This window comes from uncultured Friedmanniella sp. (assembly GCF_964244285.1).
Lineage (GTDB): Bacteria > Actinomycetota > Actinomycetes > Propionibacteriales > Propionibacteriaceae > Microlunatus.
On record NZ_CAXTHT010000006.1, the window covers coordinates 113,105 to 169,456 of the forward strand.

General features: G+C 71.1%; 55 protein-coding genes (2 of these 55 only partly in view). 28 read left to right on the forward strand and 27 right to left on the reverse strand.

Going from position 1 to position 56,352, the window contains the following annotated elements; translation table 11 throughout:
* On the reverse strand, window positions 1-305 hold the 5' end (the start) of the coding sequence (locus tag ACFE7W_RS15220; protein ID WP_375425657.1) for an FMN-dependent NADH-azoreductase. It extends 346 nt beyond the left edge of the window; 305 of the gene's 651 nt are visible here — the first part of the coding sequence; it begins with the start codon at window positions 303-305; its stop codon lies off the left edge, out of view.
* 83 nt (window positions 306-388) lie between these two features.
* On the opposite strand from ACFE7W_RS15220, the gene ACFE7W_RS15225 reads away from it, so the two are divergent.
* The gene (locus tag ACFE7W_RS15225) at window positions 389-751 is read left to right on the forward strand and encodes a winged helix-turn-helix transcriptional regulator (RefSeq protein ID WP_375425658.1); all 363 of its coding nucleotides are present in this window, start codon (window positions 389-391) and stop codon (window positions 749-751) included.
* A 114-nt stretch (window positions 752-865) separates the two neighbouring features.
* Here ACFE7W_RS15225 and ACFE7W_RS15230 read toward each other — a convergent pair whose 3' ends face one another.
* The 7 genes from ACFE7W_RS15230 to ACFE7W_RS15260 all read right to left on the reverse strand — a co-directional run bounded on the left by ACFE7W_RS15230 (window position 866) and on the right by ACFE7W_RS15260 (window position 8,516).
* Window positions 866-2,137, reverse strand: a complete 1,272-nt coding sequence (locus tag ACFE7W_RS15230) for a Gfo/Idh/MocA family protein (protein ID WP_375425659.1) — start codon at window positions 2,135-2,137, stop codon at window positions 866-868.
* The gene (locus tag ACFE7W_RS15235) at window positions 2,134-3,084 is read right to left on the reverse strand and encodes a nucleoside hydrolase (RefSeq protein WP_375425660.1); all 951 of its coding nucleotides are present in this window, start codon (window positions 3,082-3,084) and stop codon (window positions 2,134-2,136) included. The genes ACFE7W_RS15230 and ACFE7W_RS15235 overlap by 4 nt, the downstream gene beginning before the upstream one ends.
* Window positions 3,081-4,298 carry a hypothetical protein gene (locus tag ACFE7W_RS15240; protein WP_375425661.1) on the reverse strand — a complete coding sequence of 406 codons (1,218 nt, stop codon included), beginning with the start codon at window positions 4,296-4,298 and terminating at the stop codon, window positions 3,081-3,083. The genes ACFE7W_RS15235 and ACFE7W_RS15240 overlap by 4 nt, the downstream gene beginning before the upstream one ends.
* Entirely contained in the window at window positions 4,295-5,329 is a 1,035-nt protein-coding gene (locus tag ACFE7W_RS15245; protein ID WP_375425662.1) for a carbohydrate ABC transporter permease, read from the reverse strand. The genes ACFE7W_RS15240 and ACFE7W_RS15245 overlap by 4 nt, the downstream gene beginning before the upstream one ends.
* Window positions 5,326-6,285, reverse strand: coding sequence for a carbohydrate ABC transporter permease (locus ACFE7W_RS15250; RefSeq protein WP_375425663.1), 960 nt, complete (start codon window positions 6,283-6,285; stop codon window positions 5,326-5,328). The genes ACFE7W_RS15245 and ACFE7W_RS15250 overlap by 4 nt, the downstream gene beginning before the upstream one ends.
* Window positions 6,282-7,598: an ABC transporter substrate-binding protein gene (locus ACFE7W_RS15255; protein WP_375425664.1), complete on the reverse strand. Its 1,317-nt coding sequence runs from the start codon at window positions 7,596-7,598 to the stop codon at window positions 6,282-6,284. The genes ACFE7W_RS15250 and ACFE7W_RS15255 overlap by 4 nt, the downstream gene beginning before the upstream one ends.
* Window positions 7,599-7,790: 192 nt before the next feature.
* On the reverse strand, window positions 7,791-8,516 hold the full coding sequence (locus ACFE7W_RS15260; protein WP_375425665.1) for a PIG-L deacetylase family protein: 726 nt from the start codon (window positions 8,514-8,516) through the stop codon (window positions 7,791-7,793).
* 122 nt (window positions 8,517-8,638) lie between these two features.
* Between ACFE7W_RS15260 and ACFE7W_RS15265 the strand changes: the two genes are divergently transcribed.
* From ACFE7W_RS15265 to ACFE7W_RS15320, 12 genes are all read left to right on the forward strand, one after another.
* On the forward strand, window positions 8,639-9,664 hold the full coding sequence (locus ACFE7W_RS15265) for a LacI family DNA-binding transcriptional regulator (protein WP_375425666.1): 1,026 nt from the start codon (window positions 8,639-8,641) through the stop codon (window positions 9,662-9,664).
* A gap of 64 nt (window positions 9,665-9,728) precedes the next feature.
* Window positions 9,729-11,009 carry an endo-1,4-beta-xylanase gene (locus ACFE7W_RS15270; RefSeq protein ID WP_375425667.1) on the forward strand — a complete coding sequence of 427 codons (1,281 nt, stop codon included), beginning with the start codon at window positions 9,729-9,731 and terminating at the stop codon, window positions 11,007-11,009.
* Window position 11,010: 1 nt separating this feature from the next.
* Window positions 11,011-12,087: a Gfo/Idh/MocA family protein gene (locus tag ACFE7W_RS15275; RefSeq protein ID WP_375425668.1), complete on the forward strand. Its 1,077-nt coding sequence runs from the start codon at window positions 11,011-11,013 to the stop codon at window positions 12,085-12,087.
* A 29-nt stretch (window positions 12,088-12,116) separates the two neighbouring features.
* The gene (locus ACFE7W_RS15280) at window positions 12,117-12,869 is read left to right on the forward strand and encodes a phytanoyl-CoA dioxygenase family protein (protein ID WP_375425669.1); all 753 of its coding nucleotides are present in this window, start codon (window positions 12,117-12,119) and stop codon (window positions 12,867-12,869) included.
* A 10-nt stretch (window positions 12,870-12,879) separates the two neighbouring features.
* Window positions 12,880-14,988, forward strand: coding sequence for a hypothetical protein (locus ACFE7W_RS15285; RefSeq protein WP_375425670.1), 2,109 nt, complete (start codon window positions 12,880-12,882; stop codon window positions 14,986-14,988).
* The gene (locus ACFE7W_RS15290) at window positions 14,985-15,968 is read left to right on the forward strand and encodes a zinc-binding dehydrogenase (RefSeq protein ID WP_375425671.1); all 984 of its coding nucleotides are present in this window, start codon (window positions 14,985-14,987) and stop codon (window positions 15,966-15,968) included. The genes ACFE7W_RS15285 and ACFE7W_RS15290 overlap by 4 nt, the downstream gene beginning before the upstream one ends.
* Window positions 15,961-17,139, forward strand: coding sequence for a Gfo/Idh/MocA family protein (locus ACFE7W_RS15295; protein ID WP_375425672.1), 1,179 nt, complete (start codon window positions 15,961-15,963; stop codon window positions 17,137-17,139). Before ACFE7W_RS15290 ends, ACFE7W_RS15295 begins: the two co-directional genes overlap by 8 nt.
* Window positions 17,139-17,849: a ThuA domain-containing protein gene (locus tag ACFE7W_RS15300; RefSeq protein WP_375425673.1), complete on the forward strand. Its 711-nt coding sequence runs from the start codon at window positions 17,139-17,141 to the stop codon at window positions 17,847-17,849. The genes ACFE7W_RS15295 and ACFE7W_RS15300 overlap by 1 nt, the downstream gene beginning before the upstream one ends.
* Window positions 17,846-18,580, forward strand: coding sequence for an SDR family oxidoreductase (locus ACFE7W_RS15305; protein ID WP_375425674.1), 735 nt, complete (start codon window positions 17,846-17,848; stop codon window positions 18,578-18,580). Before ACFE7W_RS15300 ends, ACFE7W_RS15305 begins: the two co-directional genes overlap by 4 nt.
* Before the next feature lie 5 nt (window positions 18,581-18,585).
* Window positions 18,586-19,629 carry an amidohydrolase family protein gene (locus tag ACFE7W_RS15310; protein WP_375425675.1) on the forward strand — a complete coding sequence of 348 codons (1,044 nt, stop codon included), beginning with the start codon at window positions 18,586-18,588 and terminating at the stop codon, window positions 19,627-19,629.
* Window positions 19,630-19,639: 10 nt separating this feature from the next.
* Window positions 19,640-19,999 (forward strand): Rieske (2Fe-2S) protein, encoded by a 360-nt coding sequence (locus ACFE7W_RS15315; protein WP_375425676.1) that lies wholly within the window; start codon window positions 19,640-19,642, stop codon window positions 19,997-19,999.
* Window positions 20,000-20,106: 107 nt separating this feature from the next.
* Window positions 20,107-20,280, forward strand: coding sequence for a hypothetical protein (locus ACFE7W_RS15320; RefSeq protein ID WP_375425677.1), 174 nt, complete (start codon window positions 20,107-20,109; stop codon window positions 20,278-20,280).
* On the opposite strand, the gene ACFE7W_RS15325 is transcribed toward ACFE7W_RS15320, so the two are convergent.
* From ACFE7W_RS15325 to ACFE7W_RS15340, 4 genes are all read right to left on the reverse strand, one after another.
* Window positions 20,277-22,214: a glycoside hydrolase family 127 protein gene (locus tag ACFE7W_RS15325; RefSeq protein ID WP_375425678.1), complete on the reverse strand. Its 1,938-nt coding sequence runs from the start codon at window positions 22,212-22,214 to the stop codon at window positions 20,277-20,279. The genes ACFE7W_RS15320 and ACFE7W_RS15325 overlap by 4 nt on opposite strands.
* A 37-nt stretch (window positions 22,215-22,251) precedes the next feature.
* Window positions 22,252-23,109 carry a carbohydrate ABC transporter permease gene (locus ACFE7W_RS15330; protein ID WP_375425679.1) on the reverse strand — a complete coding sequence of 286 codons (858 nt, stop codon included), beginning with the start codon at window positions 23,107-23,109 and terminating at the stop codon, window positions 22,252-22,254.
* Window positions 23,110-23,161: 52 nt separating this feature from the next.
* On the reverse strand, window positions 23,162-24,115 hold the full coding sequence (locus ACFE7W_RS15335; protein ID WP_375425680.1) for a carbohydrate ABC transporter permease: 954 nt from the start codon (window positions 24,113-24,115) through the stop codon (window positions 23,162-23,164).
* Window positions 24,116-24,252: 137 nt separating this feature from the next.
* On the reverse strand, window positions 24,253-25,542 hold the full coding sequence (locus tag ACFE7W_RS15340; protein ID WP_375425681.1) for an ABC transporter substrate-binding protein: 1,290 nt from the start codon (window positions 25,540-25,542) through the stop codon (window positions 24,253-24,255).
* A 134-nt stretch (window positions 25,543-25,676) separates the two neighbouring features.
* Here ACFE7W_RS15340 and ACFE7W_RS15345 point away from each other — a divergent pair, with 134 nt between their 5' ends.
* A complete protein-coding gene (locus tag ACFE7W_RS15345; protein ID WP_375425682.1) occupies window positions 25,677-26,687 on the forward strand; it encodes a LacI family DNA-binding transcriptional regulator in 1,011 nt (336 codons plus the stop codon).
* A 22-nt stretch (window positions 26,688-26,709) separates the two neighbouring features.
* Here ACFE7W_RS15345 and ACFE7W_RS15350 read toward each other — a convergent pair whose 3' ends face one another.
* A complete protein-coding gene (locus ACFE7W_RS15350; RefSeq protein WP_375425683.1) occupies window positions 26,710-28,719 on the reverse strand; it encodes a metallophosphoesterase in 2,010 nt (669 codons plus the stop codon).
* Window positions 28,720-28,785: 66 nt separating this feature from the next.
* Here ACFE7W_RS15350 and ACFE7W_RS15355 point away from each other — a divergent pair, with 66 nt between their 5' ends.
* Window positions 28,786-29,472 (forward strand): rhomboid-like protein, encoded by a 687-nt coding sequence (locus tag ACFE7W_RS15355; protein WP_375425684.1) that lies wholly within the window; start codon window positions 28,786-28,788, stop codon window positions 29,470-29,472.
* Window positions 29,473-29,534: 62 nt separating this feature from the next.
* Window positions 29,535-30,086, forward strand: a complete 552-nt coding sequence (locus tag ACFE7W_RS15360) for an isochorismatase family protein (RefSeq protein WP_375425685.1) — start codon at window positions 29,535-29,537, stop codon at window positions 30,084-30,086.
* Between the two features lie 106 nt (window positions 30,087-30,192).
* Here the strand turns inward: ACFE7W_RS15360 and ACFE7W_RS15365 are convergent, their stop codons facing one another.
* Entirely contained in the window at window positions 30,193-31,548 is a 1,356-nt protein-coding gene (locus tag ACFE7W_RS15365) for a 6-phospho-beta-glucosidase (protein WP_375425686.1), read from the reverse strand.
* Window positions 31,545-32,324: a DeoR/GlpR family DNA-binding transcription regulator gene (locus ACFE7W_RS15370; RefSeq protein WP_375425687.1), complete on the reverse strand. Its 780-nt coding sequence runs from the start codon at window positions 32,322-32,324 to the stop codon at window positions 31,545-31,547. The genes ACFE7W_RS15365 and ACFE7W_RS15370 overlap by 4 nt, the downstream gene beginning before the upstream one ends.
* A gap of 122 nt (window positions 32,325-32,446) precedes the next feature.
* Between ACFE7W_RS15370 and ACFE7W_RS15375 the strand changes: the two genes are divergently transcribed.
* Genes ACFE7W_RS15375 through ACFE7W_RS15390 form a run of 4 tightly spaced genes read left to right on the forward strand, consistent with a single transcriptional unit; the run spans window position 32,447 to window position 36,554 of the window.
* On the forward strand, window positions 32,447-33,418 hold the full coding sequence (locus tag ACFE7W_RS15375; protein ID WP_375425688.1) for a carbohydrate kinase family protein: 972 nt from the start codon (window positions 32,447-32,449) through the stop codon (window positions 33,416-33,418).
* A gap of 37 nt (window positions 33,419-33,455) precedes the next feature.
* Window positions 33,456-34,820, forward strand: a complete 1,365-nt coding sequence (locus tag ACFE7W_RS15380; RefSeq protein ID WP_375425689.1) for an extracellular solute-binding protein — start codon at window positions 33,456-33,458, stop codon at window positions 34,818-34,820.
* A gap of 7 nt (window positions 34,821-34,827) precedes the next feature.
* Entirely contained in the window at window positions 34,828-35,721 is an 894-nt protein-coding gene (locus tag ACFE7W_RS15385) for a carbohydrate ABC transporter permease (RefSeq protein ID WP_375425690.1), read from the forward strand.
* Entirely contained in the window at window positions 35,718-36,554 is an 837-nt protein-coding gene (locus tag ACFE7W_RS15390) for a carbohydrate ABC transporter permease (RefSeq protein WP_375425691.1), read from the forward strand. The genes ACFE7W_RS15385 and ACFE7W_RS15390 overlap by 4 nt, the downstream gene beginning before the upstream one ends.
* A gap of 116 nt (window positions 36,555-36,670) precedes the next feature.
* Here the strand turns inward: ACFE7W_RS15390 and ACFE7W_RS15395 are convergent, their stop codons facing one another.
* The 7 genes from ACFE7W_RS15395 to ACFE7W_RS15425 all read right to left on the reverse strand — a co-directional run bounded on the left by ACFE7W_RS15395 (window position 36,671) and on the right by ACFE7W_RS15425 (window position 43,270).
* Window positions 36,671-37,420: a DUF4118 domain-containing protein gene (locus ACFE7W_RS15395; protein ID WP_375425692.1), complete on the reverse strand. Its 750-nt coding sequence runs from the start codon at window positions 37,418-37,420 to the stop codon at window positions 36,671-36,673.
* Window positions 37,421-37,491: 71 nt separating this feature from the next.
* Window positions 37,492-38,256: a hypothetical protein gene (locus tag ACFE7W_RS15400; RefSeq protein WP_375425693.1), complete on the reverse strand. Its 765-nt coding sequence runs from the start codon at window positions 38,254-38,256 to the stop codon at window positions 37,492-37,494.
* Window positions 38,257-38,325: 69 nt separating this feature from the next.
* A complete protein-coding gene (locus tag ACFE7W_RS15405) occupies window positions 38,326-38,790 on the reverse strand; it encodes a DUF6992 family protein (RefSeq protein WP_375425694.1) in 465 nt (154 codons plus the stop codon).
* 44 nt (window positions 38,791-38,834) lie between these two features.
* A complete protein-coding gene (locus ACFE7W_RS15410) occupies window positions 38,835-39,677 on the reverse strand; it encodes a carbohydrate ABC transporter permease (protein WP_375425695.1) in 843 nt (280 codons plus the stop codon).
* A 38-nt stretch (window positions 39,678-39,715) separates the two neighbouring features.
* Window positions 39,716-40,657, reverse strand: a complete 942-nt coding sequence (locus ACFE7W_RS15415) for a carbohydrate ABC transporter permease (RefSeq protein ID WP_375425696.1) — start codon at window positions 40,655-40,657, stop codon at window positions 39,716-39,718.
* Between the two features lie 13 nt (window positions 40,658-40,670).
* The gene (locus tag ACFE7W_RS15420) at window positions 40,671-41,969 is read right to left on the reverse strand and encodes an ABC transporter substrate-binding protein (RefSeq protein WP_375425697.1); all 1,299 of its coding nucleotides are present in this window, start codon (window positions 41,967-41,969) and stop codon (window positions 40,671-40,673) included.
* A gap of 41 nt (window positions 41,970-42,010) precedes the next feature.
* Window positions 42,011-43,270 carry an MFS transporter gene (locus ACFE7W_RS15425; protein WP_375425698.1) on the reverse strand — a complete coding sequence of 420 codons (1,260 nt, stop codon included), beginning with the start codon at window positions 43,268-43,270 and terminating at the stop codon, window positions 42,011-42,013.
* Between the two features lie 116 nt (window positions 43,271-43,386).
* On the opposite strand from ACFE7W_RS15425, the gene ACFE7W_RS15430 reads away from it, so the two are divergent.
* The 4 genes from ACFE7W_RS15430 (at window position 43,387) to ACFE7W_RS15445 (ending at window position 47,627) form a co-directional block, all read left to right on the forward strand.
* A complete protein-coding gene (locus ACFE7W_RS15430; protein WP_375425699.1) occupies window positions 43,387-44,355 on the forward strand; it encodes an aldo/keto reductase in 969 nt (322 codons plus the stop codon).
* A gap of 253 nt (window positions 44,356-44,608) precedes the next feature.
* Entirely contained in the window at window positions 44,609-45,607 is a 999-nt protein-coding gene (locus ACFE7W_RS15435; RefSeq protein ID WP_375425700.1) for a sensor histidine kinase, read from the forward strand.
* A 48-nt stretch (window positions 45,608-45,655) separates the two neighbouring features.
* Window positions 45,656-46,807: an endonuclease/exonuclease/phosphatase family protein gene (locus ACFE7W_RS15440; protein WP_375425701.1), complete on the forward strand. Its 1,152-nt coding sequence runs from the start codon at window positions 45,656-45,658 to the stop codon at window positions 46,805-46,807.
* 31 nt (window positions 46,808-46,838) lie between these two features.
* Window positions 46,839-47,627, forward strand: a complete 789-nt coding sequence (locus tag ACFE7W_RS15445) for a lipase family alpha/beta hydrolase (RefSeq protein ID WP_375425702.1) — start codon at window positions 46,839-46,841, stop codon at window positions 47,625-47,627.
* 112 nt (window positions 47,628-47,739) lie between these two features.
* Here ACFE7W_RS15445 and ACFE7W_RS15450 read toward each other — a convergent pair whose 3' ends face one another.
* The 4 genes from ACFE7W_RS15450 to ACFE7W_RS15465 form a co-directional block, all read right to left on the reverse strand.
* Complete coding sequence (locus ACFE7W_RS15450; RefSeq protein WP_375425703.1) at window positions 47,740-48,552, reverse strand: ABC transporter permease; 813 nt, start codon at window positions 48,550-48,552, stop codon at window positions 47,740-47,742.
* Window positions 48,549-49,460, reverse strand: coding sequence for an ABC transporter ATP-binding protein (locus ACFE7W_RS15455; RefSeq protein ID WP_375425704.1), 912 nt, complete (start codon window positions 49,458-49,460; stop codon window positions 48,549-48,551). Before ACFE7W_RS15455 ends, ACFE7W_RS15450 begins: the two co-directional genes overlap by 4 nt.
* Window positions 49,457-50,548 (reverse strand): hypothetical protein, encoded by a 1,092-nt coding sequence (locus tag ACFE7W_RS15460; RefSeq protein ID WP_375425705.1) that lies wholly within the window; start codon window positions 50,546-50,548, stop codon window positions 49,457-49,459. Before ACFE7W_RS15460 ends, ACFE7W_RS15455 begins: the two co-directional genes overlap by 4 nt.
* 80 nt (window positions 50,549-50,628) lie before the next feature.
* On the reverse strand, window positions 50,629-52,422 hold the full coding sequence (locus ACFE7W_RS15465; protein ID WP_375425706.1) for an ABC transporter substrate-binding protein: 1,794 nt from the start codon (window positions 52,420-52,422) through the stop codon (window positions 50,629-50,631).
* A 191-nt stretch (window positions 52,423-52,613) separates the two neighbouring features.
* Here ACFE7W_RS15465 and ACFE7W_RS15470 point away from each other — a divergent pair, with 191 nt between their 5' ends.
* The gene (locus ACFE7W_RS15470; RefSeq protein WP_375425707.1) at window positions 52,614-53,366 is read left to right on the forward strand and encodes an MOSC domain-containing protein; all 753 of its coding nucleotides are present in this window, start codon (window positions 52,614-52,616) and stop codon (window positions 53,364-53,366) included.
* Between the two features lie 21 nt (window positions 53,367-53,387).
* On the opposite strand, the gene ACFE7W_RS15475 is transcribed toward ACFE7W_RS15470, so the two are convergent.
* Window positions 53,388-54,065, reverse strand: coding sequence for a DNA-binding response regulator (locus tag ACFE7W_RS15475; protein ID WP_375425708.1), 678 nt, complete (start codon window positions 54,063-54,065; stop codon window positions 53,388-53,390).
* A gap of 135 nt (window positions 54,066-54,200) precedes the next feature.
* On the opposite strand from ACFE7W_RS15475, the gene ACFE7W_RS15480 reads away from it, so the two are divergent.
* The 3 genes from ACFE7W_RS15480 to ACFE7W_RS15490 form a co-directional block, all read left to right on the forward strand.
* A complete protein-coding gene (locus ACFE7W_RS15480) occupies window positions 54,201-54,479 on the forward strand; it encodes a GlsB/YeaQ/YmgE family stress response membrane protein (RefSeq protein ID WP_375425709.1) in 279 nt (92 codons plus the stop codon).
* 157 nt (window positions 54,480-54,636) lie between these two features.
* A complete protein-coding gene (locus ACFE7W_RS15485; RefSeq protein WP_375425710.1) occupies window positions 54,637-56,109 on the forward strand; it encodes an MFS transporter in 1,473 nt (490 codons plus the stop codon).
* 9 nt (window positions 56,110-56,118) lie between these two features.
* Window positions 56,119-56,352, forward strand: partial view of a universal stress protein gene (locus tag ACFE7W_RS15490; protein WP_375425711.1) — the start only. The gene runs 315 nt beyond the window's last position; only the first 234 of its 549 coding nucleotides appear in the window; its start codon is at window positions 56,119-56,121; its stop codon lies beyond the right edge, outside the window.

Here is a 56,352-nt window from a genome sequence, read left to right on the forward strand (position 1 = left end):
GAGACGCCGAAGTTGTAGAGCGGCACGGCGAACAGCAGGGCGTCGGCCTCGACCAGCTGGTCGACGGCCTCGGCCGCGAGGGCGGCGGCGGCGCGCTGGTCGGCGGAACGCTGGTCCTCGGGTACGTAGGCGGCGCCGACGGCCGTGGCCCACGCGGTGGCGGGGACGGGGTCGGTGCCGAGGTGGCGGCGGACGACCTCGGCCTGCGGGTGGCCGGCCTGCCACTCCTGCTCGACGATGTCGGCGATCTCGCGGCTGTGGGATCCGTCGACGCGGATGCTGGCGTCCAGGCGGAACAAGGACATGGTGAACTCCGATGCGGGTAGGAAGCGGACTGCTAGGGAAAGACTAGCAGCACGCCGGAAGCGAGTGCGAGTACGATCGACCCATGACGGAGCTGGTCGAGGCGGTGCACCCGTGCGCGGCTGCCCAGACGGCCGCCTGCGGCGAGGGCATCCGGCGGGCGTTCGACTTCCTGGGCAAGCGCTGGAACGGCGTCATCCTCGGCACGCTCAGCACCGGCCCGCTGGGCTTCGCGGACCTCCGCCGCGGTGTGGGCAGCATCACCGACTCCGTGCTCTCCGACCGGTTGAACGAGCTGGTCCAGGCCGGTCTGGTCGAGCGGACCGTCACCGACACCCGCCCCCCGGGCGTCAGCTACCGGCTCTCCCCCGGTGGCCGCGAGCTGCTCCCCGTGCTCGAGGAGCTCGGCGCCTGGGCCGCCCGTCACCTGCCGGCCGCGGGCTGCTGAGGTCAGAGAAGCGCAACCCCTTCCGGGCCTTCGACGAGCTCGGGCCGCTACCTGGTCGGCCGCGCGTCCCGAGCCTGTCGAGGGCCTCGAAGAGGTCGCGCGTCCCCGTGGGGCTCAGGCAAGCGCGACTGTCTCGACCGTGCCCAGGCGGCGGGCTCGCTCGGCCGCCCAGACGATGGCGTGGGTGTGCAGGCTCTCAGCGGCTGAGGTGAGGATCTGGCTCGGGTCGCGGTCGCGGACGGCGGCCAGAAAGCTCCGGATGAGGGCACCGTCGGCGCCGAGGTGACCGAGCTCAGCCCCGGCCTCGGTCGGGTCGACGACCTGCACGGTGGTGGTGCGGCTGGTCAGGAAGTCGAAGACGGAGACCTGGTAGCCGTCACCCTCGATCATGCCGCGGGTGCCGAAGATGCGGGTCTTGCGGAACGCCATCGGTGTGAACGCGGTCATCGTGAGCGAGGCGGTCACCCCGCCCTCGTACTCCAGGGTGACCACCTGGTGGTCGACCACGTCGTTGTCGCAGTCGTAGACACAGCGGCCGTACGGGCCCTCCCGGAGCGCGGCGGTGACGCCGGCCTCGGTGACGTCCCCGGTCAGGACGGACAGCGGCCAGTCCCGGGCCGCGGGGTCGTCGAGGTGCGTCAGGTAGATGCGGCGGGCCGAGTAGGGGCAGTCAGGTTCGACGGCGCAGTCCAGGCATCGGGCCGCAGCGCCTTCGGGCTTGTTCGCCGACGTGAAGTGGCTGAGGCTGCCGAACGAGGACACCCGGACCGCGGGCCGACCGACCAGGTGGGAGAGCCAGTCGACGTCGTGGCAGCACTTGGCCATGAGCATCGGGTTGGACTCGTCCTCCCGACGCCAGTTGCCACGCACGAAGGAGTGCGCCTGGTGCCACCAGCCGACGGGCTCGAGGTGCTCGATGCTGACCACGTCCCCGATCGCGCCGGTGTCGAGCAGGTCTTTGATGAGGGCGGTGTAAGGCAGGTAACGCAGGACGTGGGCCACGCAGACGATGGCACCGGACCGCTCGGCCGCGGCGACGATCTGCTCCGCCTCCTCCAGGCTGGGCGACATCGGCTTCTCCAGCAGCAGCGGCAGACCCCGCGCCAGCACCGCAAGGGCCGGCTCCGTGTGCTGCCGGTCGGGAGTCGCGACCACCACCGCGTCGACGTCGAGGTCGGGGCGGGCGAGCAGATCGTGCCAGTCGGCGGTGCACCGATCGGCCGGGACGCCGAGCTCGGCCGCCGCCGCCTCGCGCCGACGGCGCCGCGGCTCAGCGATCGCGGTGACGATCGCCCCATGACTGCGCGCGCCGAGCCGGGCGTAGGTCATGCCTCGGGAACCGGCGCCGATCACGGCCAGCCGCAACGGTTCGGCTGCCGTCGTCACAGCCGGCCCAGGCAGTCGAGGAAGTGCTGGGAGAACCGGGCGGCGTCCACCCCCACGGCGATCCGGGCGTTGGGCTCGCGGCCGCTGGGGGTCCGGCTCTCACCCGGGAGCGCACGCTCGGCGACCATCACGCCGCGGGCCACCCCGTCGAGCTGAACCTCGAGGTGCGCCTCAGCCAGCGTCAGCAGTTCCGGCCGACTGACCGCCGCCACCGCGAGCGGGTCGTGCAGGGCGCAGGAGTCCACGCCGGCCTCCTCACCGGCCGCGAGATGATCGATCCAGGCTCGGGACCAGGCGCCCGCGAAGGCGACGAAGGGCCGGGGGTCCGCGGCCATCTCCACCGCCTGCGCCCGCGTCAGCCGGACCTGGCGGGTGACGTCCAGTCCCACCCAGGTGGCCCGCACCCCGCTCTGCAGCACGACGCGGGCCGCCTCGGGATCGCTCCAGACGTTGAACTCTCCGGGCAGGTCGGCCGAGCCGGTGGTACCAGCGAAGACGCCGCCCATGATCACCAGCTGCCCCAGCGACGCCGCGAAGTCCGGCTCCAGGAGCATCGCCAGAGCCACGTTGGTCAGCGGTCCGACAGCAACCAGAATGAGCTCGCCCGGCCTGGCCGTGACGGCCTCGACCAGCGCGGCGACCGCGTGCCCTGGCCGCGGCGGCCGGACCGCGATGTCGTCCGGCACCTGCCCACGCCGGCTCGGCGGGTGCAGGAGCGCCCGGTGGGCACCGCGGTGCAGCGGCGTGTCGGGCGAGCCGACCCGCTGCAACAGCTCGGCGGTCAGCGTGGTCGCGGTCGCGACGTCGGTGTTGCCGTTGACCGTGATCACCAGCCGCAGGTCGAGCCCGGGGTCAGCGACCGCCAGGGCCAGCGCGAAGCCGTCGTCGATGTCACTGCCCGGAGCGCCCATGGCCAGGTCCGTGTCCAGGATCACCGGTGCGCTCACCGGAGGCCATCCTCGATGGGAAGCGCCGGGTGCAGGTCCGGCCCGGACAGCAGGTAGACCACGAACGGGCCCGCGCCCTGGTTGACCACCTCAGCACCGGCGAGGGCCTTCGCGTGGCTGACCAGCAGCTCATCGCGGCCGGGCGTCCGGCCGACGAGCTCGTGCCCCGCCCAGGTACCCGTGCCCGACCAGGCGAAGAGGCTGTAGACCCCCGGCTCGGCGACCCGTAGCCGCGCCCCCGGTCGAACGGTGAACCGCTGGCCGCTGAACTTGGAGGTGCCGTAGAAGACCCACTCGCGTAGGCCCCACTCCCCGCTCGACCCGGCCACCGGCCGAGGCGCCAGGTGCGAGACGGCGTAGAGGTCCGGGTCGCCGTTGTGCTCCCAGTCGACGAAGCCGAGCGGAGCGCGCTCACCCGCACGCTCGCGGTCGGCCGGCCGGACGTCCTTGTAGAGCAGCTCCTTGCTGATGATCCGGCCCGCGTTCAGGGCCTGGAACATGCTCAGCACGTCGGAGTCCTCCTGCAGCTCCAGCGTGAGCGCGGTACCGGGGCCGTGCAGGGTGCCCGAGGGCACGTGGAACCCCTCCCCCGGAACCTGCAGGTAGGCGCGGGAGGTCGTGAGGATCAGGTCGGAGTCCCAGTCCTGGAGGTACGGCAGCAAGGCCTCCGCTCGCGGCCCGACGGCGAGATGCGGGTGCACGCCGAGGAAGGTCTCCGGGTGCGGACCGAGGTCCACGTCGGGCAGGAAGTGGTAGGCCTCGTCCTTCTGCTGCCGGCCGACCAACGAGGCGTACGCCTGGGGCGGGTGGATGTGGAAGGGCAGTCGAGCACCGTAGTCGAAGAGCTTGGGCAGCCGGCCCAGTCCGCCGGGATGTGCGCCGGCGTAGTCGTGGCCGAGGACCAGCTCCGGCGCGGCCGAGACCGCGTCGGCGAGCAACAGCGGCTGCCCGTCCTCGGTGTCGACGCCTGACAGCCCCTCCCCCGGCACCGCCAGCCGGTTGTCCGCCGGGGTGGTGGAGGCCAGCCAGCGCTCGCAGACCGCACCCCGCTCACCGACGTCGTAGGCCTCCTCCGGCAGCCCGAGCCGGCGGCCGGGCGGCAGGAAGTCCCGTGCCACCCAGGCGGGCCGGAGCCGGAGGACCCCACCACCGTCGCCGAGCAGCGACTCGACCCGGTCGGCCACCGCAGCCCGGGTCTGCCGAAGGACCGTCACCCCTTGAGGCCGCTGACCGAGATGCCCTGGATGAAGCGGCGCTGGAAGATGATGAAGACGATGATCATGGGCAGGGTCGCGATCACCGAGCCCGCGAACAGCACGTCCCACTGGGTGCGTTTCTCCACCACGAAGAGGGCCAGACCCAGGGGGGCTGTGTAGTGGTCGGGGCTGCTGACGATGATCAACGGCCAGAAGAAGTCTTCCCAGGCGCTCTGGAAGGTGAAGATGCCGGTCGCGGCGAGCGCAGGTCCGCAGAGAGGCAGCACGACGCGGAAGTAGATCGAGAACTCGTTCGCGCCGTCGATGCGGGCTGCGTCGAGCAGCTCGTCGGGGATCGAGACCATGTACTGCCGGAGCAGGAAGATGCCGAAAGCGCTGACGACGCCGGGCATGATCAAGCCCCAGTACGAATCGAGCCAGCCCGAGCCGCCCTGGCCGAGGAAGTTGTTCCCGCCGAACAGCGGGATGTGCTTGATCACCAGGTAGTTCGGAATCAGCGTGATCTGACCCGGGATCATCATCGTGGCGAGGAAGAGCAGGAAGATCGCGTTCTTGCCGGGGAACTCGCGCTTGGCGAACACGTAGGCGGCGAGAGAGTTGAAGAACAGCTGCAGCACCGTCACCGACACGGCGACGAAGGTGCTGTTCAGGAACCAGCGCCACGCCTGTGGGCTCTCGTCGCCCTTCAGCGGGCCGATGCCGAGGAACTTCTGGTAACCCGTCGTGCTCGGGTTGTTCGGGATCCACTGCGGCGGCCAGGAGAACATGTCGCCGATGCTCTGGAACGAGGCGCTGATCAGCCAGGCGAAGGGTGCCACGAACAAGATCGCGAACGGCACCAGGATCACGTAGGCGAGCCAGTACCATCCGGACCGGCGCCGCCGAAGCGGTGGTGTCGTCACGTCGGCTGAGACGAAGACGGCCTCCGTGGCCTCCGGCGGCGTCGCGTCGGACACGCTGGCCGCGCCCGCAGGGGCGGTGACGGCCCGTCCGGACCGGCCCCGACGGCGTTCGGCGAACCCGCTCACTCCTCGCCCTTCCGGTAGATCCGCAGCTGAATGACGGTGAAGACCAGCAGGATGGCCAGCAGCCCGAACCAGAGTGTGCTGGCGTAGCCGAACTCGTAGAACTTGAATGCGGCGAGGTAGATGAAGTAGACGACCGTCGTCGTCTTCTCAGCCGGTCCGCCGCTGGTCATCACGAAGATCTGGGTGAAGACCTGGAAGGCCCCGATGATCCCGATCACCGCGAGAAAGAGGGTGGTCGGGCGCAGCATCGGGACGGTGATGTAGAGCAGCCGCGAGAACCCCGACGCCCCGTCCACTCGCGCGGCCTCGTAGAGGTCTTCGGGAATGGCCTGCAGCGCAGCCAGGTAGATGACCATCGAGAAGCCGACCCCGGACCAGATGCTCATCAGGATCACCGAGGGCATGGCCAGGTTCTGGTCGGACAGGAAGAGCAGCGGCGAGTCGATCAGGTGCGTCTTGAGCAGGTAGAAGTTGAACAACCCGAAGTCGCCGTTGTAGAGCCACTTCCACAGGATCGCGACGACCACGAATGGAGTCACCACCGGCAGGAAGTAGAGCGTCCGCAGGAAGCCGCGGCCGCGGAGCGGCAGGTTGAGCAGCAGGGCGATCAGCAGCCCGACCGCCATTGTCACCGGGACGGACACGGCGGTGAAGTAGAACGTGTTGACGATCGCGCCGCGGAAAGCCTCGTCGGCGATCATGTCGGAGTAGTTGCGGAGCCCGACGTACGGCGTCTCGGGCTCGAGCGCGTTCCACTCGTGGAACGTCAGATAGAAGGCGAAGAGCAGTGCGAAGACCGTGAGCACCATGAACAACAGCAGCGGGACCGACAAGAACGCATACGCGCTCCAGTTCCGCCGCATCCGCCAGAACACGCTCTTGCGGCGGCGGGGCGGGAGCGGAGCTACCCGCTCCCCCGCGCGCAGCGGTCGCGCGGAGGAGGGGTAGGTCGTCAACGTGACCCAAGTTTGTCGAACTCTGCGGCCGTGTTGTCCAACGCCTCCGTCGGGGTGACCTTGCTGAACATCGCGTTGCCGAGCTCGGTGTTCAGCTCCTCGGTGACGCGCGGCCAGGACTTGTTGGCGATGTTGTAGTTGACGCCGCACTTCATCAGATCGGCAAACCCCTTCAGGACCGGCTTTTCCTTGACGAGGTCCGGTGAGTCCAGCAGCTCGGTGCGCGGCGGCAGCAGGGTGCCCGTGGACTTGTAGGTCCAGGTGGCCATGTTCTCCGGCTTGTTCAAGAACTCGATCCACTTCCAGGCGGCGTCCTGCTTCTTGCCCTTGGCGAAGAGCACGAGCGCGTCACCGGCGATCGTGGTCTTGCAGCCGGCCGTGCCACTCGGCAGCGGTGCGGTGGCCCACTTGCCCTCGATCTTCGGGAACTCGTCGCTGAGCGTGCCGGCGAACCAGGAACCGGCCATGTACATCCCGATCTGGCCCTGAGCGAAGCCGATCCGCGCGTCGTAGGAGTTCGAGTTGAGGTAGTCCGGCGAGGAGTACTTGCTCAGCCCGACGTAGTAGTCCGCGGCCTGCTTGCCGGCGTCGTTGTTGAGCAGGAAGGTCTTCTCGTCCTGGCTCAGCAGCTCGCCGCCGTTCTGCCAGAGCCAGGGGTAGAAGTAGTACTCCGCCTCCGGCGCGAACACCTGGAAGCCGTACTGCTTCTTGGCCGGATCGGTGAGCTTCTGGGCTGCGGCGGTGAACTCGTCCCAGGTCTTGGGGGGTTCGGTGATGCCAGCGGCCTGGAAGAGGTCCTTGCGGTAGTACAGGCCGGTCGACTCACCGTCGAACGGCAGGCCGTACATCTTGCCGTCGACGGTGGCCTGCGCGCGGAACGCGTCGACGAAGTCGTCGGGCTTCGCGACGTCACTGCGGGCCATGTAGCTCTCGAGGTCGACCAGCGCCTTGCGCGGGGCGAAGGTGGCCACGTTGCTCGCGTCGACGTACGCGGCGTCGGGCGGGTTGCCACCGGCGACCTGGGTCGTGAGCTTCTTCTCCGACTCCTCGGCCGGGACGTCCTGGAACTCCACGGTGATGTTGGGATGCTCGGTCTTGAACTTGGCGTAGAGCGCCTTCATGCCCTTGTCGTTGCCGACCCAGGAGGAGAACGTGATCGTCACCGGGGACGTGGGCTCGGCGACCGGTCCCGCCTGCGACGCCTGGGGCGCTGTCGAAGCGCCGCCCCCGCCCCCGCCGCCACAGGCAGCAAGCACCGACAGGGCCACCGAGGCCGCCAGCACGGGTAGGGTCCGCGATCTGAGGTTCTTCATCGAACCGCCTTCCGAGAGTGGCGAGCCAAGACGTCCGGAGTGCACCCAAATCGATTGCCCCGAATCTGGGCGAGACACTGCTACACGGCGGGGCGGCTGTCAAGACCTCAGCGACGTGGCCCCCCGACGGCAGGAGGCGCGACGTCTCCGGAGCTTTCGACAGTCTCGGGGCGGTACTCACGAGGCAGTCCCTCAGGGGCGGATCGGGATCCGGCGGAAGCGTTCGGCGTAGCGGCAGCCGATGCGCAGCCCGGCCTCGCGGAGGGGCGGAGCGATGTGGTGCTCGAACATCCAACCGCGGTCGCCGTTCGCCTCACCGTTCTGGCTCCCGTGGCACCAGACCGCGTCCATCTTGGTCTCGGCCACCGCAGTGACGTCCACGTAGAGGTCCGCGTCGGCCAGCGCGGGCACCCAGGCCTCGCGCACCGCGTGCGGTTCCAGACCCTCGGCCAGCAGCTCGGGGTAGATCCGCGGCATCAGCGCCTCCGGGTAGACCGCCTGGAGCGCGGCCTCCCCGGCCGCCATGTGGTCGCTGTGCGACCAGTCGATCGGAACGTCCAACGGCCGTGACGGCGTCATCGTGAGCAGCAGGTCGGGCCGGAAACGTCGGATCTGGCGGACGAGGTCCCGCTTCAGCTCCGGCGTCACCCGCAGCTGGCTGTCGGCGTGGCCCAGGAACACCACCTCGGTCACGCCCAGCACCGCGGCGGCACCACGCTGCTCCCCCGCCCGGGTCGCGGCGAGCTCGGCATCGGTGACCGACATGTCGATGCCGCCGCTGGAACCGTCGGTGCAGACCACGTAGTCCACCCGGGCACCCTGGGAGACCAGCCGGGCGACGGTGCCGCCGAACATCCACTCCGCGTCGTCGCAGTGGGCGAAGACGACCAGGGCACTGCGCACGTCCTCGATCAGCACCGGGTCATCATCACCGGCCGTGGCGCGCCGGTCAATCGTTTTGGACGCCCGGTCGGGGATGCTAGATTCCCGGGTCAGCCCTGCCCGCCACGGGACCCGCCGCGGGCGATGAGGAGGTGCCCGTGACCGACACGTCACCGGTAGTCACCCCGACCACCCCCGGGCGGGCCACCATCGCCGACGTCGCCCGGGTCTCCGGGGTCAGCACCACCACGGTGTCCCACGTCCTCACCGGCAAGCGACCGGTGGCCGCCGCCACCCGAGACCGGGTGCAGGCCGCGGTCTCCCAGCTGCACTACCGGCCCAACCACGTCGCCCGGAACCTGCGCGTCGGCAGCTCGCAGATGATCGCCGTGGTGGTGCCGGACATCACCAACCCGTTCTACGCCCAGCTCACCCGCGGTCTCGCGGACGCTCTCGGCAGCGACTACGGCACCTGGGTCTGCAACACCGACGGCTCGGCCGGGCGGGAGCGGCAGCTCGTCGGCGACGTCCTGGCCCGCGGGGCCGACGGGCTGGTGATGGCCTCGGTCGAGCACGACTCCGCAGGAGCGACCGTGCCCACCCGCTACGACACCCCGGTGGTCTGCCTCGGGGAGAGCATCGACCACCCCTTGGTCGACCGGGTGATCGCCGCGGACGGAGAGGCCTCCCGGTCGGCGGTGGAGCACCTGGTCTCCCGTGGCGCCCGCCGGGTGGCCATGATCTCGGGCCCGGCGAGTCAGGGCGGGTCCCGGGTGGCCGGCTACCAGGAGGCACTGCTCGAGGCGGGCCTCCGCGTCCCGAAGTTCCTGACCGTGCACGGCGACTGGACCCGCGCCGGGGGCCGGGCCGCCCTGCACCGGCTCATGCGGAGCGCACACCCGCCCGACGCGGTGTTCTGCGCCAACGACCTGATGGCGATCGGTGCCCTGGACGCGGCGCGCGAGCTCGACCTCACCCTGCCGGCCGACCTGCGGCTGATCGGCTTCGACGACATCGAGGCGGCCTCGCTGGTGAGTCCCGCGCTGACGACGATCGCCAACCCCGCCTACGAGACCGGCTGGTCGGCCGGCAAGCTGGTCCTCGACCGGCTCCAGGGCCGGCACAGCGGCTCCCGGCGCACCGTCGTGCTGCCCTGCCGGCTGATCGTGCGCGAGACCTCCTGAACCTCCGGACCCGGCAGGATCTGGGGCTTCCCAACCGTGGTCGGCACCGTTAGTGTCGAGCGCCATGACCACCAAATCGATTGGCATCAACGCTGATGCCGACGTGGCCGGCTCCGACCGGTCCAGTTCGTCGCCCGCGGTCTCGCGCCGTCTGCTGCTCGGCGGTGCGGCCGCCGCCACCCTCTCCGGACTGGGCGCGGTAGCGGCCCCCGCGGCCGCGACCGCAACCTCGCCGGCCGGTTCCCACCACCGCCCCCGCCCGCGGCGTACCCCGCTGTGGCGCGTGGCGGCCGGTAGGGGCCTCACGTTCGGCTCCGCCGCCAACGTGCGCACCTACGCCGACGCCGAGTACCGCGCGCTGATCGACCGCGAGGACGCGATCCTGTTCACCGAGGAAGACCTCCTCTGGTACGAGCTGAAGCCGACGCCGGACGCGGCGCTCAACTTCAGCTACGCCGACCAGCTCTACGCCCGCGCGCACCGCCAGGGTCAACTGGTCTTCGGCGCTCACCTCGCCTGGGACGAGGGCTTCGGCGACGGCTGGCCCGAGGACTACCTGTGGGAGCTGGACAAATCGGAGGCGGAGACGCTGCTCTTCGGCACCGCCCGGGCGATGGTCCGCCGCTACCGCGGCCGGACGGCAGGCTGGATCGTGGCCAACGAGGTGACCGGCCCCCTCGGTGACGACGCCGACGACCTCGGCTTCCGGACCAACGTGCCGTGGTACGCCACGATCGGGCAGGAGTACGTCGGCCGGATGTTCCGGCTGGCCCGGCGCCACGACCCACACGCCACCCTCGTGCTCAACGAGTTCGGGTTCGAGACCACCAACGAGTACGGCGACCAGCCGGCGGACCGACAGGAGGGCTTCCTCTCGGTGATCGACACGCTGCAGCGCCAGCACGTCCCGCTGGACGCGGTCGGCATCCAGGCTCACCTGGGGGCTGCGTACTGGGACAGCTTCGACGCTCGCCAGTACCGGCGCTTCCTCCGTCAGCTGGCCCGCCGCGGCCTGAGGATCCTCATCACCGAGCTCGACGTGCTGGACGACGGCCTGCCCGCCGCGGTCCGGGCCCGGGACGTGGCCGTGGGTGACATCTACGCCGACTACCTCGGGGTTGCGCTCGCCGAGCCGGCGGTCAAGTCGGTGATGGCGTTCGGCTTGTCGGACCGCTACACCTGGCTGCAGGAGGACTACCCGCGCGAGGACGGGGCCGCCCGGCGGCCGCTGCCCTACGACGAGAACCTGCACGAGAAGCCGGCCTACCGCGCCCTGCGGCACGCCCTCGCGCACGCACCCCACCGGCACCCGCTGTGGTACGCGCCGCGGCAGCGGCGCAGCTGAGGTGCTCAACGTCGGCGTGATCGGCCTGGGCGAGGTCGCCCAGGTCATCCACCTCCCCGTCCTGCACTCGTTGCCGCAGCTCTTCACCGTCCAGGCGGGCTGCGACCTCTCCCCCACCCTGGTCAAGACCGTCGGGGACCGCTTCGGCATCCCGAACCGCTACCTCGACCCGCTCGAGATGATCGAGGCGGGCGGTCTGGACGCCGTCCTGGTGCTCAACAGCGACGAGTACCACGCCGAGTGCGCGGTGGTCGCCCTCGAGCACGGCCTGCACGTCCTGGTCGAGAAGCCGATGTGCCTCTCGCCCCGGGAGGCGGAGCGGGTCATCGCCGCCCGCGACCGCACCGGGCTGACCGTGATGGTCGGCTACATGCGCCGGTTCGCACCGGCGTTCCTCGAGGCAGCGGCGCGGATGCCGGCCCTGGGGCCGGTCCACTTCGCCCGGGTGCACGACATGATCGGGCGGAACTCCCTCATCATCGACCAGACCGCCTACGTGGTGCGGCCCGACGATCTGACCACCGACCAGATGCAGCAACGCTGGGATCGCGGGGGTGCGTTGGTCCGCGACGCCATCGGCGACGTCGGGCCCGAGCTGTCGGGCGCGTACCGGCTGCTCTGCGGCCTCGGCAGCCACGACTTCTCGGCGATGCGGGAGCTGCTCGGCCCGCCGTCGGGGGTGGCGGCCGCACGGACGTGGCGGGGCGGCGGCTACATCGCGGCCCTGCTGGACTACCCCGACTTCGTGGTGTCGTACGAGACCGGGGTGGACGAGCAGCTGCGCTTCGACGCCCACCTGGAGGTGTACGGCGACCTCGCCTCGATGCGGATCCAGTACGACACCCCGTACGTCCGGCACCTGCCCACCACGTTGACGGTGACCGGGACCAGCGGCACGGCCTTCACCCAGACGACGATCCGGCCCCACTACAAGGACCCCTACACCGCCGAGCTGGAGTACTTCCACGACGCGGCGACGAACGGCCGCGCCCCGAAGACCTCGCCCGAGGACTTCGTCGCCGACCTCGACCTCTTCGCCGAGCTCGTCCGTGTGCTCGGTCGCACGACCACCGCCTGACCCGAGCCCACGACCAGGAGTGCAGACCCGTGACCACGCTGCTGACCGACGACGACGTCGAGACGTTCCGCAAGCAGGGCTACCTGCTACCGGGCGCCCAGCTCTACCGGCCGGAGAAGCTCGACGCGCTCGAGACCGTCTTCGACGAGCACCTCGCCGACAAGGGCTCCAAGCTCTCCGACGAGCTGGACACCCCGCACTTCCGCGACCCGCGGCTGCTGGACTACCTGCTGGGAGAAGAGGTGCTGGACCTGGTCGAACCGCTCCTCGGGCCGGACATCGCCCTGTGGACCAGCCACTTCATCTCCAAGGACCCGTTCACCGGTCGGGCCACGCCCTGGCACGAGGACTCGGCCTTCTGGAACGGCCGGTTCGACCGTTACGACTCGATCGTCACGGTCTGGCTGGCCCTCGGGCCGAGCAACCGTAGCAACGGCTGCATGCGCGTGGTCCCGGGCAGCCACCTGCTGGGTGGCTTCCACGACAACTACGTGCCAACCGACATGAGCGTGCAGACCTTCCACGCCGAGATCCCGGACGTCGACGAGAACGAGGCGGTCGACTTCGAGCTGGAGCGCGGCCAGTTCTCACTGCACGACGGGCGGATCGTGCACGGCGCGCGAGCGAACACCTCACCCGTGCGCCGCACCGGCTACACGATGCGCTACTTCCCGGCCTCGGTGAGGATGATGCCCGTGGAGCAGAACGAGGGCTGGAAGATCTGGCTCGCCCGAGGTACGGACCGGGCCGGGAACACCTACGCGAACGTCCCCGGTTCCTGAGGGTCGACTGATGCTCAGAGGCGTCTACTTCGACGCGTGGTTTCCCCGGCAGCACTGCTACCACCCCAGCCTGCCGCCGCGCCGGCTGCGGATGGTGGACGACCTCGTCGACTACCGCGCGAACCTGCTGGTCTGGGCGTCGATGGGCGGCGGCTCGGTGGCCCTGCCCTACCTCGAGCAGGAGGCCTTCGGCGCGGTGGAGCCGCGGTCGCGCTTCTACGGCTTCGTCAACGACAGCGAGTTCGTCGCCGCCTGCCAGGCCCGTGGGATCAAGGTGCTGGGCATCGTCTTCGAGGCCCAGGGCTGGGAGTTCCCGGTCGAGCTGGACGAGGACGAGAGCACCGTCCTCGCGCTCAACGAGCTGCGCGGCGTGGGCAGGAGTGGCTGGCTGGGCCTGCGGGAGTTCTCCTCCGACCGCTACCCGAACCTCTGGCCGGCCTTCGAGACCTACTTCCCGGGCGGGCTGCGCAACTCCGCCGGGGAGCCGGTGCGTGACTTGATCGAGGAGTGCGTGGCCCGCGACATCCACGGTGAACCCTGCCACGCGCGCTGGGTGGAGTGCCCTGACCGGGAGCACCAGTGCTTCTACATGGACCGCAACAACCCGGTCTGGCGGACCTACCTCAAGGCCATCATCCGGATCCAGGTCGACGCCGGCGTGGACGGCATCCAGCTGGACGAGGCCGAGCTGCCGCTGGGCGCGATGCAGTACGGCGCCTGCTTCTGCCGCGACTGCAGCACCGGCTTCCGGAGCTACCTGCAACAGCTCGCCGTCGAGCGTCGGCCCGCCGAGCTGGCCGGGGTGGACCTGGCCGACTTCGCCTACGGGCCCTGGCTGCTCGCCCAGGGGTACGACTTCCAGACCGACCAGCAGGCCTCCCCGCTCTTCGGGCACTACTACGCCTACCAGTGCGCGGCGATCGAGCGGCACTTCGCCGAGCTGGCCGACTACGCGCGGAGCTACGCCCGCAGCCGCGGGCGCGAGGTGCTGGTCACGGGCAACTTCTTCAACCTCGACCCGCACTACCTGCCGCTGGCCGAGCACACCGACTTCCTGATCACCGAGATGCGCAACACGACCGACCGGCAGCCGGAGTGGTTCCGCTACGCCGACGCGTTCGCCCGGCACGCGGGCGGGCGCGAGGTCGTCGTGGTCGAGAACCCCTACGGCGGCGTCGTCCCCGAGGTGGCGGCCGCGCTCAGCGTCGGGCGCGGCTACGACCGGATGCGGCTCAGCCTCTACGAAGCGGCTGCGTTCGGGGCGAACATGACCGTGCCCTACGGGTCGTGGATGGGCGCGATCGAGCAGGACTCCTTCTGGGCCCCGCACGGCCTGCTGGTGGAGTGCCAGGCCTTCCTCGCCGACACCGAGGACCTCCGCTCGCCGGTGAGCGCGAACGAGCTGGCCGTCGTGCACAGCGTCCCCTCCAGCCGGGACCTGATCGCCCGGGCGGACGCCAGCGACAACCTGACCAACGCCCGGGACGCGTCCGTGCTGGTGCCGTACCGGGTGGTCACCGAGACGCTGAGCCGGGCCGGTGTCCCGTTCGACGTGGTGCTCGCGACCGACGGCGAGCTTCAGCCGGACCGTTTCGACGCGGCCGAGCTGGCTCGGTATGCGACCGTGGTGCTGCCCGGCTGCTGGTGGTTGACGCACGGCCAGGTCACCTCGCTCGAGACCTACCTGGACGGCGGCGGCCGGGTGGTCGTCACCGCCGAGCCGGGGCAGAACCTGAGCGACGAGCAGACGGTGCGGCTCCGTGCGCACCCCGGCCTGACCCGGGCGGACGACGCCGACGCCGTCGGCCTGCAGCCGCTCGGGCCCCAGGTCGCGCACACCGGCGACCCGGCCGCCGGGCTCGCCAGCCAGCTGCAGCGGCTACCCGGGTCGGACGCCGTCGCCTGCCACCTGGTCAACTACGGCTATGACGAGGAGGCCGACGCGGTGACCGCGCTGGTCGACGTCGAGCTCGCGATCCGGCTGGACGCCACCTCCGTGAGCGAGGCCCGGGTGGTCAGGCCCGGCCGGCCCGAGGAGCTCGTCCCCGTCCGCCTGGTCGACGGCAGGCACACCCTCACCCTGTCCGAGGTCGGCGTCTACACCGTGGTGGTCCTGTGAGGCTCGCCGAGCTGCGCGGACCGCGCGACTTCGTCGTGGTCGACGCCGACCTGCCGGTGCCGGGCCGCGACGAGCTGCTCGTCCGCGTCGGGGCGTGCGGGGTCTGCGCGTCCGAGCTCAGCAGCTGGACCGGTAGCAGGCCCGTGGAGTACCCGGTGCGGATCGGCCACGAGGTGACCGGCACCGTCGTCGAGGTGGGTGCCGAGGTCACCGACTTCGTGGTCGGCGAGCGGGTCGCGGTCTGGGCCACCGGGGCCGGCTACGCCGAGTACGTGAGCGCTCGCGCCGAGCACTGCCGCCCGGTGCCGGCCGCGATGGCCACGGAGCTGGCCCTGCTGGAGCCGATCGCCTGCGCCAGCAACGCCGTCGAAGCCGCCGATGTCCGGCTCGGCGACCGCGTGATCGTGGTGGGTGCGGGCTTCATGGGCCTGCTGGTCACCCGGCTGCTCGCGCTCCGTGGGGTCACCCAACTAATCGTCGCGGACAGCCGGCCGGACACGCTGAAGCTGGCCCGCACCCTGGGTGCGACCGAGACCGTCGACGTGAGCCGGGAGCCTCTCGAGGACGCCGTCGAGCGGTTGACCGGCGGCCGCGGCATGGACATGACCTTCGAGGTCACGGGGGCGCAGAGCGCGCTGGACGTGATCGGCGACCTCACCCGGATGAGCGGCACGCTGGTGCTGGTCGGGTTCCACCTGGGCGAGCCGCGCCGGATCCCGCTGGCCCAGTGGAACTGGCTGGCGTTCCGCCTGGTCAACGCCCACTTTCGGGACCCGGCCGTGATCATGCGCGGGATGAGCGTCGGGATGGCGCTGCTGGCGACCGGCCAGCTCGACCTCTCCCGGTTGGTCACCCACCGGTTCGCGTTGGAGGACGTCAACGAGGCTTTCGCCGCGGCCGTGAGCAAGCCCGAGGGCTTCGTCAAGGCCGTGGTCGAGATCGAGCCCGCCGCGGTGGGAGCAGAGGAGGAGCATGGCTGACGCAGGGGAGCTGCGGGTCGGGATCATCGGCACCGCGTTCATGGGGGCGGCGCACTCGCACGCCTGGGCGACCGCGCCGAAATTCTTCGACCTGCCGCGGCAACCGGTGCTGCAGGTGATGGCAGGCCGCGACGCCGAGCGGGCCCGGGCCACGGCGGCGCGCTTCGGCTGGCACGAGACGACCACCGACTGGCGCGAGCTGGTCGAACGGGAGGACGTCGACCTGGTCGACATCTGCAGCCCGGGTGACACCCACGTGGAGATCGCGCTGGCCGCGCTGGCCGCCGGCAAGCACGTGCTGTGCGAGAAGCCGCTGGCCAACTCCGTCGCTGAGGCCGAGCAGATGACCGAGGCCGCCGCGGCCGCTGCCGAGCGTGGGGTGCTGGCCATGTGCGGCTTCACCTACCGCCGGGTGCCGGCGCTGGCGCTGGCCCGCCAGCTGGTCGCCGAGGGTCGGCTGGGCGAGATCCGGCACGTCCGCGCGCAGTACCTGCAGGACTGGCTCTCCGACCCCGACGCGCCGCTGACCTGGCGGATGGACAGGAGCGTCTCTGGCTCCGGCGCCCTGGGCGACATCGGCGCGCACGTCATCGACGCCACCCAGTGGGTCACCGGCCAGTCGGTCACCGGCGTCTCCGCACTGCTGCAGACCTTCGTCCACGACCGGCCCTACTCCTCCGGTCAAGCCAGCGGGCTGTCGAGGAGCGAGGACGGCCGCACTGGGCGTGGGCCCGTCACCGTGGACGACGCAGCCCTGTTCACGGCCCGTTTCGAGGGCGGGGCGGTCGGCTCGTTCGAGGCCACCCGCTTCGCGCTCGGCCGCAAGAACGCGATCCGGATCGAGGTGAACGGGTCGCTCGGATCACTCTCCTTCGACTTCGAGGACATGAACGTGCTGCACTTCTTCGACGGCTCGACACCGAGCCGCACCCAGGGCTTCACCCGGATCGTGGTCACCGAGGCCGACCACCCCTACACCGCCAGCTGGTGGCCGCCGGGCCACGGGCTGGGCTACGAGCACAGCTTCACCCACCAGGTGGTGGACCTGGTCTCGGCGCTGGCGGCCGGCGAGCAACCGCGCCCCTCCTTCGCCGACGCCCTCGCCGTCCAGCGCGTGATGGACGCCGTCGAGCGCAGCGCGGCCGACGACTCCCGCTGGACGGTGCTGTGATGGCCGCGACAGCATCCCGTTCCGCGCTCGTCGTCCGCGGCGGCTGGGAGGGCCACAGCCCGGTGGAAGCGACCGACCGCTTCATCCCCCACCTGCAGGCCAACGGCTTCGACGTCCGGATCGAGGACTCACCCGAGGTCTACACCGACGCCGACGCGATGGCCGCGACCGACCTGATCCTGCAGTGCTACACGATGGGGACGGCCTCCGACGCCGCGGTCACCGGACTGCGCACCGCGATCGCGGCCGGGACCGGCTTCGGCGGTTGGCACGGCGGCATCGCGGACTCGTTCCGCAACAGCGCCGACTACCTGCACCTGATGGGCGGTCAGTTCGCCTGCCACCCGCCGAAGGAGCCCGACCAGCTCGACCCGGACGGCGGCCCCGAGAACAACTACCTGCCCTACGTCGTCAACATCCTCACCCGAACCAGGGACCACCCGATCGTCGTCGGGATCGAGGACTTCGACCTGGTCACCGAGCAGTACTGGGTGCTGAACGACGACTACCTGGACGTGCTCGCCACCACCACGCTGGCGGCCCGGGCCTGCGACGCCTGGCACCGACCGGTGACCTCGCCCGCCATCTGGACCAGGCAGTGGGGCCAGGGGCGGATCTTCGTCGCCACCCCCGGACACAGCCCGGACGTGCTGGACCACCCGTCGGTCCGCACCGTCATCGAGCGCGGCCTGCTCTGGGCGGCCCGGTGAGCACCGGGACCCGGGACCTCACCGACACCGTCGTCGCGGTCACGGGCGCGACCGCCGGCATCGGCCGGGCCGCCGCCCGGCTGCTCGTGGCCGCCGGTGCGCGGGTGGCCCTGCTCGGCCGGCGCGAGGAGCGGCTGGCCGAGCTGGTCACCGAGCTCGGCGCGGAGAACGTGCTCACGGTGGCCGGCGACGTGGCCGATCCGGAGGTGAACCGCCGGCTGGTCGCGGCCGCAGTGGCGCGGTGGGGGCGGCTCGACAGCATGGTCGCGAACGCCGGCATCGGCTCCTACGGCGGGATCATGGACATGACCGACGACGAGATCCTCATCATGAGCGGCACCAACTTCCTGGGCACGGTGTGGAGCATCCGGGCCGCGGTCCCGGTGATGCGCGAGGCGGGCGGCGGCGACCTGGTGATCATGAGCTCGGTGGCCGGGCTGCGCGGCGGCGCGATCGAGGCCGTCTACGCCGCGACGAAGTTCGCCCAGGTGGGCCTGGCCGGCTCGGTCGACCGCGAGCTGCGCGCGGAGGGCATCCGCGTGACCACGCTCTGCCCGGCGGCGGTCTCGACCGAGTTCGCGATCGGCGCCGGCCGCAACGAGGGCGACGCCTGGCTCGAGGACGTCCTGACCGCCGAGGACGTGGCCGCCGCGGTGGTGGCCACCCTGCAGCAGCCGCGCCGCCTGCGGACCCAGCTCTGGGCCCTGCGGAGCATGGCCGAGGAGAGCTGAGCCTGGTGCCTGCCCTCGTGGTGGACACCGACGTCCACCAGTCCATCCCGGACCTGACGCCCTTCCTGCCCCCGGTGTGGCGGGAGCGCTGGGTCACGAGCGGCCTGGGCCCCACCACCGGTTACACCAACCCGCGCGGCGTGCTGCGTCGCGACACCGTGCCGCCCGGAGGCGGTCCACCGGCCAGCGATCCGCGCCACCTGGTCAGCGATCACCTCGACCGCTACGGCGTCGACTACGCCGTCCTCACCGGCCCGTTCGTGCTGGCGCTGGGTACCGACCCCGACTACCAGAACGCCATCGCCACCGCGGTCAACGACGCCACCATCGAGGGCTGGCTGACCGTCAGCCACCGGTTCCGGGGGTCGGTACTGGTCAACGCCGACGACCCGTCCGCGGCCGTCCGGGAGATCCGCCGCGTGGGCCGCCGTCCGGACATGGTGCAGGTGCTGATGGCCTCGACCACCCGAGCGCCGTGCGGCCAACGGCAATACCACCCCATCTACGAGGCGGCCGCCGAGCTGCGGCTACCGGTGGCGCTGCACCCGGGCGCCGAGGGTGCCGGTTCGGCCGGGCCGCCGACCCCGGTGGGATACCCGTCGCGCTACCTCGAGTGGCACAACATGTTGCCGCTGACCGCCATGGCCCAGGTGAACAGCCTGGTCTGCGAGGGCGTGTTCGTGCGGTTCCCGACGCTCCGCGTGGTGATTGTCGAGGGTGGGCTGTCCTGGCTGCCGGCGCTGATGTGGCGGATGGACAAGAACTACCGGGCGCTGCGCGACACCGTGCCCTGGCTGCGCCGGCTCCCCTCGGAGTACGTCCTCGAGCACGTCCGGCTGACCACCCAACCGCTGGAGGAACCCGAACGGCCCGAGCACCTCGCCCAGGTGCTGGCCCTGATGGACCCGAGCCGGACCGTGATGTTCTCCTCCGACTACCCGCACTGGGACGGTGACCATCCCGGCCTGGCGCTACGGCAGCTCGACCCGCTGCTGCGGGCCCGGATCATGGGCGGGACGGCGGCCGAGCTGTACGGGCTGGCGGGGTGAGGCTCCGCTCATGACGCTGCACCGGGTAGCCGAAGAGGCGGACGTGCCGGCACACGGCGCCCTGCTGGTCCACCTCGGCGGGCTCGAGATCGGCCTCTTTCGCGTGCGGGGTGAGGTCCGGGCCTGGCGCAACCACTGCCCGCACCTGGCGGCGCCGGTCTGCCGCGGCCGCGTCACGGGCACGTTGCTGCCGTCCGCGGTCTACGCCTACGAGCCCGGTCGGGACGGGGAGGTGCTGCAGTGCCCGTGGCACGGCTGGGAGTTCGACCTGGTCACCGGGCGGCACCTGGTGACCGGCTCGCGCAGCCGGCTCCGCGGTTACCCCGTCGAGGTCCGCGACGGCGGTGTGTACGTGCAGACGAGGGTCTGAGCCGGGATCGTGTAGTGATCTGCCGCGACTACCCGGCACATCACTACTCCTTGTCCGACATCGGAGGCGCCGTGGCCCGGCCAGCCCGTTCAGGGTAAGAAGAGGACATGACTGACAGCAGCGTGTACCCCGAGGGCGACGACACCGACTCCGAACCGACCATGACCGCCCCGCCGGAGGGGCGTCCGGACGGAGACGTGGCCGAGGGCCTGGCCGAGCAGGGCGTGCACGCCCCCGACGCCGACGATCAGTCGGGCTCCGAAGCCGCCCCGGAGGTCTAGGCCGTCGGCACCCAGACCCGCATTCCACCCGAGCCGCGGTTGCCCCAGGTGAAGTAGGGCACGGCGCTGAGGGTGACCGGCCCCCCGGTCAGGGCCCCCCCGGTGGCTGGCGCGTAGGGCCACCACGACCCGTGGGTGCGCGGTCGGGTCGCGCCCGCAACCTCGACCCGGACGATCCGGCCGAGCTCGCCGTCCTCGACGCTCTCCGACAACGGCCCGTCGGCGTCGAGCAGGAGGTCGTCAAGGCGGTGGCCGTCGTGGTCGACGCCCTCGAGGCAGTAGACCAGCGGACCTCGTTCGAGGGCCAGGGAGCCGCGTGCCGCGTCCACCCGCGGGTCGGCGGCGGTCAGCCGCGGCTCGAGCGGCAGCCGGAGCTGCGCCACATCACCCGCCTCCCACGCCCGGGTGACTCGCCACCAGCCGTCGACCGAGGGGTCGAGCACCGGTTCGCCGTTGACGCTCAGCTCCGCTCCCGACCCCCACGCCGGCACCCGCAGCGCCAACGTCCAGACCTCGTCGGGGGTCGCAGCGACGCCGACCTGGACGGCCCCGTCCCAGGGGTAGTCGGTGAGCACCTCGAGCACCACTTCGCCCTCACCCAACTCGGCGGCGTAGTCACCGCTCATGTACTGGTGCAGCGTCACGGTGTCATCACTGCTCAGCAGCACGTAGTGCTCGAGGGAGGCCAGCAGCCGCATCACGTTGGGCGGGCAGCAGGCGCAACGGAACCAGGGCACGCGGAGATAGTCACCGTCGTCGCCGCTGGCCACGTGGTCGTCGCGCACCTGCAACGGGTTGGCGTAGATGTAGCGCTGCCCGTCCAGGGAGAGCCCGGCGAGGAACCCGTTGTAGAGCGTCCGTTCCAGCAGGTCGGCGTACTTCGCCTCGCCGGTGATCATGAGCATCCGCCAGCTGAGGTGGATGGACGCGATGGCGGCGCAGGTCTCGCAGTAGCTGCGCTCGTTGGGCAGCTCGTACGGGTCGCCGAACGCCTCGTCGCGGTGGTGCGCCCCGACGCCGCCGGTGAGATAGGTCTGGGTCGCCACCATCTCGTCCCAGAGCCGGGCGCAGGCGTCGAGCAGGGTCTGGTCGCCGGTCTCGACGTAGACGTCGGCCACCCCGGCCAGCAGGTAGAGCTGCCGGACGGCATGGCCCACGACCGCGGTAGCTTCCCGGACGGGTTCGTGGTCCTGCCAGTAGTGACGGCCGAACCGGTCGCTGCCCAGCAGCCCGTGCCCGCGCCGGTCCACGAAGTAGCGGGCCCGGTCCAGGTAGGCCTGCTCGCCGGTCTCCCGGTAGAGCTCGACCAGCGCCGTCTCGATCTCGGGGTGGCCGCAGACGCCGTCCACCCGGCCGGGCTCGGTCCCGAATGCCACGACGACCAGGTCGGCCACCCGGCGGGCGATGCCCAGCAACGCCTCGTCCCCGGTGCTGCGGTGCAGGGCGACAGCGGCCTGGATGAGGTGGCCGGCGCAGTAGAGCTCGTGGCCCCACGGCAGCTGCACGAACCGCTCGCCGGGGAAGCGCACCTGAAAGTGGGAGTCGAGGTAGCCGTCGGGCTGCTGCACGACGGCCAGCAGCTCGGTCGACTCCGCCAACCGTCGCAGCAGCTTCTCTGCCGAGGACGCCTCGAGGTCCGGGTCGTCCAAGGTCCAGGCCACGGCCTCCAACCACTTGTAGACGTCGGAGTCGAGGAAGGGCAGTTCACCGGTGTAAGCACCCTCGCCGCGCCCGGCGGCCAGCTCCAGGTTGGCGTAGTTGCCGGCTTCGTGCAGCCGGTCCCAGCCCTGGGGCACGCAGACGTCGCGGTTGATCTCGCGGCGTGAGGCCCAGAGGCCGCCGGTGACCCGGGCCCGGGTCGCGGGGCGGAGCGCGACCGCGCTGGAGCCGGTCAGCCGGATCGGGCCTGCACTGCGGCGGCCGGTCTCGATCATGGACGTCCTTCCTCGATGGTGTGGGGGTGGTGGGCGATCACTTGAGCGCCCCGCTGAGCATGCCGCTCACGTAGTAGCGCTGGAGCAGCACGTAGACGACGATGCACGGCACGATCGTCAGGGCCACCCCCGCTTGCAGCGACCCCCAGTTGATCGTGCCGAACTGGCCGCTGGAGACCAGGGTCAAGGTGACGGGCAGGGTGAACTTGTCCTGCTCGGTGATCAGGATCAGCGCCGCGAAGAACTCGTTCCAGGTGGCGAAGAAGGTCAGCAGGGCGGTGGTGATCACTCCCGGCATCACGACCGGCAGCAGCACCGTCCGGATGGCCGAGAGGATGCCGCAGCCGTCGACCAGCGCCGCCTCCTCCAGGCTGGCCGGCAGGGCGGCGAAGGAGTTGCGCATGATGAACAGCCCGAACGGCAGGTTGAACGTGATGTAGACGATCGCCAACCCGACCAGCGAGTTGTTGAGGTGCAGCACCTGCATCACCTTGAAAAGCGGCGTGATCACCGCCTGGAACGGGATCATGAAGGTGGCCAGCGCGAGGAAGAAGAACAGGCCGCTCCCCAGGAAGCGCGCCCGGGCCAGGGCGTAGCCCGCCAGCGTGCTGAGGATGACGGTCCCCAGTGTCGCCCCGAGAGTCACGGCCACGCTGTTCAGCACGTTGCCGAAGACGTTGAGGCCCTGGATGCTCGTCAGCCGCGAGAAGTTGGCCAGGCTCAGGTGGTGCGGGAACAGGGTGGGCGGGATCGAGCCGGCCTCGACCGGGCCCTTGAACGCCATCGCCAGCATCACGTAGATGGGGTAGAGGAAGAGGACGGTCAGCGCCAGGCAGATGACCCACCAGACGATTCGCGGCACGCTCGACCGGACGTCGCTCACCAGAGTGCTCATCGTGGTCCGCCTAGGTCTCTCGTCATGATCATCATGGCCGTCGTCATGATCATCAGTTGTGGTCGGTGTTGCGCAGCAGCAGCATCTGCACGGCGCTGACGGCGGCGAGGATGATCATCAGCAGCACCGACAGAGCCGCTCCGTAGCCGAGACGGAAACTGGTGAAGCTGATCCGGTAGATCTGGTACACCGCGGTGATGGAGGAGTTCGAGGGGCCACCGCCGGTCATGATGTAGAACTGGTCGAACGCGAGCAGCGAGCCGGCCACCGAGAAGACCAGCACCAGTGCGAGCGTCGGACGTAGCAATGGCACCGTGATGTGCCGGAACGACTGCCACCGGCTCGCGCCGTCGATCCTGGCCGCCTCGATCACGTCGGCGGGAATGGACTGCATGCCCGAGAGCAGCAGCAGCATCTGCAGCCCGACGACCTTCCAGGTGACCATGCCGATCACCAGGGCCATCGCGGTCCAGACGTCGGCGAACAGGTTGCCCGAGTCCGCCACCAGCCCCGCCCGACGCAGCAGGTCGAAGAGCGGCCCGATCTGGGACTGGCCCAGGTACAGCCACAGGAAGGAGCCCGACGCGAGGCCGATGCAGACGGGGAGGAAGTAGACGGACTGGAAGAAGCGGCCGCCGGGCCGTGGGGTGCGGACGAGCAGCGCCAGGCCCAGGCCGATCAGCAGCAGGATCGGGGTGATGACCACCGTGTAGACCAGCGTGAACTTCAGCGCGTGACGGAAGTTCTGGTCCCCGAGCGCGCGGGTGTAGTTGTCGAGTCCGACGAAGCGGTGCCGGCCCATCAGCGGCCAGTTGTGCAGGGACATCCAGCCGGTGAGCACCACCGGGACGAGGAAGAAGACCACGATCAGCACGATCGCCGGGCTCGCCATCGCCAGTCCGGTCAGGGCCCGGCGACGCGAGGACCGGGACCGGCGCCGGGGCAGCGAAGCGGCCGGGGTGGCGTCGGCGCCCGCGAGGGTGGGGCCGGGGGCCAGAGAGGTCATCGAGTCCTCCATGCATCGGATGGTGTGATCACCCGCGTCCCAAGCCTGTCGAAGGGCCTTCGAGAGGCTCAGGCAACGGGGGGTGCGGCTCAGGCAACGGGGGGCGGTCCGGGCCAGCGGGGCGGTCCGGACCAGGCCTAGCCGGCGTCGTCGATCAGGCTCTGGGCGGCCTTCTGGGCGGTGGCCTGCGCGCCGGCGATGTCGCCACCGAAGACCGAGTCGTTGATCATCTTGATCCAGGGGCCGTTGTTGTCGTTGAAGATCGGGTTCTCGACCACGCTGTAGGGCGTGTGGCCGATGCCCATCAGCTGGCCGAACACCTGGTACGCCGGGCCCTGGGGCGCGTAGATCTTGTCCACCAGGTCCGTCCGGACCGGCACGCTGCCGTGGCTGGCCAGGAAGGTCTGCGCCTCCTCGTCGGTCGCCCACTTCACGAAGTCCTCCGCCCCGGCCTCGTTCTTGGTGCCGTTGATCACCGAGATCACGTCGCCGCCGGCGAAGGAGCTGCTCTGTCCGTCCTTGCCCGGGATGGGCGTGACCCCGAAGTTGACCTTCGCCTTCTCCATCGTGGGGATCGCGAAGGCGCCGAGCGGGGTCATCCCGACCTTGCCGCTGGTGAACAGCGGGATCTGCTGGGTACCCGTGTCGTTCTTGGCCGCGCTCGGGATGGAACCGTCGGTGTTCATGTCGCGGTAGAGCTGCAACGCGTCGGCGACCTGGGGACTGTCCAGCGTGGCGGTCTTGCCGTCCTCGGACAGCACGTCACCGCCGGTGGCCCAGACGTGCGGGGTGAACTCGAAGACGTTGCAGCCGCCGCACGCGCCGGCGAAGGTGAAGCCGTAGTAGTCGCTGCCCAAGGCGCGGATCTTCTTGGCCGCCGTCCGCATCTCCTCATAGGTCGTCGGCGGCTTGTCGGGGTCGAGGCCGGCCTTCTTGAACAGGTCCTTGTTGTAGTAGAGCGCTGACGCCTCGGCGGTGAAGGGCAGCGCGTAGGTCTTGCCCTCGAACGTCGACAGCTTGCGGTGCGACGGGCTGAGGGCGTCCTTGTAGGCCAGCGAGTCCGACAGCTTCGTGATGTCCTCGAGCGCCCCGGCCGAGGCGAAGTAGGGGGCGTAGACCAGGTCGATGGAGGACACGTCGGGACCCGACCCCGACGAGGCCGCCGTGCCGAGCTTCTGGACGAAGTTGGCGGCCGGGATGATCGTCACCTTGGCCTGTACCTGGTGGTTCTTGTTGTACAGGTCGACCAGCTGGCTCATGAACCCCTGCTGGGAGTCTCGAGCCCAGATGGTGATCGTGCCGCTCGCCGCGGCGCCACCGCTGCCCGCGTCGCCGCTCCCCCCGTCGTCGCTGCCGCTGCTGCAGGCTGCGGCCAGCAGCACCAGGCTGCCCAGTGCCGCCGTGAGCCTGACCCTCGTCGTCGCCATGTCGTAGGCCTCTCTGCCTCAGTCGGAGCTCGCACCGCTCGTGCGAAACATTTGGAAATCGTTTTCCGGCAGGATGCTAGTGTTCCGTCCGTCCCGAGGTCAAGACCCGATCCCGACACTTCTGGAGGTGCCTGGTGCGCTCGTCCACCTCCCCGCCGACCGTGCGCGACGTCGCCGCCCGGGCCGGCGTGTCGCCAGGCACGGTCTCCAAGGCGCTGAACGGCACCGGGCAGCTGAGCGAGGCCACGCGGAGCCGGGTCACCGCGGCCGCCGAGGAGCTGGGTTTCCGACCCAACCACCTGGCCAAGAGCCTGCTCGCCGGCCGCACCTACACGGTGGGGATCCTGACCACAGACAGTTTCGGCCGGTTCACCACGCCGGTGATGGTGGGGATCGAGGACGCACTCGGCGCCGGGCGGATGTCCACCCTGCTGTGCGATGGCCGCGGCGACCCGCTGCGGGAACGGCACTACGTGCAGGAGCTGCTCAACCGCCGGGTCGACGGCCTGGTCGTGACGGGCCGCCGCCCCGACCCCCGGCCCTCACTGGGGCCGCTGCCCATCCCCGTCGTCTACGTGCTGGTGCAGTCCGACGACCCCGCGGACCTGTCGATCACCTACGACGACGTGCAGGGCGCGCGTCTCGGCGCTCAGCACCTCCTCGCGGGCGGCAGGAAACGCTTTGCCTACGTCAGCGGCCCGCCTCGGCACTGGTCGACGCAACGGCGCGGCGAGGGCCTGCGGCAGGAGCTCGCGTCGGCCGGCCTCGACCTGCACCCCGACCTGGTGCTGCTGGGGCAGTGGAGCGAGGCCTGGGGCCGGACGGCCGCAGACCAGTTGCTGCGACGCCACGAACGGGTGGACGCGGTGGTGTGCGGCAGCGACCAGGTCGCCCGCGGCGTCGTCGACGGGCTGCGCGAAGGGGGTGCGACCGTGCCCGACCAGGTGGCGGTGGTGGGCTTCGACAACTGGGACGTCATGGTCGAGGCCGCGCGGCCGCGGCTGACCACCGTCGACCCGAACCTCACGACGCTGGGCCGGGTCGCCGCCAGCCGGCTGATGAGCGCGATCGACGGCGCCGAGCTCGGTCACGGCGTCCTGCTCCAGCCCTGCGACCTCGTGCTTCGCCAGTCCTCGTTCCGCTGAGCCGGGTCCTACCCGTCCCCGCTCAGGAGTGGCCCGGGTCCAGCCGGATCCTGGCCCGGCCGGCTCTGCGGGCGAGAGTGATCCGGTCGATCTCGGTGTACGGCTCGTTGGTGCCGGGCAGGGCGTCGGCCAGCGTCCGGATGGTGAAGGTGGTCTTCTTCCCCAGCGCGGCGGGGACAACGTCCACGGCGAGGAAGGCGTAGTCGTCGTAGCGGACCTGGGACCAGCTCACCTCCTCGGGCACCTTCGTGCCCTGGGGGTAGCCGCTGCCGTTGATGGCGGTGCCCTCGGCGGACCAGACGTAGCTGTTGATCACGTTCTCGGTGTTGTTCTCACTCGTGTTCGCCCCGCCGGGCGGGGTGTAGCCGCGGTACCGCTGGCCCTCGGCGAGCGCCTGCGGCCCCTCGGTCGGGACGGGCACCCCGGGCGGGGGCGGCGCCGTGGTGGCGTCGGGCTTCGGCCGGAACGGGTAGCGCGGCCGGCCGCCGCTGCCGGCGCAGATGTAGGTCACACCGTCGGTGACCGGGTCGATCGTCGAGCCGTCCGGGGCCTGCCGGGTCGGCTTGCCGTTGCGGATCGGGTCGGTCCGCTCGAGCAGGTGGTTGTGGCCCTGCACGACCAGGTCGACCTGGTACCGGGTGAACAGCGGGTCGAGTGCGTCACGGACGCCGCCGTCGGAGGCGTGGTTGTTCGTGGTGCTGAACGCGCAGTGGTGGAAGAAGGCGACCACGAAATCGATGGTCGGGGCGACCTCGGGGTCGGTTCGCCAGTGCTTGAGCGTGCTGGTCAGCCACCGCAGCTGAGCCCCGTCGGAGTAGCCCTTGTTCGTCTGGATCTCGTTGCTCAGCTCGTTGGCGTCCACCGAGATCACCGCCACGTTGCCGTAGACGAAGCGGTAGACCGACGGGCAGGTGCGCGGCCCGTTCTTCGGCAGGTCCAGCCGGTACTCGTGGCCGCCGTAGCCGTGGTTCGGGCTGTCGCCGAGGAAGCTGGTGTTGCCGTACAGCGGCTCCATGTCGTGGTTGCCGGTGGCGAACATCCACGGCGTGTACGCCGCCTGGCCCTCGATCTGGTTGAGGAAGACATCCCAGACGTACGGGTTGTAGAGGTTCGTGCCCGGCTTGGCCGTCGACCCCGGCAGAGCGCCGGTGTCGTCGGCGGGCAGCCCGCTCCCGCCCGGGTCGGCGTAGCAGATGTCGCCCGCCAGCAGCGTGAACACCGGCCGCTGGGTGGCCATCAGGTTGCTGAGCGTCGCGGCGGGGTGCGGGTCCGTGCCGGTCGTGGGCGAGGCCACCGGGTCGGCGTCGGCGTAGTAGTTGTTGTCGAAGACGCCCTTGGGCCAGGTGCCGCCCGCCGCCTTGACCGAGTCCGGGTCGGCGGACCAGGCGTAGCGGGGGTCGGTCGGAGCGTTGTTCGTGCCGACATCGGCGAACGCGGTGAACGTGAAGGGCGCCGGCACCTCGTGGTAGCGGCCGAGCCGCTGCGCGGGGGCGGTGGTGAAGTAGGCCTCGCCGCTCGTGGTGCCGTCGGAGAGCCGCAACCGGTAGTGGTAGACGGTGTCCGCGCGCAGGCCGGTCAGGGCCGCCTTGGCGTAGAACTGGCTGCCGATCGGCCCGCCCGGGATGGCGTACTGGCCGACGAGGTGGACGATGTCGGCCTCGAACCGGTGCCCGAACCTGCCCGGGTCGGTCCCGACCTCCACGAAGGCGCGCAACCGCTTTGGCAGCATCCCGTCGCGGTTGACCAGCTGCGCCGTCACCGCCATGGCGTTGCTGGGGTGACCGTGCCGGTCGGCGACGAAGGACAGGTGCCGGCCCGAGATCACCGTGCCGCTGGTCCCGGCCGTCCCGCCGCCGGCGGCGAACGCGGCGTCCGCCAGCTTGAACTGGGCGGTGGCGTACCCGCCGGCGCCGGCCATCACCGCGGCCAGCAGGGTCCGCCGGCTGACGCTCTGCGAGGCGAGCTGACGCGCGTTCCACTCCGTGTACTCGTCGATGGTGCTCGGCTGACCCGCCGTCCCCGTGATCTGCATAGCCTGAGTCTGCACGCAGCCGCGGACCGCGCGGGAGAACCGCAGCCCAACCCGAGGTGAACGTTGATGATCGATCCGGATGGCCGGGCTGCTGGGGTCAGGATCTCGCACTGGCTGCGACGGGCCCGGCCGGTCGCGTCGACGTCGGTCACCGCCGGGGTCTACGTCGGGCTGTTCGCGGCGACGAACGCCCTGCTCCGGCGGCAGCCGGCCGGCACTCAACAGGCGTGGTTCAGCTGGGCGAGCACCGACCTGGTCAACCTGGCACACCACCCGGTCGGCTCGATGGTCCTCTCGGCGCTGGTCGACGACAGCAACGTCCTCGACTGGATCGCCTTGGGTCTGATCGGACTCGTAGCCGCTGGTCAGAGCGTGGGTAACCTGCGCTGCGCGCTCCTGGTGGCCGTGGCCCACGTGGTCGGGACGCTGATCAGCGAGGGCATCCTGATGCTGGCGATCGCGACCGGCCGGGCGCCCTCCGAGGAACGGATCAGCCTGGACATCGGGCCGTCGTACGTCATCGTGGCGGCGCTCACGGTCGGCATCCTCTACGGACGCTGGCCGGCGCGGATCGCGAGTGCGATCGCGTTCGCGCTCCTGGCGCCGTACCTGTTCAGCGGCCTGCAGCACCTCGAGGTCGGGCCGGTCGGTCACTGCTGTGCGATCCTCATCGGCGTCGCCCTGGGCTTCCCCTGGCGACGGGCCTGGCGCCGCCACGATGTGTCAGCGGTCGGTGGGACCGTGGAGGGGTAGCCACCGCTGCCCCTCCTGGTCGCCGGACCTGGGCGGCGCCGGCCAGCGCGGAGGAGATTCAGATGACCACTCTCGAGGGGCGCGGCTCCCGCGCACTGCTCGTCGTCGACCTGCAAGTCGGCGTCGTCGACGGGGCCCACCAGCGCGAGGAGGTCATCGCGACCGTGGTCGATCTCGTCGCCCGGGCCCGCGCGAGCTCGGTCCCGGTGGTGTGGGTCCAGCACCACGACGACGAGCTCGTGCAGGGCAGCGACGCGTGGCAGTGGGTCGGTGGGCTGGGGCCAGCCGATGGCGAACCGTTGGTCGAGAAGTCCTACGGCGACGCCTTCGCCGACACCGACCTCGAGCGGGTGCTCGCCGAGCGCGGCGTCTCCGAGATCGTCCTGGTCGGCGCCGCGAGCGAGCAGTGCGTCCGCTGCACCATGCACAGCGCCGTCGTGGGCGGCTACGACGTGTCGTTGGTGGCCGACGCCCACACGACGACGGACCTCACCGCCTACGGGCTCCCCACGCCGGCCGTCGTCGTCGGCTTTCTCAACGCCATCGCCCAGTTCGGGATGCAGTGGCCAGGACGAAGCGCGCGGTCGGTCCCGGCTGCTGACGTGGGCTTCTGAGGGGTGACCCGCCCGAGACGTCCGCCGGAAGGATCCTGGACGACCGAAGGTGCCACAGAGTCGCTCGCCCGCATCCGACGAGTGGCCCGACGGCATCGGCCGGGCGTCAGCCCTGCAGCACCGCCGCGACCTCGGGGATGCGCTCGAGGTAGCCGTCCAGCAGCTGGCGGGCCACGGTGACGGAGTCGACGAGGGGGTGCAACGCGAAGGCCAGCAGGGCCTCGTCGCGTGAGCCGGTGAGGGCGGCGGTGATCGTGTGCCGCTCGACGGCCTTGACCTGCTGCATCAGGCCGAGCTGGTGCAGCTGGGGCGGCGAGGTGGTCAGTGGGTGCACGCCGTTGGCGTCGACCATCGTGGGCACCTCGACGACCGCGTCGGCGGGCAGGCCGGCGATGGTGGAGCCGTTGCGGACGTTCAGGATCATCGTGGCCCGCTCGTTGCGGGTGATGGCGGCCATCACGCCCAGCGCGACCCCGGCGTACCCCTGGTGGGCCGGGTCGGCTTCGCGCTCGCGCAGGTGCGCAGGCGCCCCCTGCTCGCCGCCCTTGGCCTCGGCCATGTAGCTGGCGCTGCGGGCGTCGATGGTCCGCCGCCAGAGGCCGGCCGGGTCCTCCGCCGCCAGCGCGGTGCCGAAGAAGTCGGTCTGGGTCCGCGCCAGGTAGTCGCCCCGGGTCGCGCCGGACTCCTGGATCCTCGCGACCGCGTCGCGGTGGAAGTAGTAGTAGTAGAGGTACTCGTTCGGCACCACGCCGAGCGTGCGGATCCAGTCGAGGCCGAAGACCAGCGCCTCCTCCATCCCGCCGAGCAGGGTGTCGTCGGCCATCAGCCGCGGCAGCACGTCCTCGCCGTCGTACATCACCCGGCGCATCCAGCCCAGGTGGTTGAGGCCGACGTAGTCCATCTGCACCCGCGTGTGGTCGAGCCCGAGTGCGCCGGCCACCCGGCGCCCGAGACCGGACGGGGTGTCGCAGATGCCCAGCACCCGGTCCCCCAGCACCGACTGCATGGCCTCGGTGATGATGCCGGCCGGGTTGGTGAAGTTCATCAGGTACGCGTTCGGCGCCAGCTCGCGCACGCGTCGGGCGACGTCCACCATCACCGGCACCGTGCGCAGCGCGTAGGCGAGCCCGCCGGGTCCGGTCGTCTCCTGGCCGATGACGTCCAGGTCGAGGGCGACGTGCTCGTCGCCGCGACGCCCCTCCAACCCGCCGACCCGGACGGCGGCGAAGACGAAGTCGCTGCCCGCCACCGCCTCGTCCAGCGAGGTGGTCGACACCAGGCGCGGCGCGTCCGGGAAGCCCTCGGCGAACTGGGTGAGGATCCGCGTCATCGCCGCCAGCCGGTCGGCGTCGACGTCGTAGAGGGCCACTTCGGTGACCCGCGGGCTGCCGGTGTCGCGCAGCAGCGCGGCGTACACGTACGGGGTGCGGAATCCTCCGCCCCCCAGGATGCAGAGCTTCACGCCAGGATCACCTCTCCGCCGGCCTCCCGGCACTTGTCGAGCGTCTCGGTCCGGGCACCAGGTGTGGTCACCAGGTAGTCCACGTCGGCGAGCGAGCAGAGCCGCAGCGACCCGGTGCCCGGGAACTTGGTCTCACTCGCCACCACCGCGACCCGGTCGGCGGCGGCGATCATCGCCTGCTTGATCGGGGCTTCTACGGCCATGTTGTCCACCACATGGCCCGAGGGCCGGACGCCGGTACAGCTGAGCACGACCAGGTCGGCGCTGACCTGGGCGAGGGCGGCGGCGGTCAGCGACCCGACCAGCGAGCGGTAGTTGCGGCGGAACACCCCGCCCAGCACCACCAACCGGACGCTCCGGTCGTCGCGCAGCTCGTCGACCACGGCCAGGTTGGAGGTGATCACCGTGACGGGACGGCCCCGTAGCCGGCGGGCGACCAGCGGTGTCGTCGTGCCGATGTCCAGCAGCACCACGGCGTCGTCGGCCACCAGCTCGGCCGCCCGGGCGGCGACCCGGGACTTCAGCTCCAGGTCGGCCTCGGCGGCGAACGGCCCTTCCCAGCGGTGCGGGTCGCCGCGCTCGGTCACCGTCTCCCCCGGCCGCAGGACGGCGCCGCCGTAGGTGCGGACCAGCTCGCCGTTGCGGTCCAGCCGGTCGAGGTCGCGGCGGATCGTGGACTCGCTCACCTCGAGCGAGCGGGCCAGGTCGCGGACCGAGGCCGCGCCGCCGGAGCGGAGGACGCCGACGATGCGGTCCTGTCGCTCGCGGAGGATCACGGCCTCATCGTAGGCACGGGTCTGCGCGGATGTGCACGACCCTGCTCGACCTCTCGCGCAGAGTCACGCAGATGTCGTACTTTCGACTCGTGATCGCAACCCGGCCTGCCCAGACTGACAGGGTGAGGAGCGCCGCGACCACGCCGGAGGTGGACCTGCTCTTCGCGGGTTCGGTCTTCTGCGACCTGGTCTTCGCCGGCGTGCCCGTCCCCGACCCCGGCGGCGAGGTGTTCGCGCGGGCCTTCCGGCTCACCCCGGGCGGGGTCGCCAACCGGGCGGTCGCCGCCTCCCGCCTCGGCGCCCGGACGGCCCTGCTGTCAGCCCTCGGGGACGACCCGCTGGGTCGCGAGCTGGCCGTCCTGCTGGCCGCCGAGCCGCAGCTCGACCTGACCTGGCTGGCCACCCGGCCGGGCTGGCAGACCCCCGTCACCGTGTCACTGACCGGCGAGCAGGAGCGGGAGTTCATCACCTACCAGGAGCCGGACGCCCCCCTGGCCTGGGGGGCCGAGCGGCCGCGGGTCGGCGCCACCCACGTCGGCGTCGCACACGAGCTGCCCGGGTGGGTGCGCCGGCTGCGCAGCCAGGGCACCGTCGTCTACGGCGGGGTGGGCTGGGACTCCACCGGCCAGTGGTCGACCGAGGTGCTGAGCCGGCTCGACCAGGTCGACGTCTTCGTGCCCAACGACCTGGAGGCGATGCGGTACACCCGCACCGAGAGCCCCACTGAAGCCGCGCGCGCCCTCGGCCGGCACGTCAGCCTGTCGTTGGTGACCTGCGGCTCCCGTGGGGTGGTGGCCTTCGACGCCGGAGCCGACCGGTTGGTCGAGGTGCCCGCCGTCCGGGTGACGGCGCTGGACCCGACCGGTGCCGGCGACGTCTTCGTGGCGAGCTTCATGGCCAGCCACGCGTTCGGCTGGCCGCTGGAGCATCGCCTCGCCCTGGCCACGCTCTGCGCCTCGCTCTCGGTCCGGACGCTCGGTGGCGCGGCCAGCGCCCCGACCCGCCGCGAGCTGGTCGCCTTCCTCGACGCCGATCGCCCTCCCGGGGACTGGTCGGCCATCCGGGACTGGGCCAGCACATCCGGCCCGGCATGATCACCACCAATCGCACCACCACGCTCGAGGAGAAACGATGAGACGGTCCAAGCAGCTGGCGGGGTCGCTCGCCGCGGTCTGCGCCCTGGCCCTGGCCACGGCGGCCTGCGCGCCGGGCGGCTCGACCACCGGCGGGGCGGCGTCCAGCAGCGCCAGCTCCCCGGTGTCCAAGGACGTCGCCGGCGCGGGCGACGTCACCCTGACCGTCTGGGACCAGAACACCGACGGCGGCATCGACGACGCGCAGGGCAAGCTCAATGCCGCGTTCGAGGCCAAGTACCCGAACGTCACGATCACCCGGGTCAGCCGCTCGTTCTCCGACCTCAAGACGACGCTGAAGCTGGCTCTGACCTCCAAGACCCCGCCGGACGTGGTGCAGGCCAACCAGGGCTACCCCGACATGGGCTCCTTCGTCTCCGGCGGCCTGCTGCGGCCCGAGGACGACTACGCCACGCTCTACGGCTGGGACACCTACTACCCCCAGCAGCTCCTGAACCTCAACAAGTTCAGCGCCGACGGCAAGGACTGGCAGTCCGGCAACCTCTACGGCGTCTCCCAGACCGGGGAGATCGTCGGGGTGTACTACAACAAGCAGGTGCTGTCCGACCTCGGTCTGCAGGTGCCCAAGACGATCGGTGAGTTCGAGGCCACGCTGCCCAAGATCAAGTCCTCCGGCATGCTGCCGATCGCCTACGGCGACGTGGAGAAGAGCCCCGGCATCCACCTCTACGGCATCACCCAGGCCGCCGTCGCCGGCAGCCAGGCGGTGAACGACCTGGTCACGGCCAAGAGCGGCGCCTGGACCGACGCCTCCTCGGTGGCCGCGGCGCAGAAGGTGCAGGACTGGGCCAAGGCCGGCTACCTGACCGAGGGTGCCAACGGCATCTCCCGCGACGACGCGCTGGCCGACTTCGACGCCGGCAAGGCCGCGTACCACATCGACGGCACGTGGCAGCTGGCCACCGTGAGCAAGGCGCTCAAGTCCAAGGCGGGCTTCGTGGCGCTCGGTCCGGACGGCTCGACCACCCCGGTGACCACGGGCGGTGAGGGCCTCGCCTGGGCCATCACCACGGGCAGCAAGCACCCCGACGTCGCGGCGGCCTACATCGACTTCATCACCAACGCCGACGCGGCGCAGGTGCTGATCGACACCGGCAACCTGCCGACCGTCCCGCCCGCGGACTGGAAGCCGACCGCCGGCAGCCTGGAGGCCGACGTGGCCGATGAGTGGAAGGCGGTCAACGCCGGCTCGGGCCTGGTGCCGTACCTGGACTACTCGACGCCGACCTTCTACGACACCCTCAGTGCCGCCGTCCAGCAGCTGACCGCCGAGAAGCTGACCCCACAGAAGTTCGGCGAACAGCTGCAGTCGGACTACGGCTCGTTCGTCAAGACCAAGTAGCGGCCCCGTGGCTGACCAGGTCCGCCGAGGGCGACGCCGCGTCCAGTGGCGGGCCTACCTCTACCTCGCGCCCGCGTTCGTGCTGTTCGCGGTGTTCCTCGGCGTGCCGGCGCTGCAGACGGCGCAGTACTCGCTCTACCGGTGGAACGGCCTGGGCCCCTCCACCTGGGTCGGGTTCGACAACTACGTCAACCTGGTCACCGACCCGGTGCTGCTGAGCTCGTTCGGCCACGCGGCGGTGCTGGTCCTGTTCTACTCGGCGCTGCCCATCGCGCTGGCGCTGGTGCTGACCGCCATCGTCTCCCGCGGCGCCGGTCTGCGCGGCATGAGCGTCTTCCGCACCCTCCTCTTCCTGCCCCAGGTAGTCGCCTCGGTCGTCGTCGCGACCACCTGGGTGGCCATCTACTCCCCCGACGGCCTCAGCAACCAGCTGCTGCGGCTGGCCGGTCTCGGCTCGCTCACCCGGGCCTGGCTCGGTGACTTCGACACCGCCCTGCCCGCGGTGGGGCTGATCGGGACCTGGCTGGGGACCGGTCTCTGCCTGGTGCTGTTCCTCAGCGGGGTGGCCAACATCGCCCCCGAACTACTCGAGGCGGCTCGGATGGACGGGGCGGGCGCCGTCCGCGAGTTCACCTCGATCGTGCTGCCGTCGCTGCGCGGCCAGATCGCCGTCGCGCTCACGCTGACCGTGGTCGCGGCGCTGAAGACGTTCGACCTCGTCTACATCACCACCCGAGGCGGCCCGGGAACCAGCACGACGCTGCCCGCCTTCGAGGCCTACAACCGGGCCTTCAACACCGGTCAGGTGGGGTCGGCGGCTTCCGTCGCCGTGGTGCTGACGGTGGTCATCCTGGTCGTGACGACCTTGATCCAGCGGATCCAGCCCGACGAGGTCGCATGAGCCGGGGCCCGAGGCGCCGGCCGGCCGAGCTGGGCCTGACCTACGGTGTGCTCGGGGTGTTCAGCCTGGTGGCGGTGGTCCCACTGGTCGGGGTGCTGCTCAGCGCCGTCACCCCGGCCTCGGACCCCCAGGGCGGGTTCCGCCTCCCGTCCCGGGTCGAGCTCGGCAACTTCGCCGAGGCGTGGAGCCGCGGCCACTTCTCCAGCTACATGATCTCCAGCGTCCTGGTCACGGTCTGCGTCGTCGTGCTGACCGTGGTCCTGTCGACCCTGGCCGGCTACGCGTTCGCGCGGATGGAGTTCCCGGGCCGCAACATCTTGTTCCTGCTGCTGCTCTCGGGGTTGCTGCTGCCGGCCGAGGCGTTCGTGATCCCGCTCTACTACAACCTGCGTACGGTCGGCCTGACCGACACCTACGGGGCGCTGATCCTGCCCCAGACCGCCCAGTCGCTGGCCTTCGGCATCTTCTGGATGCGTAACCAGTTCCGCACCTTCCCCGGCGAGATCCTGGAAGCCGGGCGACTGGACGGGGCCGACGACTGGCGGCTGCTGTGGCGGGTCGTCGTGCCGCCGTCGGTGCCCGCGATGACGACGATGTGCCTGCTGGTGAGCATGTGGACGTGGAACGAGTTCCTGATCCCGCTGATCATGGTCTCGGGTGAGAGCCTGCGCACCGCCCCGCTGGGCCTGGCCTTCTTCCAGGGCCAGCACGTCACCGACTACTCCCTGCTCGCCGCCGCGGGGACCATCGTCGCGCTGCCGATCGTGCTGCTCTACCTCGCCCTGCAGCGCCGGTTCATCTCTGGGATGCTGAACGGGATCGCCAGCCGCTGACCCCTGCCCGCGCCGCGCCCGGGCCTGCTGCCTCCCGAAAGTGCTGCTGCCTCCTCTCGAGAGGACGCAACGCCAATCTCAGGAGGCAGGACTGCGACATCGCGGGCCGGGCTCCGCTAGCGCGCCACCCCCAGCCGGCTGGCCGAGAGTGTCGCCAGCAAGGCGGCGACGTGGCGTTGCTCGGCGGAGGGCCGGGCCACGTGGCCGGACGCCGTGACGGCGAAGTGGGCAGGCTCGCCCTGCTCGGTCCGAACGGGCAGGGTGAGGGTGTCGTCGGTCGGCAGACCCTCGCGGTCCACGGGTAGGGGGACACCGTCGCGGGTCACCGTCCCGTCCAGCTCCAGCCGGGTCGAGCCGTCGCCGGTGCCGAGGACGAAGGTGCAGCGATCCGCGTCCAGCAGGCCCGTCAGCGCGGTGCAGACGGCCTCGAGATGGGCATCCCCCTCCCCCGTCCGGGTGGCGGAGGCGAGCCGGAGACTGCTCAGGTAGCCCTGCCGGCGGGCGGCCTCGGCGTGCTGGCGGCGGCCCCACCAGCTCAGCAGCTCGATGGCGACGCCCACCACGACCAGCAGCAGCACCGTCGCGACGTCCGCGGCGTTGCCGATGGCCAGGCTGCCGTACGGCTGGGTCCAGAAGTAGTCAAAGGCCAGACCGGTCGTGACGGCGGCGACGACCCCGGCCCCGCGCAGCCCGGTGGCCGAGACCGCCGCGACCAGCAGGACCAGCACCAGGACGACGTGGCTGCCGTCGAAGTGCGGGCGGAACGGGGTCAGCAGGCCGGCGACCAGCGGGCCGGCGACCGCGGCTGCGGTCCAGACCGGTGCCGCGTGCCGCGCGGCCCACGGCGACGACTCAGAGGTGCTCACCCCTCCAGCCTCCTACCACGGAGGCGGGTGGAGGAGGGTCTTGACGAAGCCTTGACGCCCAGTCCCGGTCGCTACATCGTCCAGGGCTCGTCGAGGACGTCGACGGGCAGCGTGTCGTCGCGCCGGCTCTGGGTGAGCAGCTCGTCGAGGTGCTCGGGCCGGCTCGTCGCGCCCACGGTGGCCACGACCTGGGGTGTACTGCGCACGAAGCGGAAGCAGAACTCGATCCAGTCGTCGACGCCGGACCGCTCGAAGACGGGCGCGACCTCGACGGCACGCTGCTGCAGGTAGGGCAGCCAGGCCGCTCCCGGTACGTCGCGCAGCCGCTGCACCGGGGCACCGCAGACCGTGCGCATCGAGATGATGCTGGCGTCGCGGGCGAGCAGCTCGTCCCACAGCTCGTTGGCCGCGAACCGCTGCAGCGGGTTGTCGTAGGTGATGAAGCCGTCGACGAGCCCATCGAGGTGCCCGGCCCGCAGCGCGGCCAGCGGGGCAGCCGATGTCCAGGGAAAGGTCTCCAGCACGAACCGCCCGACCAGGCCCTCGTCCCGGATCCGGCGCAGCGCGTCCAGCGGCGCACCACCGCGGAGCAGGTCGTCCGCCAGCTCACCGACCGGGCTGAGCTGGCCGAGGGCGATCGAGGAGGTGCCCAGCGGTCCGAGGTTCTCGGCGATGGTCGCGCGAATGTCGGCTGCCGTCCCGCCGCCCAGCTTGACGATCAGCGGCGGCACCCGCGACGGGTCCTCGGCGAACGCCCCGCCCAGCACCTCCAGCGCGTGGTGGTACTGCCGCGAGGTGTGCATCCACAGTCCGGCGTCCAGCACGGTCCGAGCCATCGCGGCCTGCTGCTCGCGGGTGACGTCGTCGTCCCCGAGCCGGGTGGAGCCGTAGACGTAGGGGGCAGGTCAGCGAGAGGTCGGATCACGCCGCGACCGTACCCGCGGCCCGCCCAGCGCTAACCAGTGGAAGCCGTCGTGCCCGGCGAGGAACACACCCTGCAGCACGATCGCCGCGCCCGCCCCGGCGGTTCTCGGCCGGTCCTGCCCGCTGGCCCAGAGGGCGGCTCCGAGGGCGACGTAGCCCAGGTCGGCGGCGACGTTGACGCCCAGGATCGTCCGCAGCCGACGTTCCTCGGCCGCGAGCACGGCCGGCGACCACGGGTGCGGCAGACGACGCATCCGTCGTCGCTGGACCGCCTCTAGCACCGCCACGAGCGCCAGGTCCACCGCACCCCAGCCCACGTGCTGCTGACCGAACGCCCGCCACCACGGGTCGGAGCAGAAGGCGGGCACCGACCCGAGCGCGACGCTGGCCGCGCCCCAGACCACCGTCGTCCGGGCCAGGGCGTGCTGACGCCGCCAGGGGTTCACGAGCTGATCACACCACGAGCAGAGCAGGGCAGGGCACGACCGGCTCAGCGGATACCGCTGCGGGCGAAGCCCTGGACGAAGTAGCGCTGGAACACCAGGAACAGCAGGACCATCGGTGCGACGTCGAGTAGCGCGAAAGCCATGGTGCCGCCATAGTCGGAGCCGAACTGGCCCTGCAGGTAGAGAAGGCCGATGGGCAGGGTGAAGAGCCGGTTGTCCTCCAGCGCGATCAGCGGCCAGGCGAAGTCGTTCCAGGTCTGCAGCAGGCTCATGAAGAACAGCACCGCGATCAGCGGCCTCGACAGGGGCAGGATGATCCGGGTGAACACCCGTACGTGGCCAGCCCCGTCGATCCGGGCCGCTTCGATCAGGTCTCGCGGGATAGCGAGAATGAACTGGCGGGCGAGGAACACCCCGAACGCCGACGCCGCCGTGGGCAGGATCACGGCCCAGTAGCTGCCGTACAGGCCGAGGGTCGTGACCAGCGTGAACAGCGCCACCATGATCACCTGCACCGGCAGCATCAGCGTGGACAAGGCCACCAGGAACAGCACGTTCGCACCGCGGAATTTCAGCTGCGCGAACGCGTAGCCGGCCGCCAGGTTGACCGCGACCGTGAGCAGCGCGACGGTCACGGCGATGGCCAGCGAGTTACCGAACCAGGTGAGGACGGGAAAGGCCGACAGCACCCGGCGGAAGTTGTCCAGGGTCAGCGCACGCGGCCACAGCCGCAGCTCACCGCCCAGCAGGTCGGCCCGGCTGGAGAGGGCCACCACGACCATCCAGTAGAGCGGGAACAGGATGACGGCGCAGACCACCACCGCCAGCAGCAACCGGAGCAGCAGACCCCGGCGCGCACTGGCTCTTGCCCGGCGCCGGGCTCGCATCCGGGTTGTCGTCGGTGCCGCCGACCCGGCCGCGCCGGTCATTCGACGAGGTCCCGCGTCCGGCTGATGCGCCACTGCACCACGGTGAAGACCAGCGTGAGCAGCAGCAGCACGACGCCGATGGCCGCGGCGTAGCCCTGGTCGCGGACCACGAAGCCGTTGTCGTAGGCGTAGGTGACCAGCACGGAGGTGGCGTTCTGCGGGCCACCTCCGGTCAGCACGAAGACGATGTCGAAGACCTGGAAGGAGTAGATCACGTTCATGATCAACAGGAAGAACGAGGACGGACCGACCAGCGGCACCGTGACGAAGCGGAACATCCGCCAGCGGCCTGCCCCGTCCAGGCGGGCGGCCTCGTAGAGCTCCGGGCTGATCCCCTGCAGGGCGGCGAGGTAGATCAACATGTTGAAACCCAGCCGCCACCACAGCGTGACCAGGACCACCGAGGCGAAGGCGGCGACCCCACCGGACTGCCAGGCCAACGCGGGCAGTCCCAACGAGCGCAGGATCTTGTCGATCACGCCGCTGTTCTCGTCGAAGATCAACAGACCGACCAACGCCGTGGCCACGCCGGAAATCGACATCGGCAGGATCAGGATCGAGCGGAACAGCGCCCGCGCCGGCAGCAGCGAGTTGAGCAGCACCGCGGCCCCCAGGCCCAGAGCCATCGCCCCGGGCGTGACGATCAGGGTGAACAGGCCGGTGTTGAGCGCCGAACGCCAGAAGAGCGGGTCCGCGACCAGCCGGCCGTAGTTGGCCAGCCCGACGAACCGCCCCTCGCCGAAGCCGTTGGTGTGCTGCAGGCTGATCGCCAGCGCCCAGCCCAGCGGCAGCAGCACGAAGAGCCCGAGCAGCACCATCGTCGGGGCGATGAACGCATAGCCCGCCCAGGACTCGCCGCGGATCCAACGACGGGACCTGACGGCGGGCGGACGCCGCGGGGCTTCGGTACCGGCCGGGACGACGACCGAGGTCACCATGGCTGCACCGTCCTCACGGCTTGGTCGCCGCCGCGATCCCGCTCGAGATCGCCGCCACCGTCTTCTCGGTGTTCTGACCGCCCACGAACGCCTGCTCGAGCTGGTCCTTGAGCACGGCGATGATCTTGGCCATCGCGGGCGAGGCCACCTGGGCGGCGTCGGTGGGCCGGACGGTCGTCGCCTGGCCGATGAACACCTTGGAGAGCTCCGGCCGGACGGCGAAGTCGATCCCGCCGGTCACCAGGTCGCGGCGCGTCGGCAGCAGCGAGGCGCCCGAGCAGAAGTCGCGCATGGCCTGCTGACCCGTCATGAAGTCCAGGAACGAGGCGGCCAGGTCGGCCTTCTTCGTCGCCGCCGTCGCCACCAGCGCGTTGCCGCCGAAGTCCCCGCCGCCACGCTGCTTGCGGGGGGAGAAGGTGGCGCCCCACTCGAAGTCGAGGGTGGAGTCGGCGTCGGGGATCATGAACGCCCCGCCGAACACCATGGCCGTGGTCTGGGAGTACCAGAGGTCGGCGGCGTACGTGGTCGACTTGACGGAGTCGTTCGGCGGCACGAGGTGGTCGGTGAAGAAGCTGCGGCTGAAGTCCACCGCGGCTCGTCCGGCGGCGGAGTCGATGGCCGGCGCGGTCAGGTCCTCGGCCAGGAACCGGCCGCCGGCCTGGAACAGCAGGCTGAGCCAGCGGGTGACGCCGTTGCCCTGCCAGTTGTAGGCGAAGGGGTACTTGGCTGCGGGCAACGCGCGACGCAGCCGGGCCGCGACGTCGGTGAACTCCTGCCACGTCCACGCCTGGTCCACCGTGGTCGGCACCGAGGAGATGCCGGCCGAGTCCAGCACTGCCTTGTTGTACAGGATCGCCGAGGTGTCGGTGTGGTGCGGCACCCCGACCGGGTGACCCTGGCCCTGGACCGCGGCCCACGCCGTCGGGGTGAACCGGTCGGAGAAGCCGGCGGCCAGGTGCGGGCTGAGGTCGAGCAGCTGGCCGCGACCGGCGTACGCACCGAGGGTGTAGTAGGGCACCCGGAAGACGTCGGGCGGGTTGCCGGCCTGCAGCTGGGCGTCGATGTTGGTGAACATCTGCTCGTACGGCACGGCGTTCAGGGTGACCGTCGCACCGGCGTTCGCCGCCTGGAAGTCGGCAATCCCCTTACGGAACCCGGCCAGCTCGCTGTCGGTGCCCCAGGTCGTGAAGGTGAGGGCGTCGGTGGCCGCCTTCGAGCCGGAGCCGACGGCGAAGCCGCAGCCCGCGAGCGCGGCCGGGGCGGCCAGCGCACCGGCCGCTCCAAGGAAGTGGCGCCTGCTGAGACCGGTCATGGTGTGCTCCCCGAGGTGGCGGGTCCGGGGCCGGTCCTGCGTCAGCCCTCAGGCCGCGCCAGGGTCGGCGACGGCATCAGGCTTTCCTCCGGCACCCGGCCGACGGATGCGACGGCGGGGAGCAGCTTCCAGGCCGCCAGGACAGCGACGGCGCTGATCAGGACGTGCACGCCGATGAACGTGTCGGCCAGGCCGGCGCCGAGGGCGACCCCCGCGACCAGCGGTCCGAGCGCGGAGACGCCGGTCTGGAGGCCCGAGAACAGCCCGAGCGTGGTGCCGACGTACCCGGCCGGGGCCAGCTGGGCGACCATCGGGTTCAGGACCGGACCGTACATCGTCTCCCCGATGCCGAAGATGCCGAAGGTGACGACCAGGATGCTGGCGGCGAGCTCCGGTGTCCGGGCTGCAAGGGCCAGGATCACCCAGCAGAGCAGCCAGATGCCGCCGACAGCCATCAGCAGCCGGGGGGCCGAGCGGTGCGCCGTCCAGCGGACGACGCCCATCTGCAGCACGATCAGCACGGCGCAGTTCACGGCGGCGGCGGTCCCGACGGTGTGCTCGGAGACGTTCAGCACGGTCAGCCCGTACGCGGGCAGCCCGCTGTCGAACTGGGCGTAGAAGGCCAGCGCCAGTGCAGCGGTGAGCACCGCCGTCCAGCGCAGGGCCGGGCTGGCCGCGACCAGCCGCAGGGCCCGGGCCGTCTCACCCGGTACCGAGGGCACCGACGCGGGCGGGGAGGTGATGTCGTTGACCCCCCGGGCGGCGAGTGCGACCAGCAGCGCCGAGACCGCGAAGCCGAGGGCTGCGGCTCCGAACGCGACGTCCATGCCGTCGCGGTCGTGCAGGTCCACGAGGTAGCCGGCGGCGAACGCGCCGACGCCCATCCCCAGGGCCTGGCCGGTGGCCAGCCAGGCGAAGACCGCACGTCGGCTGTCGCTGCTGGTCCGGGCCAGCAGCAGCACCGACTGGGCCGGGCCGCCGGCCGCGAGGGCGAAGCCGAAGACGGCCATCCCCGCCAGGAACGACGCAGGCCGGTCCGCGGTCATCAACATCGCTCCGGCCACCGCCGCGACCACCTTGGCCACGATGGCTACGAGGGCCGGCGACCAGCGGTCCGCCAGCCGACCGCCGACCGGGGCTGCCACGAGCGCACCCACCGAGAAGAGGCTTGACGCCCCCGCCGCGACCAGACCGCCCCAGCCGCGGGTGCTGGCCGCATACGCGTACTGGTAGGGCAGCACGGTGCCCCAACCGAGCATCGCCACTGCAGAAGCAAGCACCACCAACCGCGCCGAACGCACGACACACCTCCTCGACTCCGTCTTGTCACGCTGACGCTTCGTCAACTAAGACTTCGACTTCGAAATTCCAGCCGCCCACAGTACGTGCAGTTGCAGGCGATCGCCACACTGGGCTCATGAAGCTCCTCGAGGTCGACGGTCTGGGCCAGGTCAGCAGAGTCGGGCTGGGCACCTGGCAGTTCGGCTCCCGGGAGTGGGGGTACGGCGACGACTACGCCTCGGGCACGGCCCGGGCGATCGTCACCCGAGCCCGCGAGCTGGGCGTCACCCTCTTCGACACCGCCGAGGTCTACGGGCTGGGGCGCAGCGAGCGCATCCTCGGCGAGGCCCTCGGCACGGAGCGCGACCAGGTGGTGGTGGCCAGCAAGCTCTTCCCGGTCGCCCCGTTCCCCCCGGTCGCCCGACGGCGCGAGGCGGGCAGTGCCCGTCGGCTGCAGCTGCAGAAGATCCCGCTGTACCAGGTGCACATGGCCAACCCGCTGGTGCCGGACAGCGTGATCATGCCCGGCCTGCTCCGGCTGATCGACGAGGGGCGCATCGGCGCCGTCGGCGTCTCGAACTACACGCTGCACCGCTGGCAGCAGGCCGACGCCGCCTTGGGCCGACCGGTCGTCAGCAATCAGGTGCAGTTCTCGCTGGCCCGCTCGGCGCCGCTGGAGGAGCTGGTGCCGTTCGCGCAACGGGAGAACCGGATCGTGATGGCCTGGAGCCCGCTCGCCCAGGGCCTGCTCGGCGGCCGGTACGGCCTGGACCACCGGCCGACCGGGGTCCGCGCGAGCAACGCCCTCTTCGGTACCGAGAACCTCCGCCGGATCACGCCGCTGCTCGACCTGCTGCGGGCGACGGCGACGCGTTATGACGCCAAACCGGCGCAGGTGGCGCTGGCTTGGCTGCTCGCGCTGCCCCAGGTGGTGGTGATCCCGGGAGCCTCCAGCGTCGAGCAGCTCGAGTCCAACGTGGCCGCCGCCGACCTGGACCTGGACGTCGAGTCGGTGGCGGCCCTGACTGCCGCCGCCCGGGCCTTCGCACCCGTACCGGCCGGCCGCACGCTGGTGGACGGGCTGCGCGAACGGCTCCGCCGCTGAGGACGCTCGACCGCGGCTCAAGAATGCGGTTCGGCGAATAGCTCCCGAATATTCGGAGCCGGTTCAGCGACGGATTGGCGTGTCTTTCCCAGTTATTTCTAGGCCGTTCGCCGGGGCAACAATAAGGTCTCAATCACCTTTTTCGACCCCTATTCTTTGGCTTTTACTTGCTAGGTTGTTGACGTCACCAGGGCTCGGGGCCCCTCGTGGAATCGACCTTTGTTGCTTCTTCATCACGTGATCGGAGCTCGTCGTGCCAGGCCCCGCAACCTTGTCCACCGTCCCCACCTCGGTCTCTGAGTCGTCCTGGCTGCGCGTCGCGCTCGACTTCTGTCAGCAGCTGTTGGGCGGGGGTGACACCGACCCCCGGCCGTGGTCGATCCTGACCGAGGGCATCCGCCGGCTGGTCGACGCCGACGCCGTGGACGTGGTGCGGCCGAGCGATGACGCACGGGTCCCGGTCTGCGCCGCTCTCGGTCGGGTGATGGCGCTGCCGCTCAACGGGGAGTCCGGCAACCTCGGGGTGATCGAGGTCCGTCGACGCAGCGACCAGCCGTCCTTCTCCGACGCCGACTTCGCGGGGGGACGCAACCTGGCCCAGGAGGTGACCCGCGCCCTCGAGCTCAGCGACGCCCGGGCGGCTCAGCACCGTCACCGGCTGCACGAGGACCGCGAGCGCATCGCCCGCGACCTGCACGACCAGGTGGTGCAACGGCTCTTCGCGACCGGCCTCCGGCTGCAGAGCACCGTCACCACCAGCAAGGACGCCACCGACCGGACGCGGCTCAGCGAGGTCATCGACGAGCTGGACGACACCGTCCGCCAGATCCGGACCACCATCTTCGCCCTGAACTGCTCCGGCTCCTCGGCGTCCAGCCTGCGCCGGACGGTGCTCGAGGTGGCCGAGAGCGTCGGGTCGGCCTTCGGGCTGCGGCCCACGGTCTGCTTCCGCGGGCCAATCGACATCCTCGTGGACCCGGGCGTGGTCCGTGACGTCGAGGCGGTCGTCCGCGAGGGGGTGACCAACGCCGGCAAGCACGCCGCCGCCAGCATCGTCCGGATCGACCTCAGCGCGAGCAGGGCCGAGCTCCGGCTGCTGATCGAGGACGACGGCGTCGGACTCTCGGGCAGCAGCCGGCACAGCGGGATGGGGAACCTGCGTCGGCGCGCCGAGCAGCACGGCGGCGGCCTCGTCGTCGACCGGTCGCCCCTGGGTGGCGTCCGGCTCGGCTGGAGCGTCCCCCTCACCTGAGCCGACGTACGCTCCCTGCGGGCGGGCGGACGACGCGAGGGGGCGGCGATGGCGCAGGGACGGGGGCTGGTCGGCGCTCTGGCGGCCGGACTGGTCGGCCTGCTGCTGCTCCCGTCGGCCTGCGGTTCCGACGACCACGGCACGACCAGCGACCCGACGACCGTGCGGGTGCTGACCCGCAACCTCTACCTCGGCGGCGACATCACCCGTCCGGTACGGGCGGCGCAGGGCCGGACGGGGGTAGCGGCCCTGGAGGCTCTCGGCCGGGCCGACGCGGAGCTGCGCACCGTCGTCGAGCAGACCGACTTCCGCGTCCGGGCCGGGCTGCTGGCCGCCGAGATCGTGCAGGGCCGGCCGGACCTGGTCGGCCTGCAGGAGGTCGCACTCTGGCGCCACGGACCGCTGCAGCTGGACCACCCGGGCCGGCTGGACGCCACGGACGTGGACCTGGACTTCCTCGCCCTCCTGCAGGGCGAGCTGACGTCCCGGGGCGCGACCTATGACGTGGTGGCCACCCAGGACGAGTCCGACGTCGAGGCGCCGGCTCTCGGCGACGGCGACGACCGCGACCTCCGGCTGACCATGCGGGACGTCCTGCTGGTCCGGGCCGGCTCGGCCGTCCAGGTGACCGGCCGCGGTCTCGGTCAGTACCAGCCACGGCTGAAGGTCGACCTCGGCGGCGTCCCGTTCGCGTTCGTCCGCGGCTACGTGTGGGCCGACGTGAGCGTGGACGGCCACCCGCTGCGCGTCGTCAGCACCCAGCTGGAGTCCCAGAGCGCCGACCTGGCCCTGGCCCAGGCGAAGGAGCTGCTGAGCGGGCCGGCCGCGCCCGGCGACCGGCCGGTCGTGCTGGGGTGTGACTGCAACTCCGACCCGACGGACTCCACCCTGGCGGCCGGTGCCTCGGTGCCGGGCTCGGCCGCGTACGGGCTGCTCACCGCCGGCGGGCTGGCGGACGCCTGGCTCGGCGCCCCCCGACGATCCGGTACCGGCGACACCTGCTGCCGCGACGAGCGCCTCCGGTCCGGGGCCGGCCTCGACCGCCGGCTCGACCTCGTCCTGAGTCGCGGGACCGCCGATGCGCCGGTGACCGCCGAGGAGGTCCAGCTCGTCGGCGCCGACCCGGTCGACCGGGACGCGGGCACCGGGCTCTGGCCGTCCGACCACGCCGGCGTCCTGGCCCAGCTCCGACTGGGCTGAGGGGTCGGGCGAAGCCGCGTAGCCTCGCCTGGTGCTCGACGCCCTCTCCCCACAGCGACGCCGTGTCGTGCTGGGCACGGCCGGGCTGGTGCTGCTGCTGGTCCTCCTGCTCGTGGTGAGCGGCGTGGTCCGGGCGCGTCGGGACGCGGTACACCCCGTAGCCCAGGACCAGCTCGGGCCCGTGCTGCTCGTCCCCGGCTACGGCGGCACGGGCGACTCCCTGCAGCCGCTGGCCGCGGCCCTGCGTGCTGCTGGTCGAACGGCCGTCGTCGTGCCCGAGGTGGGGGACGGGACGGGTGACCTGGCCGAGCAGGCGACGCACCTGGGCGAGGTGGCCGCCGCGGCGCAGCGGGACGCGGGCGCGTCCTCGGTGGACGTGGTCGGCTACTCCGCCGGCGGGGTCGTGGCCAGGCTCTGGGTCCGCGACGACGGCGGCGGTTCGGTGGCCCGGCGGGTGCTCACCCTCGGCGCCCCGCAGCACGGCACCACCCAGGCCGCACTGGGCAGCCAGCTGGCCGGTGGTTGCCCGCCGGCCTGCGAGCAGCTCGTGCCCGACAGCGACCTGCTACGCCGCCTCAACTCCCGTGACGAGACCCCGGCCGGCCCGCAGTGGGTCACCTTGCGGAGCCGCTCGGACACCGTGGTCACCCCGGTCGACTCCGCCGCGCTCGACGGGGCCCTGAACGTGGTCGTGCAGGATGCCTGTCCGGCCTCGACCGCCGGGCATCCCGACCTGCCCACCAACCCGGTCACGCTGGCCCTGCTCACCTCGGCTCTCGGTCCCGGCACGCCGGCCGCGCCGACCGCCGTCCGCTGCTGACCCTCACCCGCGACCCCCGCCCCCACCCGAGTTGTCAGAACTGAGTTGTCCCCCGGGACACCTGAGTTCTGACAAGTCGGGCGTCGACCGGGCGCGAGCGGGACACCACGGCTCAGTCCTCGATGTCCTTGCTGGTGAACCAAGCCCAGGCGGCGAGGCTGAAGACGACCAGGTAGGCGAGCTGGACGAGCAGCCCGCGGACGACGTCGCGCCAGAGAATCGGGTCGCGGAACAGGTCCACGAACGAGAGCCAGTAGCGGGTGGGCAGGTAGGGGTGCAGCGACTGCGCCGCGTCCAGCCCGAGCAGAACGGTGGACGCGATCAGCAGCCCGATGGTGCCCAGCGCCGCGCCGATCGAGGACGAGGTGAGCGTGGAGAAGAACAGTGCCACCGCCGCGACCCCGAGCATGCAGACCACCACGTAGCCCAGCGCCATCGCCGTCCGGCCCGCCACCTGGGACGAGCTCAGCGTCGAGCCGCTGAGGCTGACCGTGCCCGCCGCGGTCGACCTGCCCAGCAGCAGCCGGCCCTCCATGTAGGAGACGGCCGCCACCACCAGCACCGCCATCAGCACGAACGCGATCACCGTGGTCAGCTTGGCCACCAGCAGCGACGTCCGTCCGACGGGCCGAACCAGCAGGTACCGCAACGTGCCCGTCTGGCTCTCTCCGGCGACCGCGTCCCCGCCCAGGACGGCCACCGCGATCGGCAGGAACAAGGGCAGGACGACGCCGAGCGCCGCGAGCGGGAACAGCGTGCCGTCGGTCAGCACCGCGGACAGGAACGGCGGCCCCGTCCCCGGCTGCGGACCGAGATCGGTGACCGCCAGCAGCACCGCCACCAGCGTGGGCAGCGCGACCAGCATGCCGATGATCACCCAGGTCCGGGGCCGGCGCAGCATCTTCAGCAGCTCGACGGTGATCATCGGTGCGCCCCGGGGCCGGCCGCCTCGAGCACCAGCTGCTCGAGGTCACGGCGGTACGGGGCGAGCTCGGTCACCGCGATCCCCTCGCCCACCAGGTAGGCGTTCAGCCGAGCGGGTTCGGCGGCCCGGACCAGCAGCCGGTCGTCCTCGACGGCGGCGACCATGCCGCCGAGCAGGTCACGGCAGCGGGCGAGATCCGGCGTCCGTACCGCCACCAGGCCGGTCGGCCGCAGCAGCACCTCCAGCTGCTCCTGCAGCACCAGCCGGCCACGGTCCAGGACCCCGACCCGGGTGCACATCTGCTGGATCTCGGCGAGCAGGTGGCTGGACAGGAAGATGGTGGTGCCGCCGGCGTTCAGCCGCAGCAACAGCTCCCGGATCTCGGCGATGCCCTGGGGGTCCAGCCCGTTCGTCGGTTCGTCCAGCACGAGCAGAGACGGACGGCGCATCAGCGCCGCGGCCAGGCCCAGCCGCTGCCGCATCCCCAGCGAGTACGCCCGGACGGGTCGGGAGTCCGCCGGGTCGAGGCCCACCTCGGCGAGCACCTCGGTGATCCGGGTCCGCCGTCCGCGACGAGACATCCGGTCGGCACCGCTCGCGTCCAGCAGGGCCAGATTGGTCCGACCGGACAGGTGCGGGTACGCCCCCGGCCCCTCGACCAGCGCCCCCACCCGCGGCAGCACCTCACGCCGGCCGGCCGGCATCGGTCGGCCGAGCACCTCGGCGGTGCCGGAGGTGGGCAGCACCAGGCCGAGCAGCATCCGGACTGTCGTGGTCTTGCCCGAGCCGTTCGCGCCCAGGAAGCCGTAGACGTCCCCGGCGCGCACGTCCAGGTCGACGCCGTCGACCGCCCGCAGCTCGCCGTAGCGCTTGGTCAGCGCGGCCGTCGCGATCACCGGCCCCGTCACGGGGTCCCGAGCAGCTGAGCGGCCGCGCGTTCCAGGGTCGGAGGGGTGACCGTGCCCGCGAGCAGCAGCGTCGGTCCGTTCCGGCGGGGAGTGAGCAGCACCCCGATCGGGCCGACCGGGCCCAGCGTGCCCGCCGCCGTGTCCGTCGCACCACCGCTGGACCGGAGCTGCTGGCGGAGCGGGCCGGCGACCTGGCCGCGCAACGGCAGCACGATCAGGGCGGTGGGACCGCGGCCGTAGACGCCGACGCCACCGGGGTCGTCACCGCTCCGCGAGCTCAGCCCGGCGAGGGTGGCCGGCAGGTCCAGGTCGGTCAGGGCGTTCGCGGCGGCCGCCACGTCGACCGACTCGTCGAAGGCGATCCGGCTGTCGGCCGACGGACTGTACGCGGTGGTCGCGGCGGCCGGCGTCCTCCGGTCGAGCGACTCCAGCGTCGAGCTCACGACCGGCCGCGGCTCGCCGGCCGCGTACAGCTCCACCCGGAGCGCCAGGCCTGTCTCGGGATCGGCCCACAGGTCGACGTGGTCCACGGTGGCGGCCGGGTCGTCGGGGGTGAGCCGCAGCCCCGGGGCGTCGACCCCGGCCACCCGACGCGCCGGCAGCCGGCTGAGCTCGGCCTCGTGCGCGCCCTGCAGCATGGAGCGGCCCAGCGTCGGCGGCAGCAGGTCGGAGGCGTCCGGCAGCCGGATCCGCGACACCGGCGAGATCGTGGCGGTCTCGGACTCGAAGACCCAGCGGGTGGTGTAGGCGCCGTGCCGGAACAGGTCGGTCTCGCCCGTGCTGCGCAGGCGGTCCACCCGCCAGTACTCGGCCCCCCGCCACCACGCGCGCAGCGTGTTGTCGCCACCGAGCAGGTCGGCCAGGGTCGCGAACGAGTCGTTGTCCGGCACCGCCAGGGCGCCCGCGCTGACCGCCACCCCCGACCAGGCCACGTCCACCGACCCCTGCACCCGTTGCGCCAGGTCCGGCGCCGAGAGCGAGGACGCCACCGCCGGCCGGCTCTGGACTAACGGCGGGACGACGACCAGCAGCGCGGCCGCGAGCAGCACCACGGCCCACCGGCCGGCCGACTGCCTCCGCCCGGTCATGGCGGCCACTGTAGGCGGACGGAAAAGCCGGGAGCCGGGTCACGCAGCCCTTCGGTGCCCCGACGGCCGCGGCAGGGGAATCAGGTACCGACCTTCTTGATCCCGAAGATCCAGCCGATGGAGGCGCCCGTCCATCCGGGCGGGGCGTACGGGTTCTTCTCGTCGGGGAAGTTCGTCCAGTTCGACTCGTTGTACTCATAGAACTCGTTCGGCCGGTACATCAGCGGCACCACCGGGATGCCCTCACGGTAGATTGCGTCGAGCTTTCCGTAGATCTCCTTCAGCTCGGCATCGGAGCTGGCCGCGCCGACCGAGTCGAGCAGCCCGGCGACGTCGGGGTGGGAGAAGCGGGTGAAGTTCGCGAACGCCGTCTTGCCGAACGGGGGGATCCCCCGGTCGTCCAGCACGTCCCGGAAACGCGTCCACGGGCTGGCCACGCTGACGCCCGACGCGTTCCAGCACGCGAGCTCGAAGTTGCCGTTCTGGATCATGGTGGTCACCTGCGGCGCCTGCGGGAACTTGGTCTTGACGTCGATGCCGACGGCCTGGCACGACTTGGCGACGATCTCCAGCGCCGTGTTCCAGTCGCTCCAGCCGGTCGGGGTGATCGCCTCCCAGGGCCCCAGCCGGGTGCCGTCGGGCAGGGAGTAGATCCCGTCCTTGCCCTTGGTGCACTTCAGGTCGTCCTCCAGGATCGAGACCGCCTTCGTCGGGTCGTGCGTCCAGCCCTGGCTGTCGACAGTCGCCTGGTCGTAGTACTTGCCCTCGGCGCCGGTCGGCAACATCAGGCTGGCGTTCGCCGGGTCGGAATAGTCCGACATCGCGGTGCTGGCGATGTTCGGGTAGTCGATCGCGTAGGCGATGGCCAACCGCACCTTCTGGTTGTCCAAACCCTTGACCGAGCTGTTGATCTCCAGCAGGGGCAGGTTTCCCGGCAGGTAGTAGGGCTTCTCCTTCAGCCAGGTACCGACCGGCTTGCCCTTTTCCCACATCTTCCAGATCTGGGCGGTGAAGGTCTGTGCGGCGTCGAGCTCGCCGCTCTCCAGCTTGAGGTCGGAGCTGTTGTTGTCCTTGAAGATCGGGTGGTTGATGGTGGTCATGGCGGGCGTGCCGAAGGCCGCCTTGCCCCAGTAGCTGTCGAACCGCTTGAGGTTGATCTGGGTCTGGTCGTAGTGGTCGAGCACAAACGGGCCGCTGCCGACGGGCTTCAGGTTCGTCTGGCCCGTCACCTTGTCGCCGAAGGGCTCCCAGACGTGTTTCGGGACGATGAAGACGCTGCTGAGCGCGTCCTTGACGGAGTTCGGGTTGAACGGCTTCTTCTTCACCGTGAACGTCACGGTGCGGGGATCGGTCGCCTCGACCGACTCGAGGTAGGTCCAGAGGTTGGAGTAGTTCAGGCTCACCTTCTTGGACAGCTCGAAGGTGAAGACGACGTCGTCAGCCGTGAGCTCGGTGCCGTCGGTCCAGGTGGTGCCCTCCTGCAGCGGCAGCACCAACGTGCCTGGCTCGGGCTGCTGCAGCTCACGCGCCAGGCCCGGCTTGAGCGACCCGTCGAGCAGGTCGAAGCGCAGCAACGTCTCATAGATCAGCTGCGACTGCCCGTTGGCGGTCGGCCAGGCCGGGGTCGCGCCCAGGGGGTTGAAGTTCGTCGGCACGCCCGAGGCGACGAACACGAAGAGGGTGTCCCCCGCCGTACCCGGTCGGCCCTTCGCGTTGCCGTCGCCGGTGCTGTTGCCGGTCTGCGCCGTACCGCAGCCGGTTGCGCCCAGTCCGAGGGCCGCACCCCCGAGAGCCAGGCCGGTCAGCGACAAGAAGCTGCGCCGGCTGGGGCGGGGCGTCAGGCTCGCGCCTGCCGCAGGATGCAGTTCGTCCATGAGGGGCTCCCGAGCTCGATGTGACCTGGAACACGCGCTTGCTCGCGACCCTACGTGCCGAAGTCAAGCCCCGCGCGCCGACGCTCCGGCGGCGCCGACGTGCCAGAATCGTCCTCATTCCGGCGGGGGACGCACCCATCGGTCAGCCGTTACCGCGTGGGGCGCCGCGTTCTGGCCTGACGGAGGTCGTCGTGACGTCTTCTCCTCACCCCACCGAACCCCCCATCGAGCCCCCCATCGAGCCACCGAGGCGGCCGACCGAGCCGGCCCGGGTGCTCTCGGTCCAGGTCGGCGGCCCGCAGACGTATGAGTGGCTGGGCCGGACGCTGGTCAGCAGCATCTTCAAGGAGCGGGTCGAGGGGCCCGTCGGGGTCCGCGGCCACAACCTCGAGGGTGACGACCAGTCCGACCGGAAGAGCCACGGCGGGCCCGACAAGGCGGTCTACGCCTACGCCCGCGAGGACGAGGACTGGTGGGAGTCCGAGCTGGGCCGCCCGGTGCCGAACGGCTACTTCGGTGAGAACCTCACCACCCGCGGGCTCGACCTGACCCACGCCGTGATCGGGGAGACCTGGCACGTCGGCACCGCCGTGCTGCAGATCACCGAGCCGCGGACACCGTGCTGGAAGCTCGGCCTGCGGACCGGCGACCCCGGGTTCCCACGGCGCGCCGCCGCGTCCCGCCGACCGGGCGTGCTGCTACGGATCCTGCGCGAAGGCGTGCTGCAGGAGGGCGACCCGGTGCAGCTGGGGCTACGACCCAGCCACGGGGTCACCGCCGCCGCCGTCAACCGCCTCTACTACGGCGAGGACCACGATCTGAGCGTGATCTACCACACGCCGGAGCTGGCGGCCCACTGGCGGACCTGGGCCGACCACCGCACCATCTGGCACGAGGAGGACGAACGCCTCGGCCGGATGCGACCCCTCGACACCTCGTCCTGAGCGGACCAGCACCGGGCACGCCTACGGGCCGCCCCGCCAGTGCTCGATCCGGTGGTGGTCCGGGGTGAAGCCGCGGTCGACGCCCCACAGAACGGCCTGGGTGCGGCTGGTCACGTTGATCTTGCGGTAGGTCGAGCGGATGTAGGACTTCACGGTGTTGGGGCTGAGGAAGGTGAGCTGGGCAACCTCGGCGTTGTTCTTCCCCTGGGTGATCAGTGCGAGGATCTCCGCCTCGCGGTCGGTCAGCCCCTCACGACGACCCGGCCAGTCGAGGCCGCTGGCGCTGCGGGCCCGGCGCGGCGGCTCGCTGATCACCGTCTCGCCCGCGTGCACCGCCTCCAGCGCCGCGACGAGCTCCCGGGCCGGTAGCGACTTCGAGAGGTAGCCCGCCACCCCGTGCTGCTGGGCGCTCGCGAGCAGCTCGGGCGCGAAGTTCCAGGTGTAGACCACGACCTTGCGGGCGGCCGGGTTGTCCACCAGCACCTTGATCTCCTGCTGGTCGGACTCCGGTTGGGCGAACGAGTCGTACAGCACGACGTCGACCGGGTCCTTGACCGCGGCGTTGGTGTCGATCTCGGCGATCACCACCCGGTCCCGGTACGGCTCCAACATGTTGGCCACGCCCATCACGACCACGTCGTAGTCGTCGACGAGCGCGATGGTGAAGGGCCGGCGGGAGCCCACGGGAGGGGTAGTCACGTGAGCCACACTAACCCCCCTAGGGGTGTAGCACAGCCCCCCTTGGGGTGAAAGAGTTGCACTCATCACCGCAGTGGGCACCCCGTCGAGACGCTGCCCGGTGCACCGCAGCTCCACCAACAGAAAGGCACCGCAATGATCGGCCTCATCATCAGCCTCATCGTCGTCGGCCTCATCGCCGGCGCCCTGGCCCGCCTCCTCGTCCCCGGACGACAGGACATCTCGATCGCGATGACGATCCTGCTCGGCATCATCGGATCGTTCGTCGGAGGGTTCCTGGGCTACCTGATCTTCCACCAGGACTCCTCGGGCGGCTTCTTCCAGCCGGCCGGCATCATCGGCTCGGTCATCGGCGCGGTCATCGTGCTGCTGATCTGGACCCGGACCGGCGCCCGCCGCGGCGCCCGCGTCTGACCCACCTCCGCGACGGCGGCCGACCTCCCTCACGGGTAGCGGCCGCCGTTCGGCGTCTTCGGGGGTGCCGTTCCGTCCGCGAACCCTGGGGGCATGATCATCTCGAGGGCCTCGCGGACCGAGCGCGGGGAGCCACGGATCGAGGAGTGTGACGCCGATGTCAGCTGCAGCAGTCCAGGACGAGAAGCCGATCAAGAGCCTCATCCCGGTGCGGATGGACAAGATGCCCTGGTCGCGGTTCCACTGGTTGGTCATCGTCGGCCTCGGGACGGCCTGGATCCTCGACGGTCTCGAGGTCCAGCTGGTCGCCGCGGCCGGCTACCAGAAATCGCTGGGCATGTCGACGACGCAGGTCGGCCTGGCGGGCACGGTCTACCTGGTCGGCCAGGTCATCGGAGCGCTGGTCTTCGGTCGGCTCACCGACAAGCTCGGCCGTAAACGGCTCTTCGTGCTGACGCTGTTGATCTACCTCGTCGGCTCCGGGGTGGCGGGTCTCTCCCCCAACATGTACTTCCTCTTCGCCTTCCGCTTCGTGGCCGGCCTGGGCATCGGCGGTGAGTACTCCGCGATCAACTCCGCGATCGATGAGCTGATCCCCGGCAAGTACCGCGGCCGGGTGGACCTGGCGATCAACGGCACCTACTGGTTCGGGGCAGGCCTCGGTGCCTTCGCGAACGTCTTCCTGCTGAACCCCGACCACGTCGCCACCAACGTGGGCTGGCGGATCGGCTTCTTCATCGGTCCGGTCCTGGGCCTGTTCATCATCTACCTGCGTCGCCACATCCCCGAGAGCCCCCGGTGGATGGTCACCCACGGCCAGTCCGAGGCGGCGGAGAAGGTCGTCGCGGGCATCGAGGAGGACGTCCGCTCCCACGGTCAGCAGCCGCCAGAGCTCGATGAGGCCCAGGCCTGGTGGATCAAGGCCCACGAGGGCGTCACCGGCAAGCAGCTGCGGTACGTCTTCTTCAAGCTCTACCCCACCCGCACCGTGCTGGGCCTGACGCTGATGATCACCCAGTCCTTCCTCTACAACGCGATCTTCTTCACCTACGCGCTCGTGCTGCAGCACTTCTACGGCAAGTCCGAGTCGGGCGCGGCGTTCTACTTCTTCCCGTTCGCGGTGGGCAACCTGCTCGGTCCGCTGCTGCTGGGCCGGCTCTTCGACACGATCGGCCGGCGCCGGATGATCGGCGGCTGCTACGGCATCGCGGCCGTCGTGCTCTTCGTATCCGCCGTGCTGTTCAAGGCCGACGCCCTCACCGCGGGAACCCACACCGCCCTGTGGTGCCTGTCCTTCTTCTTCGCCTCCGCGGGCGCCTCGGCCGGCTACCTCACGGTCTCGGAGATCTTCCCGCTGGAGGTCCGCGGGCAGGCGATCTCCTACTTCTTCTCCGTCGCCCAGCTCTTCGGCGCGCTGGGACCAGTGATCTTCGGCGCCCTCGTGGGCGAGGGGACGGCCCGCAACCCGCTCTTCTGGGGCTACGTGATGGCCTCGGTGATCATGTTGGTCGGAGGGCTGGTGGCGTTCCGGTTCGGCGTGGACGCCGAGGGCAAGGCGCTGGAGGACATCGCCCCGCCCCTCAGCAGCTACGACGAGCAGGGCAACCAGATCTCCAAACTCCCGGTCTGAGGGGCGGACATGGTCACCGACGAGCAGCCGTACACGATCGTGGTGGGGGTCAGCGCGACCTCGACGTCACCGACCGCCCTGGCCTGGGCCGCAGCCCAGGCGCGGCAGAACGGTGGCCGGCTGATCGCCGTCCGCGCCTGGAGGCTGCCCAGCCCCCAGGCCACGCCCTCGGGGACGCCGGCGAGCCGGATCGCCCGCGGGCCGGACGTGGAGCAGGCGGCGCAGGAGGCGTTGGCGGCCGAC

Coding starts and splice junctions, on each gene's coding strand:
- ACFE7W_RS15440 (WP_375425701.1), top strand. CDS start 45,656: ATGGCGCAGGGACGGGGGCTGGTCGGCGCTCTGGCGGCCGGACTGGTC.
- ACFE7W_RS15320 (WP_375425677.1), top strand. CDS start 20,107: ATGACTGACAGCAGCGTGTACCCCGAGGGCGACGACACCGACTCCGAA.
- ACFE7W_RS15465 (WP_375425706.1), bottom strand. CDS start 52,422: ATGGACGAACTGCATCCTGCGGCAGGCGCGAGCCTGACGCCCCGCCCC.
- ACFE7W_RS15350 (WP_375425683.1), bottom strand. CDS start 28,719: ATGCAGATCACGGGGACGGCGGGTCAGCCGAGCACCATCGACGAGTAC.
- ACFE7W_RS15460 (WP_375425705.1), bottom strand. CDS start 50,548: ATGACCGGGCGGAGGCAGTCGGCCGGCCGGTGGGCCGTGGTGCTGCTC.
- ACFE7W_RS15380 (WP_375425689.1), top strand. CDS start 33,456: ATGAGACGGTCCAAGCAGCTGGCGGGGTCGCTCGCCGCGGTCTGCGCC.
- ACFE7W_RS15400 (WP_375425693.1), bottom strand. CDS start 38,256: ATGGCTCGGACCGTGCTGGACGCCGGACTGTGGATGCACACCTCGCGG.
- ACFE7W_RS15315 (WP_375425676.1), top strand. CDS start 19,640: ATGACGCTGCACCGGGTAGCCGAAGAGGCGGACGTGCCGGCACACGGC.
- ACFE7W_RS15430 (WP_375425699.1), top strand. CDS start 43,387: ATGAAGCTCCTCGAGGTCGACGGTCTGGGCCAGGTCAGCAGAGTCGGG.
- ACFE7W_RS15450 (WP_375425703.1), bottom strand. CDS start 48,552: ATGATCACCGTCGAGCTGCTGAAGATGCTGCGCCGGCCCCGGACCTGG.
- ACFE7W_RS15485 (WP_375425710.1), top strand. CDS start 54,637: ATGTCAGCTGCAGCAGTCCAGGACGAGAAGCCGATCAAGAGCCTCATC.
- ACFE7W_RS15330 (WP_375425679.1), bottom strand. CDS start 23,109: ATGAGCACTCTGGTGAGCGACGTCCGGTCGAGCGTGCCGCGAATCGTC.
- ACFE7W_RS15300 (WP_375425673.1), top strand. CDS start 17,139: ATGGCCGCGACAGCATCCCGTTCCGCGCTCGTCGTCCGCGGCGGCTGG.
- ACFE7W_RS15390 (WP_375425691.1), top strand. CDS start 35,718: ATGAGCCGGGGCCCGAGGCGCCGGCCGGCCGAGCTGGGCCTGACCTAC.
- ACFE7W_RS15340 (WP_375425681.1), bottom strand. CDS start 25,542: ATGGCGACGACGAGGGTCAGGCTCACGGCGGCACTGGGCAGCCTGGTG.
- ACFE7W_RS15415 (WP_375425696.1), bottom strand. CDS start 40,657: ATGGTGACCTCGGTCGTCGTCCCGGCCGGTACCGAAGCCCCGCGGCGT.
- ACFE7W_RS15285 (WP_375425670.1), top strand. CDS start 12,880: ATGCTCAGAGGCGTCTACTTCGACGCGTGGTTTCCCCGGCAGCACTGC.
- ACFE7W_RS15420 (WP_375425697.1), bottom strand. CDS start 41,969: ATGACCGGTCTCAGCAGGCGCCACTTCCTTGGAGCGGCCGGTGCGCTG.
- ACFE7W_RS15355 (WP_375425684.1), top strand. CDS start 28,786: ATGATCGATCCGGATGGCCGGGCTGCTGGGGTCAGGATCTCGCACTGG.
- ACFE7W_RS15410 (WP_375425695.1), bottom strand. CDS start 39,677: ATGCGAGCCCGGCGCCGGGCAAGAGCCAGTGCGCGCCGGGGTCTGCTG.
- ACFE7W_RS15270 (WP_375425667.1), top strand. CDS start 9,729: ATGACCACCAAATCGATTGGCATCAACGCTGATGCCGACGTGGCCGGC.
- ACFE7W_RS15295 (WP_375425672.1), top strand. CDS start 15,961: ATGGCTGACGCAGGGGAGCTGCGGGTCGGGATCATCGGCACCGCGTTC.
- ACFE7W_RS15225 (WP_375425658.1), top strand. CDS start 389: ATGACGGAGCTGGTCGAGGCGGTGCACCCGTGCGCGGCTGCCCAGACG.
- ACFE7W_RS15480 (WP_375425709.1), top strand. CDS start 54,201: ATGATCGGCCTCATCATCAGCCTCATCGTCGTCGGCCTCATCGCCGGC.
- ACFE7W_RS15255 (WP_375425664.1), bottom strand. CDS start 7,598: ATGAAGAACCTCAGATCGCGGACCCTACCCGTGCTGGCGGCCTCGGTG.
- ACFE7W_RS15325 (WP_375425678.1), bottom strand. CDS start 22,214: ATGATCGAGACCGGCCGCCGCAGTGCAGGCCCGATCCGGCTGACCGGC.
- ACFE7W_RS15335 (WP_375425680.1), bottom strand. CDS start 24,115: ATGACCTCTCTGGCCCCCGGCCCCACCCTCGCGGGCGCCGACGCCACC.
- ACFE7W_RS15360 (WP_375425685.1), top strand. CDS start 29,535: ATGACCACTCTCGAGGGGCGCGGCTCCCGCGCACTGCTCGTCGTCGAC.